The 57,145-nt window shown below is 60.3% G+C and carries 53 protein-coding genes (2 of these 53 running past the window's edge); 30 read left to right on the forward strand and 23 right to left on the reverse strand.

From position 1 onward, the window contains the following. Positions 1-1,003, reverse strand: partial view of a cytochrome P450 gene (locus AC4FIA_RS14175; protein WP_490366391.1) — the 5' portion only. Its footprint begins 230 nt before the window's first position; 1,003 of the gene's 1,233 nt are visible here — the first part of the coding sequence; the start codon lies at positions 1,001-1,003; the stop codon falls past the left edge of the window. Between the two features lie 317 nt (positions 1,004-1,320). Next, on the reverse strand, positions 1,321-2,292 hold the full coding sequence (hemC, locus tag AC4FIA_RS14180; RefSeq protein ID WP_490366392.1) for a hydroxymethylbilane synthase: 972 nt from the start codon (positions 2,290-2,292) through the stop codon (positions 1,321-1,323). Between the two features lie 95 nt (positions 2,293-2,387). Here hemC and hemE point away from each other — a divergent pair, with 95 nt between their 5' ends. After that, positions 2,388-3,416, forward strand: a complete 1,029-nt coding sequence (gene hemE / locus AC4FIA_RS14185; protein ID WP_490366393.1) for a uroporphyrinogen decarboxylase — start codon at positions 2,388-2,390, stop codon at positions 3,414-3,416. A gap of 7 nt (positions 3,417-3,423) precedes the next feature. Here hemE and AC4FIA_RS14190 read toward each other — a convergent pair whose 3' ends face one another. Then, positions 3,424-4,392 carry a DMT family transporter gene (locus AC4FIA_RS14190; protein WP_490366394.1) on the reverse strand — a complete coding sequence of 323 codons (969 nt, stop codon included), beginning with the start codon at positions 4,390-4,392 and terminating at the stop codon, positions 3,424-3,426. Positions 4,393-4,513: 121 nt separating this feature from the next. Here AC4FIA_RS14190 and AC4FIA_RS14195 point away from each other — a divergent pair, with 121 nt between their 5' ends. The 6 genes from AC4FIA_RS14195 (at position 4,514) to AC4FIA_RS14220 (ending at position 9,456) form a co-directional block, all read left to right on the forward strand. Beyond that, a complete protein-coding gene (locus AC4FIA_RS14195) occupies positions 4,514-5,458 on the forward strand; it encodes an ABC transporter ATP-binding protein (RefSeq protein WP_490366395.1) in 945 nt (314 codons plus the stop codon). Beyond that, complete coding sequence (locus AC4FIA_RS14200) at positions 5,455-6,216, forward strand: ABC transporter permease (protein ID WP_103908960.1); 762 nt, start codon at positions 5,455-5,457, stop codon at positions 6,214-6,216. The genes AC4FIA_RS14195 and AC4FIA_RS14200 overlap by 4 nt, the downstream gene beginning before the upstream one ends. 99 nt (positions 6,217-6,315) lie before the next feature. Beyond that, positions 6,316-6,783, forward strand: a complete 468-nt coding sequence (locus tag AC4FIA_RS14205; RefSeq protein WP_490366396.1) for a cupin domain-containing protein — start codon at positions 6,316-6,318, stop codon at positions 6,781-6,783. 45 nt (positions 6,784-6,828) lie between these two features. Then, positions 6,829-8,061 carry an MFS transporter gene (locus AC4FIA_RS14210; RefSeq protein ID WP_490366397.1) on the forward strand — a complete coding sequence of 411 codons (1,233 nt, stop codon included), beginning with the start codon at positions 6,829-6,831 and terminating at the stop codon, positions 8,059-8,061. 75 nt (positions 8,062-8,136) lie between these two features. Beyond that, positions 8,137-9,018, forward strand: a complete 882-nt coding sequence (locus AC4FIA_RS14215) for a 50S ribosomal protein L11 methyltransferase (protein WP_490366398.1) — start codon at positions 8,137-8,139, stop codon at positions 9,016-9,018. A 96-nt stretch (positions 9,019-9,114) separates the two neighbouring features. After that, positions 9,115-9,456 (forward strand): hypothetical protein, encoded by a 342-nt coding sequence (locus tag AC4FIA_RS14220; RefSeq protein ID WP_488048634.1) that lies wholly within the window; start codon positions 9,115-9,117, stop codon positions 9,454-9,456. 79 nt (positions 9,457-9,535) lie between these two features. On the opposite strand, the gene AC4FIA_RS14225 is transcribed toward AC4FIA_RS14220, so the two are convergent. Continuing rightward, a complete protein-coding gene (locus AC4FIA_RS14225) occupies positions 9,536-9,745 on the reverse strand; it encodes a DUF1127 domain-containing protein (protein ID WP_103908956.1) in 210 nt (69 codons plus the stop codon). 295 nt (positions 9,746-10,040) lie between these two features. On the opposite strand from AC4FIA_RS14225, the gene ruvC reads away from it, so the two are divergent. The 15 genes from ruvC to AC4FIA_RS14300 all read left to right on the forward strand — a co-directional run bounded on the left by ruvC (position 10,041) and on the right by AC4FIA_RS14300 (position 23,489). Then, positions 10,041-10,541, forward strand: a complete 501-nt coding sequence (ruvC, locus tag AC4FIA_RS14230; RefSeq protein WP_287476867.1) for a crossover junction endodeoxyribonuclease RuvC — start codon at positions 10,041-10,043, stop codon at positions 10,539-10,541. Beyond that, entirely contained in the window at positions 10,538-11,209 is a 672-nt protein-coding gene (gene ruvA, locus AC4FIA_RS14235; RefSeq protein ID WP_490366399.1) for a Holliday junction branch migration protein RuvA, read from the forward strand. Before ruvC ends, ruvA begins: the two co-directional genes overlap by 4 nt. 9 nt (positions 11,210-11,218) lie before the next feature. Beyond that, complete coding sequence (ruvB, locus tag AC4FIA_RS14240) at positions 11,219-12,247, forward strand: Holliday junction branch migration DNA helicase RuvB (protein WP_490366400.1); 1,029 nt, start codon at positions 11,219-11,221, stop codon at positions 12,245-12,247. Positions 12,248-12,314: 67 nt separating this feature from the next. Further along, on the forward strand, positions 12,315-12,947 hold the full coding sequence (locus AC4FIA_RS14245) for a hypothetical protein (RefSeq protein WP_490366401.1): 633 nt from the start codon (positions 12,315-12,317) through the stop codon (positions 12,945-12,947). A gap of 61 nt (positions 12,948-13,008) precedes the next feature. After that, complete coding sequence (gene ybgC, locus AC4FIA_RS14250) at positions 13,009-13,398, forward strand: tol-pal system-associated acyl-CoA thioesterase (RefSeq protein ID WP_103908952.1); 390 nt, start codon at positions 13,009-13,011, stop codon at positions 13,396-13,398. A 103-nt stretch (positions 13,399-13,501) separates the two neighbouring features. Further along, positions 13,502-14,197, forward strand: a complete 696-nt coding sequence (gene tolQ, locus AC4FIA_RS14255; protein ID WP_490366402.1) for a protein TolQ — start codon at positions 13,502-13,504, stop codon at positions 14,195-14,197. Positions 14,198-14,200: 3 nt separating this feature from the next. Continuing rightward, entirely contained in the window at positions 14,201-14,683 is a 483-nt protein-coding gene (gene tolR, locus AC4FIA_RS14260; RefSeq protein WP_103908950.1) for a protein TolR, read from the forward strand. 23 nt (positions 14,684-14,706) lie between these two features. After that, a complete protein-coding gene (locus AC4FIA_RS14265; RefSeq protein WP_490366403.1) occupies positions 14,707-15,840 on the forward strand; it encodes a cell envelope biogenesis protein TolA in 1,134 nt (377 codons plus the stop codon). Positions 15,841-16,026: 186 nt separating this feature from the next. Beyond that, positions 16,027-17,319 carry a Tol-Pal system beta propeller repeat protein TolB gene (tolB, locus tag AC4FIA_RS14270; protein ID WP_287476868.1) on the forward strand — a complete coding sequence of 431 codons (1,293 nt, stop codon included), beginning with the start codon at positions 16,027-16,029 and terminating at the stop codon, positions 17,317-17,319. Between the two features lie 152 nt (positions 17,320-17,471). Beyond that, the gene (pal, locus tag AC4FIA_RS14275; protein ID WP_488048628.1) at positions 17,472-17,993 is read left to right on the forward strand and encodes a peptidoglycan-associated lipoprotein Pal; all 522 of its coding nucleotides are present in this window, start codon (positions 17,472-17,474) and stop codon (positions 17,991-17,993) included. Between the two features lie 3 nt (positions 17,994-17,996). Beyond that, positions 17,997-18,848 (forward strand): tol-pal system protein YbgF, encoded by an 852-nt coding sequence (gene ybgF, locus AC4FIA_RS14280; protein ID WP_490366404.1) that lies wholly within the window; start codon positions 17,997-17,999, stop codon positions 18,846-18,848. Continuing rightward, on the forward strand, positions 18,845-20,101 hold the full coding sequence (gene tilS / locus AC4FIA_RS14285; RefSeq protein ID WP_490366405.1) for a tRNA lysidine(34) synthetase TilS: 1,257 nt from the start codon (positions 18,845-18,847) through the stop codon (positions 20,099-20,101). Before ybgF ends, tilS begins: the two co-directional genes overlap by 4 nt. Before the next feature lie 78 nt (positions 20,102-20,179). Next, positions 20,180-22,099, forward strand: coding sequence for an ATP-dependent zinc metalloprotease FtsH (ftsH, locus tag AC4FIA_RS14290; RefSeq protein WP_490366406.1), 1,920 nt, complete (start codon positions 20,180-20,182; stop codon positions 22,097-22,099). Next, positions 22,096-22,875, forward strand: a complete 780-nt coding sequence (locus AC4FIA_RS14295; RefSeq protein ID WP_488048624.1) for a methyltransferase domain-containing protein — start codon at positions 22,096-22,098, stop codon at positions 22,873-22,875. The genes ftsH and AC4FIA_RS14295 overlap by 4 nt, the downstream gene beginning before the upstream one ends. 20 nt (positions 22,876-22,895) lie before the next feature. Then, the gene (locus AC4FIA_RS14300; protein WP_490366407.1) at positions 22,896-23,489 is read left to right on the forward strand and encodes an MOSC domain-containing protein; all 594 of its coding nucleotides are present in this window, start codon (positions 22,896-22,898) and stop codon (positions 23,487-23,489) included. A gap of 39 nt (positions 23,490-23,528) precedes the next feature. Here AC4FIA_RS14300 and AC4FIA_RS14305 read toward each other — a convergent pair whose 3' ends face one another. The 13 genes from AC4FIA_RS14305 to AC4FIA_RS14365 all read right to left on the reverse strand — a co-directional run bounded on the left by AC4FIA_RS14305 (position 23,529) and on the right by AC4FIA_RS14365 (position 38,815). Next, positions 23,529-23,948, reverse strand: coding sequence for a PaaI family thioesterase (locus AC4FIA_RS14305; RefSeq protein WP_490366408.1), 420 nt, complete (start codon positions 23,946-23,948; stop codon positions 23,529-23,531). 27 nt (positions 23,949-23,975) lie between these two features. After that, complete coding sequence (gene pdeM / locus AC4FIA_RS14310) at positions 23,976-24,650, reverse strand: ligase-associated DNA damage response endonuclease PdeM (protein ID WP_490366409.1); 675 nt, start codon at positions 24,648-24,650, stop codon at positions 23,976-23,978. 39 nt (positions 24,651-24,689) lie between these two features. Then, complete coding sequence (locus tag AC4FIA_RS14315; protein WP_490366410.1) at positions 24,690-27,146, reverse strand: ligase-associated DNA damage response DEXH box helicase; 2,457 nt, start codon at positions 27,144-27,146, stop codon at positions 24,690-24,692. After that, complete coding sequence (locus AC4FIA_RS14320) at positions 27,147-28,079, reverse strand: aldo/keto reductase (protein ID WP_490366411.1); 933 nt, start codon at positions 28,077-28,079, stop codon at positions 27,147-27,149. Between the two features lie 21 nt (positions 28,080-28,100). Next, positions 28,101-28,691 (reverse strand): VOC family protein, encoded by a 591-nt coding sequence (locus AC4FIA_RS14325; RefSeq protein ID WP_488048618.1) that lies wholly within the window; start codon positions 28,689-28,691, stop codon positions 28,101-28,103. A gap of 178 nt (positions 28,692-28,869) precedes the next feature. Next, positions 28,870-29,466 carry a LysE family translocator gene (locus tag AC4FIA_RS14330; protein WP_490366412.1) on the reverse strand — a complete coding sequence of 199 codons (597 nt, stop codon included), beginning with the start codon at positions 29,464-29,466 and terminating at the stop codon, positions 28,870-28,872. Between the two features lie 149 nt (positions 29,467-29,615). Beyond that, positions 29,616-30,689, reverse strand: a complete 1,074-nt coding sequence (locus AC4FIA_RS14335) for a BMP family ABC transporter substrate-binding protein (RefSeq protein WP_490366413.1) — start codon at positions 30,687-30,689, stop codon at positions 29,616-29,618. A 33-nt stretch (positions 30,690-30,722) separates the two neighbouring features. Continuing rightward, complete coding sequence (locus AC4FIA_RS14340) at positions 30,723-31,646, reverse strand: ABC transporter permease (RefSeq protein ID WP_200813154.1); 924 nt, start codon at positions 31,644-31,646, stop codon at positions 30,723-30,725. Continuing rightward, on the reverse strand, positions 31,646-32,728 hold the full coding sequence (locus AC4FIA_RS14345; protein WP_488048614.1) for an ABC transporter permease: 1,083 nt from the start codon (positions 32,726-32,728) through the stop codon (positions 31,646-31,648). Before AC4FIA_RS14345 ends, AC4FIA_RS14340 begins: the two co-directional genes overlap by 1 nt. Positions 32,729-32,761: 33 nt before the next feature. Beyond that, positions 32,762-34,279 (reverse strand): ABC transporter ATP-binding protein, encoded by a 1,518-nt coding sequence (locus tag AC4FIA_RS14350; RefSeq protein WP_490366414.1) that lies wholly within the window; start codon positions 34,277-34,279, stop codon positions 32,762-32,764. Further along, on the reverse strand, positions 34,255-35,184 hold the full coding sequence (gene xdhC, locus AC4FIA_RS14355) for a xanthine dehydrogenase accessory protein XdhC (RefSeq protein ID WP_490366415.1): 930 nt from the start codon (positions 35,182-35,184) through the stop codon (positions 34,255-34,257). The genes AC4FIA_RS14350 and xdhC overlap by 25 nt, the downstream gene beginning before the upstream one ends. Then, a complete protein-coding gene (gene xdhB / locus AC4FIA_RS14360; protein WP_490366416.1) occupies positions 35,181-37,466 on the reverse strand; it encodes a xanthine dehydrogenase molybdopterin binding subunit in 2,286 nt (761 codons plus the stop codon). The genes xdhC and xdhB overlap by 4 nt, the downstream gene beginning before the upstream one ends. Further along, positions 37,463-38,815: a xanthine dehydrogenase small subunit gene (locus AC4FIA_RS14365; protein ID WP_490366417.1), complete on the reverse strand. Its 1,353-nt coding sequence runs from the start codon at positions 38,813-38,815 to the stop codon at positions 37,463-37,465. Before AC4FIA_RS14365 ends, xdhB begins: the two co-directional genes overlap by 4 nt. A gap of 241 nt (positions 38,816-39,056) precedes the next feature. Here AC4FIA_RS14365 and dnaE point away from each other — a divergent pair, with 241 nt between their 5' ends. After that, on the forward strand, positions 39,057-42,554 hold the full coding sequence (dnaE, locus tag AC4FIA_RS14370; RefSeq protein ID WP_490366418.1) for a DNA polymerase III subunit alpha: 3,498 nt from the start codon (positions 39,057-39,059) through the stop codon (positions 42,552-42,554). 99 nt (positions 42,555-42,653) lie between these two features. Then, the gene (locus AC4FIA_RS14375; RefSeq protein WP_490366419.1) at positions 42,654-43,838 is read left to right on the forward strand and encodes a hypothetical protein; all 1,185 of its coding nucleotides are present in this window, start codon (positions 42,654-42,656) and stop codon (positions 43,836-43,838) included. On the opposite strand, the gene AC4FIA_RS14380 is transcribed toward AC4FIA_RS14375, so the two are convergent. Then, positions 43,839-44,045 (reverse strand): SlyX family protein, encoded by a 207-nt coding sequence (locus AC4FIA_RS14380; RefSeq protein WP_287476878.1) that lies wholly within the window; start codon positions 44,043-44,045, stop codon positions 43,839-43,841. Between the two features lie 124 nt (positions 44,046-44,169). On the opposite strand from AC4FIA_RS14380, the gene hisS reads away from it, so the two are divergent. From hisS to choX, 4 genes are all read left to right on the forward strand, one after another. Continuing rightward, a complete protein-coding gene (gene hisS / locus AC4FIA_RS14385) occupies positions 44,170-45,654 on the forward strand; it encodes a histidine--tRNA ligase (protein WP_490366420.1) in 1,485 nt (494 codons plus the stop codon). Further along, positions 45,651-46,736, forward strand: a complete 1,086-nt coding sequence (locus AC4FIA_RS14390; protein WP_490366421.1) for an ATP phosphoribosyltransferase regulatory subunit — start codon at positions 45,651-45,653, stop codon at positions 46,734-46,736. Before hisS ends, AC4FIA_RS14390 begins: the two co-directional genes overlap by 4 nt. Continuing rightward, a complete protein-coding gene (hisG, locus tag AC4FIA_RS14395; RefSeq protein WP_490366422.1) occupies positions 46,733-47,425 on the forward strand; it encodes an ATP phosphoribosyltransferase in 693 nt (230 codons plus the stop codon). Before AC4FIA_RS14390 ends, hisG begins: the two co-directional genes overlap by 4 nt. Before the next feature lie 163 nt (positions 47,426-47,588). After that, entirely contained in the window at positions 47,589-48,509 is a 921-nt protein-coding gene (choX, locus tag AC4FIA_RS14400; RefSeq protein WP_103908924.1) for a choline ABC transporter substrate-binding protein, read from the forward strand. A gap of 74 nt (positions 48,510-48,583) precedes the next feature. Here the strand turns inward: choX and yghU are convergent, their stop codons facing one another. Both yghU and AC4FIA_RS14410 read right to left on the reverse strand, forming a co-directional pair. Beyond that, positions 48,584-49,435 carry a glutathione-dependent disulfide-bond oxidoreductase gene (yghU, locus tag AC4FIA_RS14405; protein WP_490366423.1) on the reverse strand — a complete coding sequence of 284 codons (852 nt, stop codon included), beginning with the start codon at positions 49,433-49,435 and terminating at the stop codon, positions 48,584-48,586. 103 nt (positions 49,436-49,538) lie between these two features. Further along, on the reverse strand, positions 49,539-49,976 hold the full coding sequence (locus AC4FIA_RS14410; RefSeq protein WP_488048603.1) for a DUF1489 family protein: 438 nt from the start codon (positions 49,974-49,976) through the stop codon (positions 49,539-49,541). Positions 49,977-50,117: 141 nt separating this feature from the next. Here AC4FIA_RS14410 and AC4FIA_RS14415 point away from each other — a divergent pair, with 141 nt between their 5' ends. Together AC4FIA_RS14415 and AC4FIA_RS14420 are read left to right on the forward strand one after the other, a co-directional pair. Continuing rightward, positions 50,118-52,400: an adenosylcobalamin-dependent ribonucleoside-diphosphate reductase gene (locus tag AC4FIA_RS14415; protein ID WP_490366424.1), complete on the forward strand. Its 2,283-nt coding sequence runs from the start codon at positions 50,118-50,120 to the stop codon at positions 52,398-52,400. A gap of 330 nt (positions 52,401-52,730) precedes the next feature. After that, positions 52,731-53,780 carry an AAA family ATPase gene (locus AC4FIA_RS14420; protein WP_490366425.1) on the forward strand — a complete coding sequence of 350 codons (1,050 nt, stop codon included), beginning with the start codon at positions 52,731-52,733 and terminating at the stop codon, positions 53,778-53,780. A gap of 841 nt (positions 53,781-54,621) precedes the next feature. On the opposite strand, the gene AC4FIA_RS14425 is transcribed toward AC4FIA_RS14420, so the two are convergent. The 3 genes in view from AC4FIA_RS14425 to AC4FIA_RS14435 are tightly spaced (at most 36 nt apart) and all read right to left on the reverse strand, a layout consistent with a single transcriptional unit that may run on beyond the window. Then, complete coding sequence (locus AC4FIA_RS14425) at positions 54,622-55,881, reverse strand: benzoate/H(+) symporter BenE family transporter (protein ID WP_490366426.1); 1,260 nt, start codon at positions 55,879-55,881, stop codon at positions 54,622-54,624. Between the two features lie 36 nt (positions 55,882-55,917). Then, the gene (locus AC4FIA_RS14430) at positions 55,918-56,724 is read right to left on the reverse strand and encodes an enoyl-CoA hydratase/isomerase family protein (RefSeq protein ID WP_490366427.1); all 807 of its coding nucleotides are present in this window, start codon (positions 56,722-56,724) and stop codon (positions 55,918-55,920) included. 35 nt (positions 56,725-56,759) lie between these two features. Further along, a protein-coding gene (locus AC4FIA_RS14435; protein WP_490366428.1) for an AMP-binding protein crosses the window boundary here: on the reverse strand, positions 56,760-57,145 show its end. It continues 1,144 nt past the right edge of the window; 386 of the gene's 1,530 nt are visible here — the last part of the coding sequence; the start codon falls outside the window, past its right edge; its stop codon occupies positions 56,760-56,762.

A 57,145-nucleotide genomic window follows, 5' to 3' on the forward strand; every position in this document is an offset into this window, starting at 1 on the left:
CATAGTCGTTGGAGTCGTGGTTGGCCGATCCGTAGGACAGCATCACCACCGAACCGGCAGGCAGATCGACGCCCGCAACGGTGGTGTCCTTTTTCGCCTGTCGTGCCACAGCCGACCAGATCGGCGAGGTCCAGCGCAGGCTTTCGGAAATCGCCCGACGGATCTGTTTCGGGTTGTCGATGACGCGTTCGAACTGTTCGGGGTTGGTCCAAAGTCCCGCGATGGTCGAAGCCATGGCATGACCGGGTTCTTGCATCGCGCCCAGCAGAAAGACGAACAGTGTCGGGTAGATGCGTTCGCGGTCGCGGGTCTTGCCTTCGGGCATACCATCATGCAGCCAGTGCGACAGGGCGCTGTCATCGGGGTTCTTTTCCCAGTTATCCAGCAGCGGATCGACAACTTCGCGGATTTCGGCACGTGCCTCGTCACCCGGTTTAAAGCCCTCGGGGTTGGCCCAATCGCCGTTTTCGTCGACGGCCGCATTGGTGAAGGATACCGACAGCTTGTGGAACCATTCGCGCAGCTTGTCCGATCTGACGGATTGCAGGCCCAGCAAGTCGCCCAATGCGCGCACGCTGACCGGTTCGCAGAAGGTTTCAACCAGATCGGCCGCGCCCTTGTCTTCGATGGCTTCGACATAGCGGCGGGCAATCGGGCGAACGAGGTCTTCGACATAGCCATCAACCGCGCGCGGCTGAAGCGCCGGATCGACCATGCAGCGCAGTTCTTTGTGCTCGGGTCCGTTTACGTTCAGAACGTTGGGATGACCAAAGGTGCGCCCGCCCGCAGGCGAGATAAATCCGCCCCATGTTTCGCCATCCTTGGCGATCGCACGACAGGCTTCTTTGGTGGAAGCGATGTAAAGTCCTAGTGCCGGAACAAAGGCAACCGGAGCTTCTTTCCGCAGGCGTTCGTAAAAAGGATACGGGTTATTTTCCAACTCTTGGATCGTGATGTTCGCAATCCAATCGGGCGTATCGTGCAACCGGGTGTTTCCGTCCATAAGTGTGCGCCTCCTCCGCGCAGGCAAACTTCGACCGGCACAGGAACAGCGTGTGTTTCCTGCGTGGTGATCAAATGGTGTAGTGGTGGTTCCCCAGCGAAACTCTGTGCGTGAAAGCTGGCTTTGGAAAGGTATGGCGCAATACCTGATACTTTTGGCTGTATTCCGTCAAAAAACGCACTGGATTCGCGCGTCTAAACGCCCGCGTTTCTGTTGAAATACCGGATACTCTGGATGCCGTTGTACACAAAAAGCCCCGACCACAGATGTGATCGGGGCTTTATCAGGTGCAAATTGGAATCAGGTCAGCAGGCGCCTTAGGCGGTTGGCTTTTCGATCCAGTCGAAGAAACCGGGGCCTGTGCGATCAAGCAGCGATTTGGCCAGCGTGCGGCCGATGGTGGCGGCGTCTTCCGCAGGGCCTGTCAGGCTGTCCGCAATGGCCTCGGTACCATCGGGGCGAAGAACCTCTCCGCGCAGGGTGATCGTGTCGCCGTCCAGTTCCGCCAGCGCCGCGATGGGCGTTTCGCAAGAGCCGTCGAGTTCAGCAAGAAAGCTGCGTTCCGCATCAAGCCGCGTGGCGGTGTCCGCGTCGTGGATTGCGTCCAGCATCGCCTTGGCGCGCTCATCGCTGATGCGGCGTTCGATGCCGATGGCGCCTTGGGCCACCGCAGGCAGCATGTCGTCGGGCGAAATGGCGCGTTTCGGAACGCTGTCCATACGCAGACGGTTCAGGCCCGCCATCGCAAGGAAGGTCGCGCAGGCCACGCCGTCATTCAGCTTTTTCAGGCGGGTTTGCAAGTTGCCGCGGAATTCGACGACCTGAAGATCGGGGCGGCGGTGCAAAAGTTGCGCGCGGCGGCGAAGCGACGATGTGCCTACAACCGCGCCTTGGGGCAGATCGTGGATTGTGTCGTAGTCTTCGCAAATAAACGCATCGCGCACGTCTTCGCGGGGCAGGAAGCAATCGACGATCAGGCCGTCAGGCTGAACCGTGGGCAGGTCTTTGGACGAATGGACCGCGATGTCGATGCGGCTGTCCAGCATCGCCTCTTCGATTTCCTTGGTGAACAGACCTTTGTTCCCGATCTCTTTCAGCGGACGATCCGCGTCGATCAGGCTGCGGTCATCGCCGGTCGTCTTGATCACCACAATTTCAAAGCAGTTGTGGGTCAGATCATGGGCGGCGGCCAGACGGTCGCGGGTTTCGTGGGCTTGCGCCACGGCCAGCGGCGAACCGCGGGTGCCGATACGAAGCGGGCTGTCGGGAGTCGGTAGCTGAATGTTCATGCGACAGCATTAGCTGCGTCATTTCGGGCTGACAACCGGCCTTGACATGTGGGGACGGACATTGGACCACGGTCACAACACTTTAGGAGGCCCTCATGACCAAAACCATCCTGCGCGCTCTGAAAGGCGAAACGCTGCCCACACCGCCGATCTGGATGATGCGGCAGGCGGGTCGCTATCTGCCGGAATATCGCGCAACACGGGCCGAGGCGGGCGACTTTCTGTCGCTGTGCTATAACTCCGAACGGGCGGCCGAGGTTACGCTGCAGCCGATCCGCCGCTACGGGTTCGACGCGGCGATCCTGTTTGCCGACATCCTGTTGCTGCCGCAGGCGCTGGGCGCGGATCTGTGGTTCGTGACCGGCGAAGGACCGCGTTTATCGACGATCACGTCGGATGCGGATTTCGATAAGCTGGGTCGCGGCGAGATGATCCATGATACGCTGAACCCTGTTTACGAAACCGTGCGCATCCTGCGCCGCGAACTGCCCGAGGAAACCACGCTGATCGGTTTTGCCGGCGCGCCATGGACGGTTGCCACTTATATGATCGCCGGTCGCGGTACGCCGGATCAGGGACCGGCCCACGCGTTGAAAGAAGAAAACCGTGCGCTGTTCGAAAAGATCATCGACCGCCTGACGGAATCCACGATTGATTATCTGACCGAGCAGGTGAAGGCCGGTGCCGAGGTTGTCAAAATCTTCGACAGCTGGGCGGGGTCGCTGAAGGGGGATGATTTCATCAAATACGCGCAGGAACCGGCGCGGATTATCACCTCTGAACTGAAGTCGCGTTTCCCTGACCTGCCGGTCATCGCCTTCCCGCGTCAGGCCGGAGATCATTACATCGGCTTCCATCAGGCAACTGGTGCCGACTGTGTGGCCATTGATGATAGCGTTACGCCGGAATGGGCGGCCGAGCATGTTCAGGTGTCGGGCTGTGTTCAGGGCAATCTGGCGTCGTCCCATATGGTGACAGGCGGCGATGCGCTGGTGGCTGAAACCAAGCGTGTGGTTGAAGCGTTCCGCAATGGCCCGCACATCTTCAACCTTGGCCACGGCATTACCCCCGATGCGGACCCTGAAAACGTTAAACTGATGATCGACACTGTACGCGGCATGTAAGTCGCGCTCAGGTGCTGACTTTCGGTCGGGGGCGCGGCTTGGCTTTCTGGTGTGCCAGAACATAAAGCCCCGCGCCGATGATCAGGGCGCAGCCGATCCAGACCTCGATCGTGGGCCATTCGCCGAAGACCAGCCACCCCAACAGGATGGCCAAGGGCATGCCGATATATTCAAATGGTGCGATGATGGCGGCTTTGGCCAGTCTGTAGGATTGCGTCAGGGTGAACACCGTGACGGCGGAAAGAACGCCCAGAAGCGCAAGGATCAAAAGGTCCTCTGTCGGGGGCACGATCCACGGTTTGACGATGAATAGCAGGCTTTCATTCGTGGTGTTTGCCGCAAAGCGCCCGTCGCCCGCCACAAGGAACATCGAGGCGCAGATGATCAGAAAGATCGATTGCGTATAAACCGCCATCGCAGAGGCCCGCGTGGTCAGGCCCAGTTTGCGCGTCAGTGTCTGGGTCAGGGCGTAGAGAAACGCAGCCATGATCGGCAGGAAAAAGACCAGCGTCGGCGTGTCGGCGTCGCCCGATCCCCATGGCCGCTGCATCACCATAACGCCCAGAAATCCCACGCAAACCGCTACGATGCTGGCGGCGCTAACCGCTTCTTTTAGCAAGAACACGGACAGGACGGTGATGAACAGCGGCGCCACAAAGAAAAGCGCCGTGACCTGCGCCAAGGGCATGACCGCGACAGCGGCGTAAAAGGTTAGGTTGGCCATCACGATGCACAGCCCGCGCAGGATATGGATCACCGGCGTGCGCGTTCGCAGTGACGTTAGCCCCCCGTCAAACCGGAGAAAGGCCATGATCAACGTCAGTCCGATAAACGACCGGATCGCGATGATTTCGTGTAGCGGGTAGTCCGCTGATAACCATTTGACCAGCATGTCGTTTACCGAAATCGCGATGATCCCGATAATCACAAGCGCGATCCCAGCGGCTGGCCGGTTTGTATAAATCTCTGTCGTCATGCGTCTGTTAATGTTTGTTGTCTGGAACGACTAAACCGAAATGCACGTTAGCTCTGCGTTAGTGCGCATTGCTAAAGAATTAAGCATTGGTAGAGTGCGCGTCTGGAAAGTGAGGTGGCGTATGGCTGGAATGGTCGAAATCGATGACGTCCGAAAAATATATGATGGCGGCTTCGAGGCGCTGAAAGGTGTCACTCTGACTATCGAGAAGGGTGAGATTCTGGCTTTGCTTGGCCCCAATGGCGCGGGTAAGACAACGCTGATTTCCACGATCTGCGGATTGGTGACGCCGACGGGCGGGCACGTCCGTGTGGGTGGTCACGATGTGATCACCGACTACCGCGCAGCGCGCACGATGGTTGGCTTGGTGCCGCAGGAAATCAACCTCGAGCCGTTTGAAAAGGTCATCAACACGGTGCGCTATTCCCGTGGTTTGTTCGGCAAGCCGCGCGATGACGCGCGCATCGAACAGATTTTGCGCCGCCTGTCGCTTTGGGACAAACGCAACTCGGCCATTCGCGAATTGTCCGGCGGTATGAAGCGCCGCGTGCTGATCGCCAAGGCGCTGTCCCATGATCCGCGCGTGCTGTTTCTGGATGAACCCACCGCTGGCGTCGATGTGGAATTGCGTCGCGACATGTGGGAGATCGTCGAAGAACTGCGCGCCGATGGCGTGACTATCATCCTGACCACCCACTATATTGAAGAGGCCGAGGCAATTGCCGACCGGATCGGTGTGATCTCGGGCGGTCAGCTGTTGCTGGTCGAGGAAAAAGACGCGCTGATGCAGCGTTTGGGACAGAAGCAGCTGTGCATCGAATTGCAGCAATCGCTGTCCGAGCTTCCTGAAGCGCTGGCGGACTTCGATCTGGACCTGTGTGACGATGGCGCGTCGCTGGTCTATACCTATGACACCGCCGCGGAACGCACGGGCATCGCCCGCTTGATCGCCGCGCTGACCGCCGAAGGGCTGAATGTGCGCGATATTCAGACGCGCCAGAAGTCGCTGGAAGATATCTTTGTCGACCTTGTCCACAATACCGAAAACAAGGAGGACGCGGCATGAACTGGACCGCTATCGCAGCCATCTACAAGTTCGAAATGGCGCGTTTCTTCCGCACCCTCGCGCAAAGCTTTATTTCGCCCGTTATCTCGACATCGCTCTATTTCGTGGTCTTCGGTGCAGCCATCGGCAGCCGCATCGATCAGGTCGAAGGTGTCAGCTATGGGGCGTTCATCGTGCCGGGTCTGGTGATGCTATCGGTGATCACGCAGGCGATTTCCAACGCGTCCTTCGGCATCTATTTCCCGAAATTCATCGGGACGATGTACGAATTCCTGTCTGCCCCCATCAATTTCCTTGAAATCGTGATGGGCTTTGTCGGGGCCGCCGCGACCAAGGCGTTGTTTATCGGGATCGTGATCTTGGGAACCGCCGCGCTGTTTGTGGACCTGCAAATCGCGCACCCCTTGGCAATGCTGTCGTTCCTGCTGCTGACCTGTCTCAGCTTTTCGTTGATGGGCTTCATCATCGGCATCTGGGCCAGCAACTTTGAACAGCTGCAACTGGTGCCTTTGCTGGTCGTGACGCCGCTGATCTTCCTTGGCGGGGCGTTCTATTCAATCTCGATGTTGCCGCCATTCTGGCAGACGGTCGCCCTGTTCAATCCGGTGGTCTACCTGATTTCGGGCTTCCGCTGGTCATTCTACGGGCTGGCGGATGTGCCGATCTTTGTCAGCCTTCTGGCGATTGGCGGCTTTACCGTCATCTGCATGGGCGTGATCTGGTGGATTTTCCGCACCGGTTGGCGCATCCGGGCCTAAGGCTCAAAACGACAAAAACGTGTCGCGCATAGGCAAGTGCGACACGTCGTGATTCGATTAGCCTGTTTGGACAATTCACGCTGCAATGGGAGATGCGGCATGGACTATTCCAACGAAGATATGCCCGTCGTCGACATGCCGGCAGGCGAGGTACACACAGTCGAAACCGATTTCGCAGCGGTCATGGCGGCAATGCCTGTCGTGTCCAATGCGGCGCATGCGCCCCTTGAGGGCGGCGAAGACCCCGCGTTTGGCACGGTACTTTGGCGCACGCTGTTTTCGGCTGACCGCACGCAGACGTCCGGCATGGTCCTGGGGGTCGCTGAATTCGGCCCCGAAGGCACGCTGTGCGCACACCGCCATGATCCGTCTGAGTTCTACTTCGGTCTGTCCGGGTCCGGCATAGTCACAATTGATGGCGTGGCACACGAACTGGCGTCCGGCATCGCGCTTTATATCCCTGAAAACGCCGAACATGATGTGGTTGCAGGCCCTGATGGTTTGCGCTTTCTCTACGGCTTCCCGCGCGACAGCTTTGCAGATGTGAATTACCGCTTCTCGGGCTGAATTTCAGCACTCGCCAAGGGGCAACAATCGGCGTAAAGCAAACGCATGGCCCGTATTGTTCCCCTTGATGACGCCCGCACGCTGCCGTTCTGGCAGCGGCCCGTGACGCTATTGTTCCTCATGGCGATTGCCATGCCGCTTAGCTTTTCGACATGGTCAGCGCTGCTGAACAACTTTGTCATCGAAGTGGGCGATTTCGACGGCTCTGACATTGGCTGGCTGCACACCGTTCGCGAAATTCCCGGGTTTCTGGCAGTCGGTGTGATTGTCGTGATCATGTTTATGCGCGAACAGGTTCTGGCCATGGTCGCGCTGTTGATGCTGGGGGCGGCAACGGCGGTCACGGCATGGTTCCCGTCAATGGGCGGTATCCTGACGATCACCATGCTGTCGTCGATCGGCTTTCACTATTACGAAACGGTGAACCAGTCTTTGCAGCTACAATGGCTGCCGAAGAACCGCGCGCCTCAGGTGTTGGGCCAACTGGTGGCCGCCGCATCCGCCGCGACGCTGGTGGCTTATGTGCTGATCGTGATGACGTGGGAAAGCCTCGATCTCAGCTATAACCTTGTCTACCTTGCCTCGGGCGGCATGACGATTGTCATTGTGGCCTATTGCATTCTGGCCTTCCCGCAGTTCGAAGCCCCCAATCCGCAGGTCAAGAAATTCGTCCTGCGCCGCCGGTACTGGCTGTATTACCTACTGCAATTCATGGCCGGTGCGCGCCGCCAGATCTTTGTGGTTTTCGCAGGCTTCATGATGGTCGAACGCTTTGGCTTTGACGTGCACGAGGTGACGGCGCTTTATCTGATCAACCTGATCGCTAATATGATTTTTGCCCCCCTGATGGGCCATGCCGTGCATCGTTTCGGTGAACGCAATGCGCTGGTGTTTGAATACGTGGGTCTGGCTGCCGTGTTCCTTGCCTATGGCGGTATCTACTGGTTCGGCTGGGGTGTTGTGCTGGCGGCGGTTCTGTATGTGCTGGACCACTTGTTCTTTGCACTGGCCTTGGCGCTGAAAACCTATTTCCAGAAGATCGCCGATCCGGGTGATATCGCGCCAACGGCGGCGGTGGCCTTTACCATCAACCACATCGCGGCGGTCTTCCTGCCTGCGCTTTTGGGCTATCTCTGGCTGCAATCGCCGCAGTTGGTGTTCCTGATGGCATCCGGCATGGCGCTGACCTCTCTCGGTCTGGCGCTGTTGATCCCACGTCATCCGGAACCGGGTCGTGAAACCGTGTTGTCGCGTCCGCTGCCTGCACCTGCGGAATAATCGCGGCGCTTGTGAAAACCTGCGCGGCGTGGAAGAAGCCCGCGAAACCGTTCTTGACCGTAAAGGGCCAAAGCCATGACCACCTACACCGCATTCACCACCCTTCCAGGGCGCGAAGGCGCAGAGGCATTGGGTCGCGCGATGGAAAACCTTTGGCCTGAACCCACAGGCGTTGGCGTCTTCGAAATCGAAGACGGCGCAGGCATCTGGGAAGTGGGCGGCTATTTCGAAGACGAAGCACCCGATGACGCCGAACTGGCTTTGCTGGCGGTGGCGTTCAACGCAAAACCCTTTGTGGTGTCGGAACTGCCCGACACCGATTGGGTCGCCAAGGTGCGCCGCGAACTGGTGCCGGTCGAAGCGGGCCGGTTCTTTGTCTACGGCAGCCACGATGCCGACAAGGTGCCCGCAGACGCGGAACCCCTGCTGATCGAGGCTGCGATGGCCTTTGGTACCGGCCACCACGGCACGACACAGGGCTGTCTGCGCGGTCTGGACCGTCTGCTGAACGAAGGCGTGCGCTGCAAGAACGTGCTGGATATCGGCTGTGGCACGGCTGTTCTGGCGATGGCGGCTGCACGGGTCTGGCCGGAAACGGTTCTGGCGTCCGATATCGATGCTGTGGCCGTTGAAGTGGCCGAGGCCAACGTGCGCGCAAACGATCTGGAAGGCCGTGTGAATTGTCTCGAGGCCGCTGGATTTGGTGCAGATGCGCTACAGGATAAAGCGCCCTACGATCTTATTTTCGCCAATATCCTTAAGGCCCCGCTGATCGATTTGGCCCCTGATATGGGCAAAAACTTGCAGGACGGCGGCTATGCGATTTTGTCCGGAATCCTGAATGAACAGGCGGATGAAGTTGTGGATGAGTACAGCAAACACGGGGTGGTTGTGCATTTCCGCGAGGAAATCGGCGAGTGGACAACGTTAACCTTGATTAAAGCCGATAAGGCCTGAGCATCCGCTTATTTGCCTGAATCCAGCCGCACTTCTGCCCGATTAGGATTTTAATTAAATCCAACAGGCGGTGGGGACCGTTGGTTCGAGGTAACGATGCAAAATAGTGCTGCTGCTTTTGCAAAGCGCCATAAACAGGTGCGAAAAAAACATCGTAAAATGGCCTTTGGCTATCGTACGAAAGTGGACGAAAACGGGGTTTTCATTCAAAAACCCACGGTTCTTTCCACGACGTCAATGCGTGGTCCATTCGTGTTTTTCATCGCATTTCTGTTTGGCATGAAGGTTCTGTTTCAGACGTATCTTGGCGAGGTCGACTACCTTAGCCACGTCGATTCCCTAGCCAGCGGAAATCTGGCTGAAAAGGTTGGCGCGTTTATCATGGCACCCGACCCGGTAACCTCTCAGTTAGCGAGTGTGTTCTCCAACATTCTCTGAAGCGTAGTCATTCACGTAGAAAGCCCGCACTCTTGTCCAGAGTGCGGGCTTTTTGCGTCCCCCCAAAGGCGCGACGGGCTTAGGCGCGGCGCGCGACCTTTGCGATGTCGGCGCGTGTCAGGCCGATGTCTTCCAGTTCACGGTCAGACAGCTGCGACAGGGCGCGCTGTGTGCGGCGGACGTCGTTCCAGTGGCTGGCTGTGCCGAACGCGGATACGAAAAGCGAACCGATGCCGTTGGCAAGGCCGGTCGGGGCGAGTGAAGTACGTGTTGTGTCAAAAAAAGCCATGATGGTTTTCCGGATGCTGATTTTATGGGGGTATTTATTCGTCTGCCGCCCAAATATTGCGCAGTTTGTAAACCAACAAGCCCGAGTTTTTGCATAGCCCAGATGCATTTTCTGCATAGCAGCATCACACTTAAGTAACAGAAATATTTACGAAAATACAAAGTGACGATGCAATTCGTCATTTTGCGCTGCTGTCTTGGCGGGCGTCTTGGCAATTTGCCGACCCGCGCTTTGCGCTTGGCGAATGTTCTCCTTTCGTGCTACTTCATCCAAAAGCACATGAGAGGCGGCAGTGATCAGGGTAATCGGCATTGATCCGGGGTTAAGGAATCTCGGTTGGGGCGTGATCGAGGCTGATGGCGTCCGTTTGCGCCATGTGGCCAACGGCACTTTGCATACCTCGGCGGGCGATCTGGCCCCGCGTCTTTTGTCGCTGCATCAGCAACTGACCGGTATCTTCCAGCAATATGCGCCTGAAACGGCGGCGGTCGAACAGACCTTTGTGAACAAGGACGCTGTCGCAACGCTGAAACTGGGGCAGGCGCGGGCGATTGCCGTCTTGGTGCCTGCGCAGTTCGGCTTGGAGATCGGGGAATACGCCCCGAACAAGGTCAAGAAAACCGTGGTGGGTGTTGGCCATGCCGACAAAAACCAGATCAATCACATGGTGAAAATGCAATTGCCTGGCGTCCAGATCGAAAGTCCGGACGCGGCCGATGCTTTGGCGATTGCGATTTGCCATGCGTATTACATGCGGGCGCCCGCTGCGCCCAAGGTTGTCGGGGGTGCGGCATGATTGGCCGGATTGCGGGGCGTATCGAATATAAGGCCATGGATCACGTTCTGATCGACGTGCGTGGCGTGGGCTATGTTGTCTATTGCTCGGATCGTGTGATGGCGTCCTTGCCCGGTGTGGGCGAGGCCGTGGCGCTGTTCACCGATCTTCTGGTGCGCGAAGACCTTTTGCAGCTGTTCGGCTTTCCGACGCTGGTGGAAAAGGAATGGCATCGATTGTTGATGAGCGTGCAGGGCGTCGGTGCAAAGGCGTCGCTGGCCATTCTGGGCACGCTTGGCCCCGACGGCGTCAGCCGCGCGATTGCTTTGGGTGACTGGAATTCGGTCAAAGCGGCCAAGGGCATCGGCCCGAAAACCGCGCAGCGCGTTGTGATCGAGCTTAAGGACAAGGCACCTGCCGTCATGGCCATGGGGACTGCCGAACCCACTGCGGCCCCTGTTCTGCCTGAAGATGACGCAGTAATCGAACCGGCCACGCCAGCCCCCAAAGCGCCCAAACCGAAACCCAACCAGTCGGCACAGGCCGAGGCGCTGTCGGCGCTTGGTAATCTGGGTTATGCTCCGGGTGAGGCGGCGGGCGCTGTGGCGCAGGCTGCTGGCGAAAACCCCGAGGCGGACACCTCCGCCTTGATCCGCGCCGCGCTGAAGCTGCTGGCTCCGAAATCCTAAGGGCACGATATGCAAGACTCTGATCCCACATTGCGCCCCGATCCACTGCCCGAGGATCGCGACCGCGCCCTGCGCCCGCAGACGCTGGATGATTTCGTCGGTCAGGCCGAAGCGCGGGCCAACCTGCGCATCTTCCTGCAATCCGCCCGTCAGCGGCAAGAGGCGATGGATCACACTCTGTTCCACGGCCCGCCGGGATTGGGCAAAACCACGCTCGCGCAGATCATGGCGCGGGAATTGGGTGTGAACTTCCGCATGACATCTGGGCCGGTTCTGGCCAAGGCGGGTGATCTGGCCGCGATCCTGACCAACCTTGAGGCGCGGGATGTTCTGTTTATCGACGAAATCCACCGTCTCAATCCGGCGGTGGAAGAAGTGCTCTATCCCGCGATGGAGGACTTCGAGCTTGATCTGGTGATCGGCGAAGGCCCCGCCGCGCGGACCGTGCGGATCGAATTGCAGCCCTTCACGCTGGTCGGCGCGACCACACGTTTGGGCCTGCTGACCACGCCGTTGCGCGACCGTTTCGGCATTCCAACCCGGCTGCAGTTCTACACGGTGGATGAGCTGAACCACATCGTGTCGCGCAACGCGGAAAAGCTGGGCGTGCGCTCTGATCCCGACGGCGCGCGCGAAATCGCCCGCCGTGCGCGCGGGACACCGCGTATCGCGGGCCGCCTGCTGCGCCGCGTGGTGGACTTTGCCATCGTCGAAGGCGACGGTGTTGTCACCCGCGAACTGGCCGACAACGCGCTGACCCGTCTGGGCGTTGATCAACTGGGTCTGGACGGTGCCGACCGTCGTTACCTGTCGCTGATCGCGGAAAACTATGCGGGCGGGCCTGTGGGGATCGAAACCCTATCCGCCGCCCTGTCCGAAAGCCGCGATGCGCTGGAAGAGGTGATTGAACCTTACCTGCTGCAACAGGGTTTGATCCAGCGAACGCCCCGTGGTCGGATGCTGGCGCAAAAGGCGTGGGCGCATCTGGGGCTGCCGATGCCGAAACCTGCGGGGCAAACGGATTTGTTCGGCAAATAGCCAACCCTTGCCCTTCGGCCCCAAGAATGCGACATCGCCGCCAACGCCCAAAGGCAGAGGTTTGGCAATGGATCCGAAAGACATCGAAGCCCATTTCACCCGCAGCGACGGCAGCTTTCTGTTTGCGCGCTGGGGGCGTCCGCTATCCCCGATCGTGTTCGGCGTGGCCGACGAAACCCTGTCTGTCGTCAAAGGCGCGTTCGAGGCCGTCTGTGCCCTGTCCGGTCACAAGATGGCCGAAACGGACCCCGAACTGGGCGCCAACGTCATGGTCTTCTTTTTCCGTGATTGGTCCGAGTTGCCCGAGGTGCCCGACCTTGACCGGATGATCCCCGATCTGAAGCCGCTGGTCGAGCGTCTGGAAAAGGCCGAGGCCAACCAGTACCGCATCTTCCGCTTTGACGAAGACGGCGCGATCAAGGCCTGTTTTATCTTCCTGCGGATGGACAAGAACCTGTCAGCAGTGCCTGCTGATACGCTGGCGCTGTCGCAAGTGGTGCAATCCATGCTGCTGTGGTCCGACACCGCGTTCAAAGACCGCTCGCCTTTGGGGCAGGTGGAAAACGGCGCGGTGATCCTGCGCCCCGACATCGCCGGCCTGCTGCGCGCGGCCTACGATCCGATCCTGCCGTCCATGGCGCAAGACCCGTCCCATGCGCTGCGCCTGTTCGCCCGCCTTCAGGCAGATCGCCCAGCCTAGTCGTCTTGCGACTGTCACACCGCGCGCTTAGGGTGCGCCACAACGGTTTAGGGGGTCTGCCATGTCACACACATTTCCAGTGCGCGTGTTCTATGAAGACACGGATATGGCGGGCATCGTCTATTACGCCAACTACCTGCGCTATATCGAACGGGCGCGGTCTGACTGGGTTCTGCAACTGGGCATCGACCAGCTGAAAATGCGGGATGAGGACGGCATTGTTTTCGCCGTGCGCCGCGTCGAGGCCGACTATCTGCACCCTGCCAAATTCGATGATCGCCTGACGGTGCACACCGAAACACGCGCCGTCACAGGGGCGCGTCTGATCATGCATCAGGAAATCCGCCGCGACGAAGAACTGCTGTTTCAGGCCGAGGTGACGATTGTCTGCGTCAGCCTGTCGGGCCATCCCGCGCGGCTTCCGGCAAATATCCGCTTGCAACTGCACTGATTACAGCCGCTCTCGCCAATGTGTTGGCTTTATCTCTCGTATTCCTGTATTCCTGCCTGCAATTAACGGCCCGAAAGAGGCTTGAGTTGGAAAGAGCAGGCTAATGGAAACAGAAACCCTTGCGCTGGCACAGGAGATCGACTTCTCCATGTGGGCGCTTTTTGCGCGCGCGACCCTGACTGTTAAACTGGTGATGTTGATGCTGGTTCTGGCATCCTTCTGGTCTTGGTCCATCATCATCCAGAAAATGATCAGCTACCGCAATGCACGCGCCGAGGCCGAAGCCTTTGATCGAGCGTTCTGGTCGGGCGAGCCTCTGGATGAACTCTATGAACAGATCGGGCCTGAACCCGCTGGTCATTCCGAACGGGTCTTTGCCTCGGGTATGACCGAATGGCGCAGATCGCACCGGCAGGACGGCGGGCTGATTGCAGGCGCACAGGCGCGGATCGACCGGTCGATGGATGTTGCCATCCAGAAAGAGGCCGAAGATCTGCAACGCGGGCTGCCGGTTCTGGCGACCGTCGGCTCCACAGCGCCCTTCGTTGGTCTGTTCGGCACCGTCTGGGGCATCATGCATGCCTTCATCGAAATCGCTCAGCAGCAGAACACAAACCTTGCCGTCGTGGCGCCCGGTATCGCCGAGGCGCTTCTGGCCACAGGTCTGGGCCTTCTGGCCGCGATTCCAGCGGTTGTGTTCTACAACAAGCTGTCTGCCGACAGTGACCGTATCATCGGCGGGTACGAGGCCTTTGCCGACGAATTCGCAACCATCCTGTCGCGCCAGTTGGACGCCTGATCCATGGGGGCAGGGGTTGTCAATTCTGGCGGAGGCGGCGGAAGCCGCAGACGTCGCCGGCGCAGTGGCGGCAGCAGCCGTCCCATGTCGGAAATCAACATCACGCCGTTTGTGGACGTGATGCTGGTGTTGCTGATCATCTTCATGGTGGCCGCGCCTTTGCTGACGGTCGGCGTGCCGGTCGAACTGCCGAAAACGGCGGCGACATCGCTGCCGTCGGACAACGAAGAACCGCTGACTGTCACCATCGATGCCAGTGGCGTTGTCATGATCCAGACGACCGAAGTGGACCGTTCCGATCTGGTCAACCGCCTGCGCGCAATTGCGACGGAACGCGCCGACGACCGTGTGTATCTGCGGGCAGACGGCTCGGTTCCCTATGAAACCGTGGCCCAGATCATGGGCGCGCTGAATGCGGGCGGATTTTCGTCTATCGGGTTGGTCACGGATATTGGCGGCCCGACGCTTGACGGGGCGGGGAACTGAGGTTTTCCGGCATGAACACGGGTATGAAAATATCGGCGGCAGGGCACGCGGCACTTGTGCTGTTTGTGCTGTTCGGCGACCTGTTCCGGCCCAACCCCGATCCGGTCGAAGTGGCCGACGTGTCGATCCTGTCCGAGGCAGAGTTCGCAGCTCTGTCGCAGCCTGCGGCCTTGCCCGAGGCCACAGTAGACGTGGCCGCGCCGCCCACGCCAGAACCCGAACCCACGCCCGAACCAACGCCACCCGCACCGGAACCCGAACCGCAGCCGACCCCAACGCCGACACCGGCCCCCGAACCTGCGCCAACGCCGGAACCTGCACCCGAGCCTGTTCCGCAACCTGATCCAGTGCCGCAACCTGATCCGGTGCCGCAGGTTGTTGACGCGAAGCCGCCTGCGCCCGCGCCGGTCATTGTTGCGCCTGAACGTTCGACGCGCCCCGTGCCGCGCCCCGCGCCGCGCGTGGCGGCTGAACCTGTTGCGCCTCAACCCGAAGACACCCCCGTTGGCGAAGAGGTCCAGCAGGCCGTGACCGAGGATGCCACCAGCGACACGGCTGTTGAACAAGATCCGCAAGAGGCCACCGCGCCCGAAGAAACCGCGACCGAGATCGTGACCGAAGCCGAACAGCCCTCGGGTTCGCCGACGGCATCCGTGCGCCCGCAAGCGCGCCCGAACCGCCCTGCACCCGCGCCTGAACCGGAACCAGCCCAGACTGAAACCGCGACCACCACACCGGAACCTGCGTCTGATCCGTTGGCGGACGCTGTGGCCGATGCGGTCGCCTCGGCGCTGTCCGGTGGCACCACCACGCCTGAACCTGACCTTCCGGTCGGCCCGCCCATTACAGGCGGCGAAAAAGACGCGCTGCGCGTTGCCGTTCAGCGTTGTTGGGTGATCGATGTGGGATCGCAATCTGCCAACGTCACCGTCGTCGTCGGAATGGAGATGGAGGACACAGGTCGTGTCGTGGCCGATTCCATTCGGATGGTTTCGTCCTCTGGCGGATCCGGCTCAGCTGTCGATACGGCCTTCCGAGCGGCCCAACGAGCGATCCTGCGCTGTCAGGGAGATGGCTATGACCTGCCGGCTGAAAAATACGCCCAGTGGAAAGAGATCGAGATGGTCTTTGATCCGTCGGGGATGCGTCTAAGATGATCGGCGCAGCATCATACGGGGCACATATGCGCAATGCGCAATGTTTTTCCCACTCGAATTACACCACGCGTTGCGGCACCGTCGTTGTAGCGTTGAACCCTAGTTGAACGACAAAGCACTTTGGAAAGGCTTGCCATGTTAGGTCTCGGTCACGTTTTCAAGCTCTGCACTTTGGGGGCGGCTGTCATGGCCGTTGGTCTGCTGTTTCAACCGGCAGCCAGCTCGGCCCAGCCTTTGCGGATCGAAATCACCGAGGGTGTGATCGAACCGATGCCCTTTGCAGCCCCCACCTTTGTTGCCGAAAGCGCCGCGGCCCAGAATTTCGCGCAGGAACTGAGCCAGGTGGTGTCGTCTGATCTGACGGGCACAGGGCTGTTCCGTGAAATCCCGCGCGAGGCGCACATCAGCCAGATCACCAGTTTCCAAAGCCCCGTGCAATTCGCAGACTGGAAGGCGATTAATGCGCAGGTGCTGATCACAGGTGCGGCCGATGTGAATGCCAATGGCCAGTTGGTGGTGAAATTCCGCGTCTATGACGTGTTCTCGGGCGCGGAAGTCGGGCAGGGGATGCAGTTTGTCGGCACCGCCGATGGCGTGCGCCGCATGGCCCACAAAGTGGCCGATCAGGTTTATTCCCGCATCACGGGCGAAACCGGTTATTTCGATAGCCGTGTGGTGTTCGTATCGGAAAGCGGCCCCAAGGACCAGCGCGCCAAGCGCCTTGCGATCATGGATTACGACGGTGCGAACCTTCAGTATCTGACGGGCTCGGGCGCGATTGTTCTGGCACCGCGCTTTTCGCCGGATGGGTCGCGCGTGATTTACACCAGCTATCAGACAGGAGAGCCGCGCATTCACGTGCTGAACGTCGGTGATGTCCAAAGCCGTATCCTGCCTGCGCAAGGCGGCATGATGAGCTTTGCGCCCCGTTTCGCGCCCAACGGCCAAAGCCTGATCTATTCCGCGACCACAGGGTCCAACACCGATCTGTTCCGCATGGACATCGGGTCCGGTCAGGTCACCCAGCTGACAACCAGCCCGTCCATCGAAACGGCACCCAGCTTTTCGCCCGACGGGTCGCAGATCGTGTTCGAAAGCGACCGTTCCGGCACCCAGCAATTGTACATCATGTCCACCTCTGGCGGCGAACCGCGCCGCATCAGCTTTGGCGAGGGCCGCTATGGCACGCCGGTCTGGTCGCCCCGTGGTGACATGATCGCGTTCACCAAACAGAACGCAGGCCGCTTCCACATCGGCGTGATGCGCACCGACGGCTCGGAAGAACGCCTTCTGACCGCGTCCTTCCTTGATGAAGGTCCCACTTGGGCGCCCAACGGTCGTGTGCTGATGTTCGCCCGTGAAACCCAAGGCGCCAGCGGCTCATCCGCGCTTTACTCCGTCGATATTTCTGGTCGGAACCTGAAGCGGGTGCAAACACCGGCGGGCGGCTCGGACCCAAGCTGGGGCCCGCTGCAATAAACGGATCAGGGCAAAATCCTCACAGGATTGTGCTGGCAGGGCCTTGCCGACAATGTTCGGCAAGGATTCCCAAGGGCAACTGGCTGTGCTAGATTTCTGACCAAGACAATCAGGCCATATAAATTCCGGCCGAAACGAGCAGGACAGAACACATGAAAACGCTTATCAACGCCACACTGATGGTTGCCCTGCTGGGCGCAACCGCCTGTACGCGTGCAGACCGCTTTGACGATATGAACGGCACCGGCATGGATGCCAACGCAGGCATCAATCAGGGCATCATCCCCGGCAGCGCGAACGACCCCCGTTCGCCCGCATACTTCAACCAGACCATCGGTGACCGCGTGCTGTTCGCCGTAGACCAGTCCACCCTGTCGCCCGAGGCGCAGAGCGTGCTGGACGGTCAGGCGCAGTGGCTGATGACCAACAACGACTATCTGGCAGTGATCGAAGGCCACGCCGACGAGCAGGGCACACGGGAATACAACCTTGCACTGGGTGCGCGTCGTGCGAACGCCGTGATGGAATATCTGGTCGCCAAGGGCGTCGCGCAGAACCGTATGCGCTTCGTGTCCTACGGCAAGGAACGCCCGATCGAGGTTTGTTCGCAAGAGGCGTGCTATGCCAAGAACCGCCGCGCTGTGACCGTCATTTCCATCGGGTCGCTTAGCTAAGCCATGATCACGCGGACTGTACTTCTTTCGTCTTTTCTTGGGCTTATGGCCGGTGGGGCCATGGCGCAGGATACGTCTACGCTGGCCGATATCCGTCAGGACCTGTCCGTCCTGACGTTCGAGCTGCAAAAGCTGAAACGCGAATTGTCCACGACCGGCGGCACCACCGTCGGTGTGTCGGGCAGCACGCTGGATCGTGTGAACGCGATCGAGGCCGAGCTTCAGCGCCTGACGAACCGGACCGAAGAAATGCAGTTCCGCATTGATCAGGTCGTCACCGACGGCACCAACCGGATCGGCGATCTGGAATTCCGCGTGTGCGAGGTCGAGCCTGGCTGCGATCTTGGCAATCTGGGTCAGACCAAACCGATTGGCGGCGAGGCCCCTGCGCCCACACCGGCCCCTGCGCCCGCACCGGAACCGGATGTGGCAGGTCATGACCTGCCGTTGACCGACCCGTCGGTGCAACTGGCAGCAAGTGAAGAACAGGATTTCCGCCGCGCCGAAGCTGCGTTGGAAAACGGCGAATATCAGGCGGCTGCGGACCAGTTCGCAGCCTTCCGTGAAACCTATCCTGGTGGTCCGCTTGAGGCCGCAGCGCTGGTCGGTCACGGTCGTGCGCTGGACGGGCTGGGCAACACCCGCGATGCGGCGCGGTCCTATCTGAATTCCTATTCCGGCTATCCCGACAGCGCGATCGCGCCCGAAGCGCTGTGGCGTCTGGGTGTGTCGCTGGCCACCTTGGGCAGCGTGACCGAGGCCTGTGTGACCTTGGCCGAAGTTCCGTCGCGCTTTCCCGACAGCCCCTTTGCGCAGGATGCTGCAACGTCGCGCGCAGGTCTGAACTGCCAGTGACAGACGCACCGTCTCTGCAAGAGCGGTTTGCCGAATCCATGGGCCAGCTTCTTGGCCCCGACTTTCCCGATACCATCGGTCTGGCCGTCTCTGGCGGGGGCGACAGCATGGCGATGCTGGCCTTGGCCCACAACTGGACGCGCGATTGGGGCGTCAAGCTGCGGGTAGTGACGGTCGATCACGGGCTGCGCCCTGAAGCGGCTGAAGAGGCCGCAATGGTTGCCGCCGAATGCGCCACGCTTGGCTGGCCGCATTATACGCTGAAATGGACAGGCTGGGATCACAGCGGCAACCTGCAAGACGCGGCCCGCGCTGCGCGGTTGCGGTTGATCGACGATTGGCGCGGGGCAACGCGCGATGTTCTGTTTGCCCACACAGCAGATGATCAGGCGGAAACCGTTCTGATGCGTCTGGCTCGTGGGTCCGGTGTGGATGGGCTGTCCGGCATGGCGGCGTTCCGTCGGGTCGGTGACATGCGCGTGGTCCGGCCTTTGTTGGGCGAACGGCGCGAAGACCTGCGCCACTATTGCCGGGTGCTTCAGGTACCTTGGGCGGATGACCCCACGAACGAAGACCGCAGCTATGACCGCGTGCGGATGCGCCAGTTGATGGGCGTGCTAGAGGCTGAGGGGATCGGGGTGCAAACCTTGTCCGACACCGCCGCGCGACTGGCCCGCGCGCAGGTGGCGTTAAAGGCCCGCGCGGCTGATGTTTTTAGCCGTATCGGCTCTGAAACCCTTGGAACCCTTCGTCTGGACCGCGATGGCTTTGCCACTGTGGAACGTGACACTCAGTTGCGCATTCTGGCCGCTGCGATCCAGTGGATCGGTAACCAGCCCTATAAACCCCGCGCCGATGCGTTGGCCGCGCTGTTGGATCGTGCCATGGCAGGGGGCGGAGGCACGCTGGGCGGGGTCGACATCATCGCCAGCAAAGACGCGCTGAACCTCTGCCGTGAACTGAACGCCGTGGCTGACCTGACCTGCACACCGGCCCAGACATGGGACAGCCGCTGGCAGCTAATCGGGCAGGCGCCAGAAGAATCGAAAATTGCACCCTTGGGGCAAGAAGGCTGGCAGCAGATCGCGGATAAGGCGACGGCAACCTTGCCGCATCGCTTGGCGCTATCCTTGCCTGCTTTGTTCGATCAGGGCGGGAATTTGCTGGCAACTGCGGCGTTTCGCCCTGAGGAAGCGGAAATTCGCTTTGAATTAAGGGCAGAACAGTCTTTCCAAGACTTTCTTTCGCATTGAACCGGGCTGACCAATCCCTATGTTAAGCCCAACCCGGGTATGTTATGCACCCGGCAATCTGACTTTAGGAGATTTGCCTTGGGCAACGCACGCAACATCGCGTTTTGGGTCGTTCTGTTTCTGCTCGTCCTAGCACTGTTCAACCTGTTCTCTGGCGGCGGGTCTACCCTGCAAAGCCGGGATGCCAGCTATACGGACTTTGTGCAGGCGGTTGAGGACAGCACGGTCAGCAACGTCACCATCGACGGTGAACAGATCCGTTTCCGCACATCTGACGGCACTGATTTCGTGTCGATCAAACCGCAGGATGCCGAAGTGACCCAGCTTCTGCTGGACAACGACGTTCCCTTCCGCGCCGAGGCGCAGGAACAGTCCGGCTTCCAGTCGTTCCTGATTTCGCTTCTGCCGTTCCTGCTGCTGATCGGTGTCTGGGTCTATTTCATGAACCGGATGCAGGGCGGTGGCCGCGGTGGCGCGATGGGCTTTGGCAAATCCAAGGCCAAGATGCTGACCGAAAAGCATGGCCGCGTGACGTTTGACGACGTGGCAGGCATCGACGAAGCCAAGGAAGAGCTGGAAGAGATCGTTGAATTCCTGCGCAACCCGCAGAAATTCTCGCGTCTGGGCGGCAAAATCCCCAAAGGCGCGCTTCTGGTGGGCCCTCCGGGTACCGGTAAAACACTGCTGGCGCGCGCAATCGCGGGCGAAGCGGGCGTGCCGTTCTTCACCATTTCTGGTTCCGACTTTGTTGAAATGTTCGTTGGTGTGGGCGCATCCCGCGTCCGCGACATGTTCGAACAGGCCAAGAAAAACGCGCCCTGTATCGTCTTCATCGACGAAATCGACGCCGTGGGCCGTAACCGTGGTTCCGGCTATGGCGGCGGTAATGACGAACGCGAACAGACGCTGAACCAGTTGCTGGTTGAGATGGACGGCTTTGAAGCGAACGAAGGCGTGATCATCGTTGCGGCAACCAACCGTCGTGATGTGCTTGACCCCGCGCTGCTGCGTCCGGGCCGTTTCGACCGTCAGGTCACAGTTCCGAACCCCGACCTGAAAGGCCGCGAAAAGATCCTTGGCGTGCACGCACGCAAGACACCGCTTGGCCCCGATGTCGACCTGCGCATCATCGCGCGTGGTACACCGGGCTTCTCGGGTGCCGATCTGGCGAACCTTGTGAACGAGGCTGCGCTTATGGCTGCCCGTGTCGGTCGCCGCTTTGTCACGATGGTCGATTTCGAGAACGCCAAAGACAAGGTGATGATGGGCGCAGAACGTCGTTCCATGGTTCTGACGCAGGACCAGAAGGAAAAGACAGCCTACCACGAAGCAGGCCACGCTGTTGTCGGCATGCATCTGCCGCAGTGTGATCCGGTCTACAAAGCAACAATCATCCCGCGCGGTGGTGCGCTGGGTATGGTTGTGTCCCTGCCGGAAATCGACCGTCTGAACTGGCACCGTTCCGAGTGCGAGGAAAAGATGGCGATGACCATGGCCGGTAAGGCTGCGGAAATCATCAAGTACGGTGCTGACAATGTGTCGAACGGTCCGGCTGGCGATATCCAGCAGGCATCGGCGCTGGCCCGTGCTATGGTTCTGCGCTGGGGTATGTCCGATAAGGTCGGCAACATCGACTATTCCGAAGCCCACGAAGGCTATAGCGGCAACACCGCTGGTTTGTCGGTTTCCGCCCACACCAAAGAGCTGATCGAAGAAGAAGTGAAACGCTTCATTCAGGAAGCTTACGAACGTGCCTTCAGCATTCTGACCGAAAAGAATGATGAGTGGGAACGTCTGGCGCAGGGTCTTCTGGAATATGAGACGCTGACAGGTGACGAAATCAAACGCGTCATGAACGGCGAACCGCCGCACAAGGACGATGGCGACGCGGATAAGGAAAAGGACGACGACAAGCCAAGCCTTGTTGCGGTTCCGAAAACCAAACCCAAGTCCAAGCCGTCCGGCGATGCCGGGCTGGAGCCTGAACCCACAGCATGATGGACACATCTGCAGATATGGATTGGAACCCCGGAGTCTATCAACGATTCCGGGGTTTACGCTTGCGCCCCGCGCTGGATCTGATGCGGTCTCTGGGGCCTCTGCCCGAAGGCGACGTCATCGATCTGGGCTGCGGCAGTGGCGAGGTCGGACCAGCGCTTGGCCAGTTGCGCCGCCCGCTGATCGGCATCGATTCAAGCCCTGCCATGTTGCACCACGCCAAACTGACCGGCGTCTATTCCGAACTTCGGGAAATGGATATCGCCGATTGGTCCCCCGAAACGCCCCCCGCGCTGATCTTTTCCAACGCGGTGTTGCAATGGCTGCCGGATCACACCACGCTGTTCCCCAAACTGGCGGGCATGCTGACCAAGGGCGGCTATCTGGCGGTGCAACTGCCCCACCAGCGCAACGCACCGTCGCACCGCCTGTGGCGCCAACTGGTAGATGAACTTTTTCCGGGTCGAGTGGATCACAGCAAACAGCCGGGCATCCTGCTGCCTGCGGAATACCACCGGCTGATGGCCCCCTTGGGTAAAGTCACCCTGTGGGAAACCGAATACTATCAGGAACTGGCCCCGGACGGCGAAGGCAACCCCGTGCGTCGTTTTACCGAAGGCACCTATGCCCGCCCGATCCTGCAGGCGCTGGACCCTGACGAACAAGCAAGACTGATCGCCGCCTACGAGGCCGTGATTGGCAAAGCCTATCCCAAGGGCCCCACCGGATCGGTCCTGTTCCCGTTCCGCCGCTTGTTTATTACGGTCCAAGTCTAAGCATTTCCAAAGGCAGTCCCATGCCCGCATTGAAGCCCACGCAATACAACGCCCGCATCACATGGCTGGGCACAGTCACACCCACGCCCGACAGCATCCGCTCGGCCCCGTGTGACCATCTGGAACTGACATGGGAAGGCGTCGCCGCGGACAGCCACGCAGGCATCAACCGCCCCTCGTGCAGCCGACTTCTGAAACAGTACCCACGCGGAACGGAAATCCGGAACGTCCGGCAACTCTCCATCGTCTCGGCCGAGGAACTGACGCAGATCGCCGAGGCCATGGGCATGACCCAAATCGCGCCGGAATGGCTGGGCGCGACGATGGTGGTCGAAGGCATCCCCAACTTCTCGCACATCCCACCGTCATCGCGGCTGCAACTGGCCGATGGCGGTATGCTGGTCGTCGACATGGAAAACCGCCCCTGCGGCCTTCCCGCGCGCGAGATCGAGCGCGAACACGAAGGCTTCGGCAAACGCTTTGCCGCCGCCGCAAGGGGCAAACGCGGCATCACCGCTTGGGTCGAGCGGCCCGGTCACCTGCGGCTGGGCGAAGACCTGCAACTGCACATCCCCCACCAACCCATCTGGGCGCATATCGAGAGTGTGTTGTAGGGGGGAATGTTGTTTGGAAAGTCTTTTCCGTCTTCAAAATCACCCCACCGGCACAGGGACCATCGTTCCTGACAGCATGGCCACGTGGGTTTCCTGCCAGTCTTCCACAGCATAAACATCCGCTGTCACGATCACCAAACGCCGTCCACCTTTCACGACGTTGCCGCGCGCGATCAATGATGTGCCGCGGGCAGGGGCCAGCAGGTGGATTTTCATTTCCGAGGTGACGACTTCCTGATCCTCGGGGATCACGGTCAGCGCCGAATAACCCGCCGCGCTGTCCCCGATGGAAAAGGTCAGTCCCGCATGGGCATAGCCGTGCTGTTGCCGGATATGGTCGCCAATCGGCGCGGTGATCTCGACGCTTCCTTTTTCGATACTGCCCAATTCAGCACCCAAAGTGCCCATCATGGATTGGCGGGCAAAGCTGTCGCGGATTTTCTGTCTGATCTGTTCCATGCCCGCACTGGATCATGGGGCAACGATTTAGGCAAGGGCTGCGCGCGGCATCGGGATGGCGGCAGGTGTTTTGCCGGTCAGGATCGCCACAGCATCGGGCGCCATCAAACCGCACAGCGCCGCGCTGTCGCTGCGCAGACCGCCGGTGTAGGTGCCATAGGCCGGCATCACGATCCTGTCCTTGTCCACGAGGAAACAGGGCCTGCTGATCAAACGCCCGCGCAGTGGCAGACGGGCCTTGGGGTGATAGTGCCCCGATATTTCACAGGTGGCCCCAACGGTTGCAATATGCCGGAACACCAGCGGGTCCAGGTGCAGGTCTTTGACATGGTTGCCGCCGATCCCCACAGGACCCGGATCATGGTTGCCCTCGATCCAGACCCAATCCCGCCCCGCCTGCAAACGGGTGATCCACAGCAGTTCCTCTTGCGGCAGCGCGCGCCCGATATCCGGTGCATCAAAGCTGTCGCCAAGGCAGATCACCTGCCGCGCACCCGTCGACTCAAGGTCCGCTTCCAGCCGTGTCAGCGTATCGCGCGTGTCATAGGGGGGCAGCTGCGCGCCACCCACCGCCGACAGCCGTTCGGATTTGCCGAAATGCAGATCGGACACCACCAACAACTGCTGATCGGGCCAGAAAAGTGCACCCGATCCCAGCGCGCAAAGTGCTGCATTGTTGAAGGTGAAGGCATGGTGGTTCATGCTTTGTTCATGCCTTAGGCCGCACGCTTTGGCAATCGCTTAGTAAGGCACGCGCCAGCTTGGCTTGACCTCGATCTGGTTCAACCCGCTTTCATCCATCAGGCGCGTGACTTCTTCCTCCAGCAGGCGTTCGTTGGCCTCTCCGTTGATCGGCACGCGGCCGGGTTCAAGGAACAATGGCGCGGCCAAGGGGGTGACGCGGGTCAGGCGCAACAGGTCGATCCGGTCGCCCACACGCTGGCACATATCGCGGATGCGGTCGAAATCGACCAAGCCGCGCATCGCCTCTTCCCGCGTGATTTGCAGCAACAGGTGGTCGGGGTCATAGCGCACCAGCGTGTCATACAGGATGTCTGACGACATCGTCGCCTGCCGGCCCGATTTGCGCTGGCCGCCCACCTGCCGTTCGATCAGCCCCGCAATCGTGGCCGAGGCGCGGAAGGTCCTTTTCATGACCGCGTTGCCCGCCAGCCAGCCGTCCAACCCCGCTTCAAGCCGCTCCAGATCGAACAGCGGGCGCGGGTCTGTCACTGCATCCAGCCCCCAGATCAGCGTGGCATAGTCTGTCGCGACAAAGCCCATGGGAGCAAGCCCCTCTTCCTCCATCCGTTTGGTCAGCAGAAGGCCCAGAGTTTGCTGCGCGTTGCGGCCTGCAAAACCGTAGACCACCAGTTGTTCGCGCCCGTCGTGCGGAAAGTTTTCGATCAGCAGTCGGCCGGGTTGCGGAAGTTGCGACACGTTCCGTTGCAAATGCAGCCAGTCGCGGGTGTGGGGCGGCAGGGCGGGCCAGTCGTCTTGCTGGAATATCCTGAGTATACGCTGCGACAGCTGCGTGGACGTCGCGAATTTCGTGCCCATGAAGGTCGCGATCTTGGGTTTCTTTTTCGCATCGCGCGTGACCTGCACGACCATATCGCGCAGCCCTTCGTAGCGCACGATCTGCCCGCCGATCAGAAAGGTATCGCCGGGGGTTAGTGAGGCGGCAAAGCCCTCTTCGACCTCGCCCAAGGGCGCGCCACCGCGACCGCGCCATTTGACCTTGAGCGTGTCGGTGTCCTGAATGGTGCCGATGTTCTGGCGGATGCGCACAGCAGAGCGTGGATCGCGCAGCTCCCACAACCCGTCGGGGCGCTGGCGGATGCGTTGCCATTGGTCATAGGCCCGCAGCGCGTAGCCCCCCGTGGCGCAGAAATCCAGACACGCGTCAAAGCTGGCGCGGCTTAGGTCCGAATAGGCCCCCGCGCTTGTCATTTCGGCATACAGCGCGTCGGCATCGAACGGCCCGCTGGCGGCGGCGATCAGGATGTGTTGGCACAGCACATCGCGCGGTCCCGCCCCGCGCGTGTCGCCGTCCAGATCATGCGCCTTCACGGCCTCAAGCGCGGCGATGCATTCGACCACCTCAAACCGGTTGGCAGGCACCAGAAGCGCCTTGGACGGTGCGTTATAGCGGTGGTTGGCACGGCCGATCCGCTGGACCAGACGTTTGACGTTTTTCGGCGCGCCCACCTGAATGACCAGATCGACGTCGCCCCAGTCGATGCCCAGATCAAGGCTGCCTGTGCAAACAATCGCGCGCAGGTCGCCGCGCACCATCGCGGCCTCGACCTTTTCCCGCTGGCCGCGGTCAAGCGATCCATGGTGGATGCCAATGGGCAGGGCATCTTCGTTGGCAAGCCAGAGGTTGTGGAAGAACAGCTCGGCCTGTGCGCGGGTGTTGTGAAAGATCAGCGTGGTCTTGTGCTTCTTGACCTGCTCCAACACCGCCGGAATGGCGTATTTCGCACCTCCGCCGGACCATGGCGGGGCCTCGTCCGTGACCAGCATCTGGATGTCCGGATCAGGGCCGGGATCGGCCAGAAGGATATCGCAAGGGTCTGGATGGCGGGCCAGCAAATGCGCGATCTGTTGCGGGTCATCCACCGTCGCCGACAGCCCCACGCGGCGCAGATCGGGACACAGCGTTTGCAGCCGCGCCAAGGCCAGCATCAACTGATCGCCCCGCTTGCTTTCGGCCAATGCGTGGATTTCATCCACGATCACGCGCTGCAGCCCTTTGAACATGCGCGGCGCGTCTTCGTAGCTTGTCAGCAGCGCAAGGCTTTCAGGCGTTGTCAGCAGGATATGGGGTGGGTCTGCGCGTTGGCGTTTCTTGCGGCTTGAGGGCGTATCGCCTGTGCGATCCTCGACCCGAATGTTCAGGCCCGCGCCTTCGATCGGGGTGCCAAGGTTGCGCTTGATGTCAGATGCCAGCGCCTTGAGCGGACTGACGTAAAGCGTGTGCAGGCCCGGCTCGGGATCGGTGCCCAATTCGGCCAGTGTCGGCAGGAAGCCCGCCAACGTCTTACCGCCCCCCGTGGGCGCGATCAACAACAGCGCAGGGTTTTCGGCCCGATCCAGCATCGCCTGCTGGTGCGGATGCAGCGACCAGCCTTTCGCATCGAACCAGCGTTGCAGGCTGTCGGGCAGGGTGCGTGGGGTGGTGTTGGTGGTCAATCAGGCCTCTTCCAGCCGGTCCGTGGCGGGGGCGGGCGTCGGGTAAATCATGGAAAGGCGGGCGTAGATTTCCGGCGTCATGTCAAAGGGCATACCAGCGAGCGATGGCTGCAATTGATCGACAGTCCGCGCCGACAGGATCGGGGCAGGCTGTGCCGGATGAGCTGCGACCCACGCCACAGCCAGCGTTGCAGGCGAGGTGCCCAGATCATTGGCGATCTCGACCAGACGCGCGGCGGCCTTGTGCATCTCGTCCACCGCATAACGGTTGGTGTAGCGTTCGTCGTCGGTCAGCCGGCCCGTTTCGCCAGCCACGTATTTGCCCGTCAGCAGGCCGCCGCCAAGGGGCGAATAGGGCACGGCCTGAATATCCTGATCGGCGCACATGGGAAGCAGTTCGACCTCGGCCTGACGTTTGACAAGGTTGTACATCGGCTGAAGCACATCGATGCGGGTCCCGAAGGTTTGCGCCACGGCCTGTGCCTTCATCACCTGCCACGCGGCGTAGTTGGACACGCCGATGTGGCGGATCTTGCCTGCGGATTGCAGCTCGGCCAGCGTCTCAAAAGTTTCCGACAGATCGGTGTCGCCGTCCCAGATGTGGATATAGAGCAGATCGACCATATCCAGCCCAAGCCGTGTGCGGCTGGTGTCGAATTGCGCGGCGATGTTGGCACGGGTGGCGGGGCCTTCCATGGCGGCTTTGGTCGCGATGTAGAGGTCGTCGCGGCAATCCTTGATCAGCCCGCCAAGGATCGTTTCCGACTGACCGCCGGTATAGACATAAGCCGTGTCGAAATGGGTGATGCCCGCGTTGCGGCAGGCATCGAACATCTCGGCGCTTTGGGTGGCATCGGCCTTGCCGCCGAATTGCATTGTGCCAAAGGCGAAACGCGGCACGGCGGTGCCGTTTGCGGTGGTCAGGTCGGTCATCGGTGTCCCCTGTGTCAGGTGTCAGCCGCGTTTATACGGGTCTTTGGGGCTGCGGTCATCGGACAAAGACTGCTGCGTGCGGGTGACGAGCAATTCGATGGCGTCGGCCAGATGTTCTTCGCCGATGTTATAATCGCCGCGTTCCACACGGATGCGGTGGGCTTCGATCATCACGTCGGCATGGCGGCAGCCTTCGGGCGGTTCGAACCGGTAGCAGGCCAGTTCGATCAGGAAACCAAGCGGGTCCTTGAAATAGATCGAGTCCATAAAACCGCGATCCTTGGGGCCGGAGTGGGGAATGCCACGGGCATCAAGGCGTTTGACCACCTGGCTCCAACTGGCTTTGGACACATTGAGCGCCAGATGATGCACACAGCCCGCATCGGTCGGGGTGCGGTCGTGGACGGGTTCGCGGCTTTCGTTGGTGAAAATGGTGATCAGTCGCCCGTCGCCCGGATCGAAATAGAGGTGGCCTTCGTCGGGATTGTCGAGGTTGGGCTGGTCGAAGATGAAGGGCATGCCCAGCACGCCTTCCCAGAAATCGATGCTGGTCTGCCTATCCGCGCCCATGATGGTGATGTGATGAACGCCTTGGGTTTGAATCTTTTGCATGGGGTCTCCTTCCGCTTGGGGAAAGAGTAGTGCGTTTTCCGATAACGTGAACCGCTATCTTTGCAGAGGGTCTGTGCGGGCGTGATCCACAGGGGCGCGGGCCCAAGGGCCCACGCACAGGTTTGTCTCGGGCCGCGGCCTTTGGCCGGACCCTCGGGTTTGGTGCCTTTGGCGGGCGTCAGGCAATAAGCATCCAGAGGGCGACTGCGGCGAGGATTGCGCCGAAGGCCCGGTTGAGCCTGCGTGCACTGTGGGGGCTGTGGAAGACCTTGGCGATCCGGTCACCCAAAAGCGCCCAGAGCGAGAACGCGATCAGATTGTTCAGGGTGAACACCGCCGTGATGAACAGGACGGTGCCTGTCTGATTGTTTGTGTCGCTGGTCAGGAACTGGGTGAACATCAGGGCGATGATGACATAGGCCTTGGGGTTCAGAACCAGCAGGATGATACCATCCCAGAGCGTGGCGGGGCGCGCCGTTTGCCGGTCGTTCAGAGCATCCGCTGTGAACAGTTTCCACGCGAGCCACAGGACATAGGCCGACCCGGCAAGCTTCATGGCGACAAAAAGCTGCGGTACCTGATCCATGGCGGCGACAAACCCCAAGCCCATGGCCGCCGTGATGGTGAAGGTGGCCAGATGATAGCCCGCGTTGGCGGGGATCGTGGCCTTGAAGCCGAAGTAGGCGCCGTTGGCAGCAAAGAAAACGTTTCCGGGGCCGGGGCTGTAGGCCAAAGGAAATAGAAAACCAATAAGCGCAAGAAAGGTTTGGGTCATCTCGGTACCTCCGACTGGAGAGAGACAACTAGGACTTTTAGGAGCCGCGCTGCGACCCGTTTCTTGCGCATTCGGGGGCCGGCGGTTGCCAACAAAAAAGCCCCGCGCTGGTTGGCGCAGGGCTTGGTGTTTCGGATGTGAACCGATGATTAGTTCGGCACGTCGCCTGTCAGGCCTTCGATGTAGAAGTTCATGCCCAGCAGATCGTCGTCAGAGGCTGTCTCGCCCTCTGCCAGCCATGGTGTGCCGTCCTGTTTGTTGATCGGGCCTGTGAACGGGTGGTATTCGCCGGCAGCAATGGCGTCTTTCAGTGCCAGTGCCTCGGCCTTCACATCAGCAGGAACCGCGCTGGAAATCTCGCCGATGCCGACCATGCCTTTGCCGATGCCGTCCCATGTGTCGGTGCTTTCCCATGTGCCATCCATAACCGCTTTGACGCGATCGATGTAGTAGGGCGCCCAGTTGTCGATGATCGAGGACACGCGCGGCACGGGGCCGAATTCAGCCATGTCAGAGGCCTGACCGAAGGTGATCACGTTGCCTGCCTCTTGCGCGGCGGCCTGCGGTGCGGTCGAGTCTGTGTGCTGCAGGATCACGTCGGCGCCGTTGTCGATCAGTGCTCGGGCTGCGTCAGCCTCTTTCGCGGGGTCGAACCATGTGTAGGCCCAAACGATCGAGAATTCGACGTCGGGGTTTACTTTCTTGGCGTGCAGGTAGGCCGAGTTGATGCCGCGGATAACTTCGGGAATCGGGAAGGACGCGATGTAGCCGACCTTGTTGGTCTTTGTCATCTTGCCCGCGATGTGGCCCTGAATGGCGCGGCCTTCGTAGAAGCGTGCAGAATAGACGCTGACGTTATCTGCGCGCTTGAAGCCTGTGGCGTGTTCGAACTTCACTTCGGGAAACTTGGCCGCAACGTTCATCGTCGGGTCCATGTAGCCGAAGGATGTGGTGAAGATGATGTCTGCACCCGACAGCGCCATCTGTGTGATCGCGCGTTCCGCGTCGGCACCTTCGGGCACGCTTTCCTGATAGACGGTTTCAACCGCGTCGCCCAGTTCGGCCTCAACCGCTTTACGGCCTTGGTCGTGTTCATATGTCCAGCCGCCGTCGCCGACGGGGCCCACATAGATGAAGCCTGCCTTGACTTTGTCTTGGGCAAAGGCGCTGCCGGCGGCAAGGCTGAGGGCCGCTGCGCTGGCAAGGAGTGTTCTGCGTTTCATGTTCGGTTCTCCCGGTTGGTTTATAGTTTTGCCTCAGGCCGAGGCGTGGAATGGCCTGCCGAGCGAGGCGGGTGCGCCGTGGGCTCCGCGGGCAGAAATAAAGACGAGGACCAGAATGGTCATTAGGTAGGGCGATGCGGACAACAGCGCCACAGGAACAGCAGCACCAGCAGCCTGCAGGTTCAACTGTAGCACGGTGACGCCGCCGAACAGATAGGCGCCGATGGCCACGCGACCAGCGCGCCATGACGCAAAGACCACAATCGCCAGTGCGATCCAGCCTGCGCCTGCTGTCATGCCTTCGGTCCATTGCGGCACGCGCACCAGCGACAGATACGCGCCGCCAAGGCCAGCACAGGCCCCGCCAAAGAAGATCGCCATCATGCGGATGCGCACGACCTTATATCCAAGCGCGTGCGCGGCATCGTGGTTTTCGCCGACAGCCCGCAAGATCAGGCCGATGCGGGTGTATTTCAGAACCGCCCAGACCACGATGACCAGCGCCAGCGACAGGTAGACCATCAGGTCATGGCTGAACAGCATACGGCCCACGACCGGTAGATCGGACAGAAACCCCATATCGAGTTTGGGCAGGGTGGGGGATTTCATGCCCTCGTATGGCTTGCCTATCAGGGATGACAGACCAAGACCCACAAGCGTCAGGCCAAGGCCGGTGGCGACCTGGTTCGACAGCAAAAGCTGGGTCAGCACCCCGAAACTGAGCGATAGAACGGCCGAGGCCAAGGCCGCAGCCGCAAAGCCAAGCGCGGGGTTGCCTGTGTTGATAGCCACGGCAAAGCCCACGACTGCGCCTGTGATCATCATACCTTCGACGCCAAGGTTCAGAACGCCTGCGCGTTCCACGACCATTTCGCCGATGGCGGCCAAAAGGATCGGGGTCGCCGACACCATGATCGACGCGACAAGCAGAACAGGATTGATCGAACTGAGGTCCATTATGCTGCCCCCTGACCGAAGCGGATACGGTAATTGGTGAACACATCTGTCGCCAAAAGGAAGAACAAAAGCATCCCTTGGAACAGTTGGATCGACGCGCCGGGCACGCCCAGCATCAGCTGCGCCAACTCGCCGCCGATGTAGGTCAGCGCCATCAGCAGACCCGCCAGCAGGATACCCACAGGATGCAGGCGACCAAGGAAGGCGACGATGATCGCGGTAAAGCCGTAGCCCGAGTTGAAATCGATGCTGATCTGACCAGCGGGGCCTGTGACCTCGAACAGACCGGCAAGGCCTGCCAGCGCACCTGCGGTGCCAAGGCAGAAGATCACAATGCGGTTTGGGTTCACGCCAGCAAAGCGCGCAGCACGCGGGGCCTCGCCCGACAGGCGGATCTGGAAACCGCGGATGTGGCGGGCGAACAGAACATAGGCCGCGATCACCGCAATAAGGGCAAAGACGACGCCCCAGTGCATGCCGGTGTTGGCGATCAGTTCCTTATTGGCCGCCGCGTCCCATTGCTGAAAATTGCGGCTGCCCGGAAAACCCATGCCGTCGGGGTTGCGCAGCAGGCCGGACGAGACCGAGGCCAGAATGGATTCGGCCACATAGACCAACATCAGCGATACAAGGATTTCATTTGTGCCGAATTTGGTTTTCAGGATGGCGGGGATCATGGACCACGCCCAACCGCCCAGCGCGCCTGCGATCACCATCATCGGGAACAGCAAAACGCTTTCCGACGGATACAGCGCAAGGCCAGCGCCCGCGCCGCAGATCGCGCCCATGATGTATTGCCCTTCCGCGCCGATGTTCCAGATGCCCGCGCGGAAACCGACCGATAGGCCGATTGCGATCAGGATCAGCGGACCGGCCTTCACCAGCAGTTGTGGCCGCGAATATCCGGCGAATTGCGGGTGAAACAGCGGGTCCCAGAAAATGGTGCGGATCGCTTCAAGCGGGGGTTTGCCAAGGGCGGCAAACATCATTCCGCCGACAATCATCGTCAAAATGACGGCCAGAACAGGAGTAATGACGGTCCAGACCTGCGAAGGCTGCGGGCGTTTTTCCAGATGGATCATGCGGCACCTCGGGTGGATGTGGGGGACATGGCGTTACGCATGGGCCACCTCCATATCTTGGGCACCGCCCATCATCAGGCCGATGGTGTCGATGGTCAGGCCAGCGACCGGCACGGCATCGGTCAGACGACCTTCGTTCAGCGCAGCAAAGCGGTCCGAGATTTCCATCAATTCATCCAGGTCCTGCGAAATCACGACAATCGCGGCACCGTTTGCCGCCAGATCAAGGATCGCCTGACGGATCGCGGCGGCAGCGGCGGCATCCACGCCCCATGTGGGCTGGTTCACGACCAGAACCTCGGGGCGCTGCATGATCTCGCGCCCGATCACGTATTTCTGCAGGTTGCCGCCGGACAGTGCCCGTGCGGCAGTGTTGGCGCTGGGCGTGCGGACGTCGAAAGTGCTGATGACCTTTTCGGTAAAGTCCTTGGCGGCGGCCCAGTCGATAAAGCCATTCTTCAAAAGCCCTTCGCGACGTGCAGCAGTCAGAACACCGTTTTCCGTCAGGCTCATGTTCGGGGCGGCAGCGTGGCCAAGGCGTTCTTCGGGGCCGGACAAAAGGCCAGCATCGCGGCGGGCCATGGGGCCTTGGCGGCTGACGTCTGTGCCCAGCAGTTCGATGCTGCCCGCAGGCGACAGGCGTTCTCCGGACAGCGCGGCCAGAAGTTCATCCTGCCCGTTGCCTGCAACACCGCCGATGCCCAGAACTTCGCCCCGTTGCACGGACAGCGACACGTCCCGCAGCGGTGTGCCGAACGCACCGGGGGCGGGCAGGGACAGGTTTGCGACCTTCAGCGCGACCTCGCCCAATGTGGTTTGGCGTGCTTCTGGCGTGGCAAAACTTGCCCCCACCATCATTTCGGCCAGTTCGCGGGCAGATGTGTCTTTGGGTGTGCAGGTCGCAACCTTTTTGCCCAAACGCAGGATGGTCGCGGTGTCGCAAAGCGTGCGGATTTCTTCCAGCTTGTGCGAAATATACAAGATCGACGTGCCCTCGGCCCGCAGCTTGTTCAGCGTCTGGAACAGGATATCCACCTCTTGCGGGGTTAGAACGCTGGTGGGTTCGTCCATGATCAACAGCTTGGGGTCTTGCAATAGACAGCGGATGATCTCGACCCGCTGGCGTTCACCGGCGGACAAGGTGCCCACAACGCGCGACGGGTCCAGTGGCAGACCGTATTCTTCGGACACGGTACGGATGCGTTCGGCCAGTTCGCGGGTCTTGGGCGGGTTTTCCATGCCAAGGGCCACGTTTTCGGCCACGTTCAACGCGTCAAACAGGGAAAAGTGCTGGAACACCATCGCGACACCGCGCTGGCGGGCCTTGGACGGTTCAGAGGGCGTATAGTCCTGTCCCTGCAGAACCATCGAACCACGATCGGGTTTGACCAGACCGTAGATCATTTTCACCAGCGTGGATTTCCCCGCCCCGTTTTCCCCCAGCAAGGCGTGAATCTCGTTTTCGCCGATGTCAAAGCTGACATCGTCATTGGCGATCACGCCGGGGTAGGCCTTGGTCAGGCCAGTCAACCTAAGTAGCGGGTCTGCCACGTTTCACCATCTCTTTTCTTCAGCGTCTCAACTAGCTGCGCGGCCACACCGATCGCAATGGCTTGGGGATGTTTCCCAAGCGATTTTTGACCAATTGGGCAGCAAATGCGCGCTATTTGTGCATCCGTATGTCCCAAGCCTGCAAGCCTCTTGCGAAAGCGGGCCCATTTTGTGTCGGAACCGATCAATCCGGCAAAGGCGAAATCATGGGTCAAAAGCGCGTGGCACAGCTGTAAATCAATCTCGTGGCTGTAGGTCACGATGATGTGGCGGGCCTCCTCGGGTGCGTGGGCGGCAAGGCGGGGCAGGTCGGCGGCGGGCAGTTTGGTAACTTGATCCGCCAACGGGAAGGCGAATCTGTCAGGCGCGGTATCGGCCACGGTCACGTCCATGTCTGGCAGCGGCGCGAGTGTGTTGGCCAGCGCCGCGCCCACGTGGCCCGCGCCCCAAATCCAGATGGGTGTTCGGGGGGCGGTGATGGGTTCCACCATCCAGCCCTGGATCAGCTGAGGCTCCGGCACGATCCCCTGCGCACGGGCGCGATCCAGCAGACGATGGACGGCCAGTGGCATATCGCCTTCGCCGCGCGCGATCACTGTGTCGGACAGGGGCGGCAGGCTGGCGGCGTCAAAGTGTTCGGTCAGCAAGGTGACCCGCCCGCCGCAGCATTGGCCCATGTCGGGGCCAAGGGCGTGGCGGCTTAGGCCGGTATGGGTGAAGGCGGTTTTGGCGGCCTCGAATTCCAGCCGTCCTCCACCAATGCTGCCTGATTGCCCGCCCTCCCAGACCAGCATCGCGGCCCCGACCTCGCGCGGGACCGATCCGGCAACTTCGGCGACGACCACGCGGGCGACGCGGCCATGTTCGGCCACGGCACCTGTAAGGGCGGTCAGATCAAAGCTCATCCCTGCACCTTTTGAATGGCTTTCAGCACGCGCTCTGGTGTGGCTGGGGCGTCAAGTGCCGGATATCCTTGGCCGAATTGGGCGATGGCATCAGACAGCGCAAAGAAGACGGACATACCGTGCATGAAAGGCGGCTCGCCCACGGCTTTGGATTTATAGATGGTGTCTTCGGCGTTTTCGCCATCCCACAGCGTGACGTTGAAAATGTCGGGGCGGTCCGAACACGCAGGGATTTTGTAGGTCGAGGGCGCATGGGTGCGCAGGCGGCCAGAGTCGTCCCAAACCAGTTCTTCTGTGGTTAGCCAGCCTGTGCCTTGGACAAAACCGCCTTCGATCTGGCCGATGTCCAGCGCGGGGTTCAGGCTGTGGCCGCAGTCGTGCAAAATGTCGGTGCGCAGGATGCGGTATTCGCCGGTCAGGCTGTCGACAACCACCTCGGATACAGCCGAACCATGGGCGAAATAGAGGAACGGTCGCCCCTGACCTGCGATCCGGTCCCACGCCAGTTTCGGCGTTTTGTAAAAGCCCGTGGCGGACAGGCTGACCCTGCCTTCGTAGCAAAGTTTAGCGGCATCGGAGAACGACATCTCTGCTGACCCGACCGATACGCGGCCGCCCACAAAGCTGACCTCTGTTGCGTCAGTTTGGTGAAGGTCTGCCAGGTGCGCTGCCATACGGTCGCGAATGGTGTCGCAGGCGGCTTTGACGGCCATGCCGTTCAGGTCACTGCCCGACGAGGCCGCCGTGGCCGAGGTGTTGGGCACCTTGCCGGTGTCGGTCGCGGTGATCTTGACCATCTCGACCGGCACGCCAAAGCGGCTGGCGGCGACTTGGGCGACTTTCTGGAACAGGCCCTGGCCCATTTCAGTGCCACCGTGGTTCATGCGGATCGACCCGTCTTGGTAGACATGCACCAGCGCGCCCGCCTGATTGAGGTGGGTCAGCGTGAAGGAAATTCCGAATTTCACCGGCGTCAGGGCGATGCCCTTTTTCAGGTGATCGTTCTGGGCATTCCATTCGGCGATCTTGGCCTTGCGCGCCGTCAGATCGGCCGATTGCGCCAATTGATCGGTCATCGCGTTCAGCAAGAAATGATCAACCTGCTGGCCATAGGGCGTTGTTTGAGCAGGGGGCGTGTCGCCATCGGCGTAGTAGTTGCGACGGCGCAGGTCTGTGGGGTCCATGCCCAGTTGATGCGCGGCATGGTCCATCACCCGTTCGATCCCCAGCATCCCCTGAGGGCCGCCGAACCCGCGGAAAGCTGTCGCGCTTTGGGTGTTGGTGCGCAGGCGGTGGCTTTCGATCCGCGCGTTCGGCAGATCATAGGCGTTATCGGCGTGCAGCATCGCGCGGTCCGCGACAGGCAGCGACAAATCCATCGCCCAGCCGCAGCGGGTGTAATGTTTGAAATCCACGCCAAGCAGACGCCCGGTTTCATCAAAGCCTGCGCGGTAGGTGATGCGGAAGTCATGGCGTTTGCCGGTGATCACCATGTCGTCGTCGCGATCATAGCGCATCTTGCAGGCGCGGCCTGTTTTCTGCGCGACCAAGGCGCAGGCGATGGCCAATGCGTTGCCTTGGCTTTCCTTGCCGCCAAAGCCGCCGCCCATCCGGCGGATTTCAACGCGGACGGCATGCATCGGCAGGCCGAGGGCATCGGCCACCTTGTGCTGGATTTCCGAAGGGTGCTGGGTCGAGGAATGGACGACCATGTCGCCATCATCTTGCGGCAGGGCAAGGGCGGCTTGACCTTCCAGATAGAAATGCTCTTGCCCGCCCATCTCGATCTCGCTTTCGACGATATGAGGTGCGGTTTCAAGGGCTTGGGCCGTGTTGCCCTTTTCCCAAATGCGCGGGCCCTCTTCGAAGTGGCTATTGGCGGCGAGGGCGTCTTCGATGGTCAGGATCGGGGTTGTTTTGGTGTAGTCGACCTTGGCCAATCTAGCGGCGCGGCGGGCGGCATGATGGCTGTCAGCCACGACCAGAAATAACGGTTGGCCGAGGTAGTGGATCGTGCCATCGGACAACAGCGGTTCGTCGTGGTTCGAAGGCGAGCAATCCGCAGGGCGATCCAGATCGATGGCGGTGATAACGTCTACGACGCCCTTCGCGCTGCGGACCTGTGATAGGTCCATGTTGCTGATCGTGCCGCTGGCAATGTCGGACAGGCCGAATGCCAGATGCAGGGTGCCGCGCGGGGTGGGCAGATCATCGACGTAATGCGCCGAACCAGTGACGTGCAGTTTGGCCGCGTCGTGGGGAAGGGGTTTTGCAACGCTCATGGCTGCACCTCCAATACGCTGGAGGATTGACCTGTATTCTCAAGATATACACGGTGCAGCAGGTTCTTTGCGGTTGTCAGACGGTAGTCCGAACTCGCGCGCATATCGGACATGGGGGTGAAGTCCTCTGACCATGCTGCATCGGCCATTGCGATGCTGTCCAATGTCCACGGATGACCTGTCAAAGCGGCCTCGACATGGGGCGCACGTTTCGGGGTGCCCGCCATGCCGCCGAACGCGATGCGTGCGTTTGTGACGATCCCGTCTTCGACCGAGATGTTGAACGCGCCACAAAGGGCCGAGATATCCTGATCGAACCGTTTCGAGATTTTGTAGACCTTCAGGCGATCCGGTTGATGGGGGATGGTGACGCCTGCCACCAACTCGCCCGCGCGACGGTCCTGTTTGCCATAGTCGAGGAAGAAATCCTCGATCGGCAGATCGCGCGCGCCGTCGACGTGGTGCAGGTGCAGCGTTGCGCCCAAGGCGATCAGGGCTGGCGGGTTGTCCCCGATGGGCGATCCATTGGCGATATTGCCGCCGATGGTGGCGGCGTTACGGACCTGAGCGGAACCGTAGCGGCGGATCATTTCGGCGTAGGAGGGGTAGAGGGGCTGAACAGCCTTCAGAACCCGATCCATCGTGACGCCTGCGCCAATGCGCAGGGCATCGCCCGTGTCTTCGATCTGTTGCAGGTCGCGGCAGCGGTTCAGGAAGATGGGCGCGGGCAGGTCGCGCATTTGCTTGGTCACCCAAAGCCCCACATCCGTCGCGCCTGCAATCAGCGTGGCGTCGGGGTTGGCAGCATAGGCGCGGGCCAGTTCGTCCAGCGTTTCGGGGCTGTTGGCGGTGGCCTTGGGCAGATCGTCGTTCAGCCAGTCGGGAACTGGCGCATCCTTGGCGGCCTCGGCGGCGCGGATGATCGGGGCGTAGCCGGTGCAGCGGCACAGGTTGCCCGCAAGCACGTCGTCAAAATCTGTGGCGCCATTCCTGTGCGCCGTTGCCATCGACACCACGAAACCCGGCGTGCAGAAACCGCACTGGCTGCCGTGGTGGTCGACCATGGCCTGCTGCATCGGGTGCAGCGTGCCGTCGGGGGCGGCGATGCCTTCGACCGTGCGCACCGCTTTGCCGTGAAGTTGCGGCAGGAACAGGATGCAAGCATTCAGCGCCTTCGATCCGCTTTGATCAGTGACCATGACGGTACAGGCCCCGCAGTCGCCTTCGTTGCAGCCTTCTTTGGTGCCGGTCATGCCTTGGTCTTCGCGCAGCCAGTCCAACAGGGTGGTTGTCGGCGGCACGTCCGAAAGCGAAACACTCTCTCCGTTCAGAAGAAAGTCGATTGTCATGTGAAAAGCCCGCCGCGTTACCCAGAGCCCAAATCAGCACAACTTCGATGCGGCGTAGAAGATGCGCAGGCGATTAGATCGACACCTACGCTAGAAGCGGGACTTCGGGTTTGGCAAGAAAAATCTTGGCGCATTTCCGTGCAGTCAGGAATTTCTGCCTGTTTTTCAGGCATTCGTTTTGACGCGCTTCGGGGTCGATAAGGGACTTCCCCCCACCTTCACCACAACATAGTGTGGCGTCATGGCTGATCCCCGATTCATTCATCTGCGCGTGCACACGGAATACTCTCTGCTTGAGGGGGCCGTGCGGCTTAAGAAATTGCCCGGTCTCTGCGAGGCGATGGAGATGCCCGCCGTTGCGGTGACGGACACCAATAACCTGTTCTCGGCGTTGGAGTTTTCTGTGTCGGCTGCGGGCGCGGGCATTCAGCCGATCATCGGCTGTCAGGTGGATCTGCGCTTTGTCGCGCCGAAACAGGGCGAACGTCCGCGCGATCCCGCTGGCGTCGTTTTGCTGGCCCAGAACGAGGCCGGTTATGAAAACCTGATGAAGCTGAATTCGTGCCTGTATCTGCGCACGGATGGGGAACTTCCCCATGTCACGCTGGACGAGCTTGAACAACACAGCGCGGGCCTGATCTGTCTGACGGGTGGTCCGGAAGGGCCGGTTGGCCAGTTGCTGATGCAAGGCGGGCGTCCGGCAGCAGAAGAGTTGATGACGCGCTTCAAGTCGATCTTTGGTGATCGCCTGTATGTGGAATTGCAGCGCCATCCCGGTGAAGACGGGCTGCCCGAAACGGAAAAACAGACCGAACGCGGTTTGATTGAAATGGCCTATGCCATGGATATCCCGCTGGTCGCGACGAACGATGTCTATTTCCCCAAGGCCGATATGTACGAGGCGCATGATGCGCTGATCTGTATTGCCGAAGGCACCTATGTCGACCAGTCCGAACCGCGCCGCCGTCTGACCGCGCAGCATTACATGAAAACACCGCAGGAAATGGCGACGCTGTTTGCCGATTTGCCGGAAGCGATTGAAAACACTGTCGAAATCGCCAAGCGCTGTGCCTTTATGGCCTATCGCCGCGATCCCATTTTGCCCAAGTTTGCCGATGATGAGGTCGAAGAACTGCGACGTCAGGCCAATGAAGGTCTGCAGGCGCGTCTGGCCGTGATCCCGCATGCCGTGACGCCCGAGGAATATCAGGAACGTCTCGATTTCGAACTGGGCATCATCGAAGGCATGGGCTTCCCCGGCTACTTCCTGATCGTTGCGGACTTTATCAAATGGGGCAAAGACCACGATATTCCGGTAGGTCCGGGTCGTGGTTCGGGTGCGGGTTCGCTGGTGGCATATGCGCTGACGATTACCGATCTTGATCCCCTGCGCTACAGCCTGCTGTTCGAACGCTTTCTGAACCCTGAACGTGTTTCGATGCCTGACTTTGACATCGACTTCTGCATGGATCGTCGGGAAGAGGTGATCCGTTACGTTCAGGAAAAATACGGCCGTGACAAGGTCGGGCAGATCATCACCTTTGGTGCGCTTCTGTCCAAAGCGGCGGTGCGCGACATTGGCCGTGTTTTGCAGATGCCTTACGGGCAGGTGGACCGTCTGTCCAAGATGATCCCTGTCGAGGGCGTTAAGCCCGTTTCGATCGAGAAGGCCTTGCAGGACGAACCGCGTCTGCGGGAAGAGGCCAGAAACGAAGAGGTCGTGGACCGTCTGTTGACCTATGGCCAGCAGGTCGAGGGGCTGTTGCGGAACGCATCGACCCACGCGGCGGGTGTTGTGATCGGGGATCGCCCTCTGGACGAACTTGTGCCGCTCTATCGTGATCCGCGATCCGATATGCCCGCGACGCAATTTAACATGAAATGGGTCGAACAGGCGGGTCTGGTCAAGTTCGACTTCTTGGGCCTGAAAACCCTGACCGTCATTCAGAACGCCGTTGATCTGATCCTGAAATCCGGTCGCCCGTTGCATGTTGCCGCTGACGGGACGGAACTATATGCACCGCCCGAGGGTGGGGAAAACCAGATCAACCTGATCCCCTTGGACGACGAGCCGACCTATAAACTGTACGCCCGCGCTAAAACGGTCGCCGTGTTCCAGGTTGAAAGCTCGGGCATGATGGATGCGCTCAAGCGCATGAAGCCCACATGTATCGAAGATATCGTTGCCCTTGTGGCGCTGTATCGTCCGGGTCCGATGGAAAACATCCCGACCTATTGCGAGGTCAAGAACGGCCTTCGCGAAATTGAATCCGTGCATCCGCTGATCGACCATATCCTTGAAGAAACCCAAGGGATTATCGTTTATCAGGAACAGGTTATGCAGATCGCGCAGGTCATGGCGGGTTACAGCCTTGGCGGCGCTGACCTGCTGCGCCGTGCGATGGGTAAAAAGATCAAAGAGGCGATGGACGCCGAACGCCCCAAGTTCGAAAAGGGCGCGGGCGAAAACGGTGTTGATCCCAAGAAAGCCAGCGAGGTTTTCGACCTTCTCGAGAAGTTCGCGAACTACGGCTTTAACAAATCCCACGCGGCGGCCTATGCGGTGGTGTCCTACCAGACCGCTTGGCTGAAGGCGAACCATCCGGTCGAGTTTATGGCCGGTGTGATGAACTGCGATATCCACCTGACAGACAAGCTGGCGGTCTATTTCGAAGAGGTCCGCAAGGGGCTTGAACTGCCGTGGGTGCCGCCCTGTGTGAACCGGTCGCAGGCGACGTTTGATGTTGTGAACGGTGAACTGGTCTATGCGCTGGGCGCGTTGAAGAACGTGGGTTCGGACGCGATGCGCATGGTGGTGGATGCACGCGGCGACAAGCCGTTCGTGAACCTCTTTGATGTAGCGCGGCGCGTTGATCTGAAACGTGTGGGCAAGCGCCCGTTGGAAATGATGGCGCGGGCAGGGGCGTTTGACGTGCTTGATCCGAACCGCCGCCGCGTGTTCGAAAGCCTTGATGCGCTGGTCGCCTATTCGGCGGCGATCCACGAACAGAAAGCGTCCAATCAGGTGTCGCTGTTTGGTGAGGCGGGCGATGATCTGCCGGAACCGCGCCTTGCGCCCTGCAACGACTGGCTGCCTGCGGAACGTCTGTCCGAAGAATTCCGCGCTGTGGGCTTCTATCTTTCCGGCCATCCGCTGGACGACTACATGGCACCCTTGAAGCGCAAAGGTATCATGACGCTTGATGAGGTCACCAAAAAGGCCGAGGGCGGCCCGTTGGTGGCGAAGTTGGCAGGGACCGTTGCGGGCCGTCAGGAACGGAAATCGGCGCGCGGCAACCGCTTTGCCTTTTGCCAGTTGTCCGACCCGACCGGCGCCTACGAGGTCACGCTGTTTTCCGAAGCCTTGGAAAAATCGCGCGAATTCCTTGAGACCGGTTCAAAGGTGGTCGTCACGGTCGAGGCGACGATGGAAAGCGATCAGCTGAAACTGCTGGGCCGGTCCGTTGGGCCTGTCGACGCTGTGGTTGCCGATGCGGGCAGTGCGGGGCTGAAGATTTTCATCGACAACCCGTCTGCTGTTGGCAACGTCGCGTCGGTTCTGTCGCAGGCGGCGGCCAACGCCACGCGCGGTGCGCGGGGCCCTGTGAAGTTCCTTCTCAGCGATGCGGGACTGCCCGGTGAGGTCGAGATTGACCTGAACGAAGAGTTCCCCGTGTCGCCCGAAATCAAGGGCGCGATCAAGTCGCTGGACGGTATCCTTGAGGTGCAGGAATTCTAGGCAAGCCTTGGCCTATGGTCGTATTGTCGGAGGGAAACCACTGGCGTGACGGAGTCGATTTGCGTTAGACCACTGCAAAGCGCTCTCGGGAGATCACCTTTGAAACCATCCGTTTTGGTCGTCGCAGCAGTTGTCGCCGTGGCCGGTTGCAGTCAGGATCCATTGCAAAAGGTTAGCCGCCTGAGCGATGTAGAACTGGCCGAGAATGCGCAGACAGCCGGCGCTTTGCCTGATGATGCGGCGGTGGACGGCGAAAACGCGCTGGGCAATGCCGTTGTCGCAACCTCTGACGAAGCGCCGAATGCGGGGCTTTTGGGGTTCTTCCGCCGCAAAGCCGATGATGCCAAGGTTGATGTCGCTGCCGATGACGTAACCGCCGCGCTGCGCGAGGCCCAAGGCCTTCCCCCGATCGAAGAAACCGAAGCGCCAGAGGCAACAGAGGTTGCTGAAAGCACGGATGAGCCGCTGGAAGGTGTGGAGCCTGTTGAAGTGGCCGCATTGGGCGTTGAGGCTGATGTCTCCGAACCCGAACCCGAACCCGCACCCGCCCAGAAACGCACATTGTTCGGCGCGATCTTTGGCGGGAATTCCAATGGCTCTGGCCTGCAAGAAGACCCTGTCGCGGCACCCGAAGCCGAGGTTGCCAAAGTCGTTGAAGACACAGCGCCGGTCGAAGAACCTGTCGAAGAGGTTGAAACCGCCGCGCTTGAGGTTGAAGAGCCGCGCCGCGCGGGTCTGTTTGGTGGGTTCCTTGGCGGTGGGGGCGGTTCGAAATCCAGCGCGTCTGCCGCCGTGTCCGAAGTGACCAAGGACGAAACCGTTCCGATGGGCAAAATGGCGCGTCTCTGCGGTGCGCCGATCAACAAATTCGCCAAAGAGGTCGCGCAGCATCCGGAAACGGGCCGTGCGAAGTACAAACTTTATGACAGCAAGCCTAGCAGCACAGGCCCGCGCAACTGGTATGTGACGGGCTTTGATGACGGCTGCGCGCGCCAGTTCACCGCATCGCTTGCCGTGTTCGGGTCTGTCGAGATGCACGAACAGCTGCGCTATGGCCTGCCCAGCAAAATCCAGCCTTACACAGCGGCGGATGCTCAATACGAAACGGTCAAACGCAAGGTCTGTGGTGTTGGCAAGGGTACGCCCTGTGGGTCGTCCTTGGCCAAACTGGACCGGATGACCGTGTTCCTGACGATCTACCCGCAATACACAGGCAGTTCGTCGTGGACGAACGCGTTGTTGTATGACGGGGATGTGGCTGCGATTGATATCGCGTCGCGCTGATCAGTAGTGCGGGGGGCGTTCATCGCCCATCACCACACCGCCGCCGCCTTCGGATTCGCGTTCGGCCTCGCGCATCATCAGCATGGCAACCCGACGATTCAGCGTGTCGATTTCGCGCGACTGACGGGCGACCTCATCGGACAGTTCCTCGACCTGCCGGATCAAGTGGGCCAGCCGTTCTTCCATGGCGTCGTTGGGCTGAGTCATTGCGTTTCTCCCGTCATATGTTTGCGACATAGTTGTGTAAGACGCCAGTTGCCAGCCCTCTTGCTTGCCCCGAGACACCGGAGCGGCTAAGGGAGGCCACGCATTTGACCGCTGGAAAGACACCATGGCCAAGCCTAAAAAGACACCTCGCCCCAAGGCGGAAACGCCCAAAGGGTTCCGCGATTACTTTGGTACTGAAGTCACCGAACGTGCCGACATGCTCGGCAAGATCGCGCAAGTGTATCATCGTTACGGTTTCGAGGCGCTGGAAAGCTCGGCTGTTGAGACGGTCGAAGCGCTTGGTAAATTCCTGCCTGACGTGGATCGCCCGAACGAAGGTGTGTTCGCATGGCAAGAGTCTGACGACGATGCCAACGGCGATTGGCTGGCCCTGCGCTATGACCTGACGGCGCCGTTGGCGCGGGTCTATGCCCAGCATCAGAACGACCTGCCGAAACCCTATCGCCGCTATGCGATGGGCCCTGTCTGGCGCAACGAAAAGCCAGGTCCGGGCCGTTTCCGCCAGTTCTATCAGTGTGATGCCGACACCGTTGGCGCGCCGTCTGTTGCCGCCGATGCCGAGATTTGCGCGATGCTGTCCGACACGCTGGAAGTCGTGGGCATTCCGCGCGGCGACTATCTGGTGCGCGTGAACAACCGTAAGGTTCTGAACGGTGTTCTGGAAACCATGGGCCTGACCGATGACGCGCAGCGCGATGACGTGCTGCGGACCATCGACAAGTTCGACAAGGTCGGCGAATCCGGCGTGCGCGAATTGCTGGGCAAGGGGCGTCTGGACGCATCCGGTGCCTACATTGACGGCGTGGGTCTGTCGGATGATCAGGCCGCTCCTGTGCTGGCCTTCCTGACATCGGGCGGCAAAGATGCCGCTGAAACCCTGTCAAACCTGCGTGCTGCCATTGGCAGTAGCGCCGTGGGTGCCGAAGGTGTGGATGAGTTGGAAACCATCGCAACGCTTCTGGACGCGCAGGGCTATGCGGATGACCGCATCCTGATTGATCCGTCCGTTGTGCGTGGTCTGGGCTATTACACCGGTCCGGTGTTCGAGGCCGAGCTGACCTTTGAAATCTTCGACGAAAAAGGCCGCAAGCGCCAGTTCGGGTCGGTGTCCGGTGGCGGGCGCTATGACGATCTGGTCAAGCGGTTCACAGGTCAGTCGGTGCCCGCAACGGGTGTGTCGATCGGTGTCGACCGCTTGCTGGCAGCTTTGCGTGAAAAAGGCCGTGTGGGTGGTCAGGTGACGGGGCCTGTAGTGGTCACTGTCATGGACCGCGACCGTATGGCGGATTACCAGACGATGGTGGCCGAACTGCGCAATGCAGGCATCCGGTCCGAGGTTTATCTGGGCAACCCCAAGAACTTTGGCAACCAGCTGAAATACGCGGACAAGCGCAACTCGCCCGTTGCCATTATCGAAGGCGGCGAGGAAAAAGAGCGTGGCGTTATCCAGATCAAGGACCTGATCCTTGGCGCGAAGATCGCCGAGAACGCGACGCTGGAGGAATGGAAGGAACGTCCCTCCCAGTTCGAAGTGCCGCGCAGCGAACTGGTTGCGAAGGTGCGTGAAATTCTGGACAGCCAGTCATGAGTTCACTGAAAGCCAACAGCGAAGCGCTGCGCCTGCGTGCAGCGTTCGAAGCCGCAGGCGCGACGCCTGTTGATTGCGCTGTGCTGCAACCGGCGGAGACCTTGCTGGACCTGTACGGCGAAGACATCCGCACCCGTGCCTATGTCACGCAAGATCCTGCACGCGGCGAACAGATGTTGCGGCCCGATTTCACAGTGCCTGTCGTGCAAATGCAGATGGCCGACGGGGCCGAGCCTGCGCGGTATACCTATTCCGGCGTTGTCTTCCGTCGTCAGGAAGAAAACCCCGAGCGTGACTCTGAGTATCTGCAAACCGGATACGAGGTGTTTGACCGCACCGATCCCGAAGCCGCCGATGCCGAGGTCTTCGCGATATTCGCTGAAACGCTGGGCGGCGAAGGTCTGCGTGCGGCGACAGGCGATATGGGCATTCTGACGGCGGCTGTGTCCAGCCTTAAAACGTCGCCCCAACGCCGTGCGGCTTTGCTACGCCACATCTGGCGTCCGCGCCGGTTCCGTGCGCTGATGGATCGTTATTCGGGCCGCAGTGCTGTGCCGCAGACGCGTAAGGCGCTGCTGGCGTCCTCTGATCCGCTGGACATTGATGTGCCGGTGATCGGCCTGCGTTCCGAGATCGAGATCGCTGACCGGATCGAGGCGCTGCGTGCCGATGCCGCCGAGCCGCCGATTTCGCAGGATCAGGTCGATATGATCGACGAGGTTCTGAAGGTGTCCGAAACCTGCCCCTATGCGCTGGCCAATCTGCGCGACATCGCCGTGGATATGCCCGAGATGGAGCAAGCGGTGGACCGGTTCGCCCGCCGCTGCGATGCGCTGGCGGCCCGTGGGGTTAACGTGGATACGCTGGATTTTGAGGCCAGCTATGGCCGCACGTCGATGGAATATTACGACGGCTTCGTGTTCGGCTTCTATTCCGAGGCACGCCCCGATCTGCCGCCCGTGGCCTCCGGTGGCCGCTATGATGCGCTGACCCAGCGTTTGGGGCAGGGCAAAAGCATTCCTGCCGTGGGGGGCGTCATCCGCCCTGATATCCTGTTGCAGGTCCGCGAGGCACAGTCATGACGATCAAGCTTGGTGTGCCCTCTAAGGGGCGGTTGATGGAAAAGACGTTCGACTGGTTTGGTGAACGGGGCGTGACCCTGTCGCGGACCGGATCGGAACGCGAATATTCCGGCGCGGTTGATGGCGTTGAGGGCGTCGAACTGGTCTTGCTTTCGGCGGGTGAAATCCCCCGCGAACTGGCAGCAGGGCGGATTGATTTGGGTGTCACGGGCACCGATCTGGTGCGCGAAAAGCTGGTGCAGTGGGATCAAAAGGTCGAACCGCTGGCCGAGCTGGGCTTTGGTTTCGCCGATCTTATCATCGCGGTTCCGGCTTGCTGGGTCGATGTGGACACGCTGGACGATCTGGATGCGGCGGCTGCGGCTTTCCGCGCGAAACACGGCTTCCGCATGCGGATCGCCACGAAATACCACCGTCTGGTGCGGGATTACCTGCGTATGGGTGGTGTGGCAGATTACCAGTTGGTCGACAGCCAGGGCGCGACCGAAGGCACAATTCGGAACCTGACGGCAGAAGCGGTTGCCGACATCACCAGCACGGGCGAGACTCTGCGGGCGAACCATCTGAAAATTCTGGATGAGCCGCCGGTTCTGAAATCACAGGCCACACTGTTCCGCAGCCGTCTGTCGGACAAAAGCGACGAAAACCGCGAGATCATGCAAACGCTCTGCAACACTCTGGGTGTCTGACAAGGAATCGCTGCTGCGATTGTGTCACGATGCTATAATCATCGCTGGACATGGTAGCGGAAAGCCACCTGCGATTGACTCGTCAGTCAATCTTGGTTGACTCGCGAGTCAAAAGTGCCACGATGGCGGCCATGATCAAAAGAATAAGCAACGGGAGACTAACATGAAACGTACCCTTACTGCCCTGATCGCGCTGAGCGCATCCGCTGGGATGGCAAGCGCGGCTTGCGACAGCGTGACTTTTTCCGATGTTGGCTGGACCGACATCACCGCGACCACGGCGGCGACCTCGGTCGTGCTGGACGCGTTGGGGTATGACACCGAAACCAAGGTTCTGTCCGTACCCGTGACCTACACATCGCTGGCCAATGGTGACATCGATATCTTCCTTGGCAACTGGATGCCCACGATGGAAGCCGACATCCGCCCCTATCTGGACGCGGGCACTGTTGAGTCGATCAAGACCAACCTTGAAGGCGCGAAATACACGCTGGCGACAAACGCGTCGGGTGCCGCGCTTGGCATCAAGGATTTTGCTGACATCGCTGCGCAGAAAGATGCGTTGGACGGCTACATTTACGGAATCGAGCCGGGCAACGACGGCAACCGCCTGATCCTTGATATGATCGAAGCGAACGCCTTTGGTCTGGACGGCTTTGACGTGCGCGAAAGCTCGGAGCAGGGCATGCTGGCACAGGTTGGCCGCGCGGTCGATCGCGACGAGCCGATCGTCTTCCTTGCGTGGGAACCGCACCCGATGAACGCCAACTATGACCTGACATATCTGACAGGTGGCGACGATTACTTTGGCCCGAACCTTGGTGGTGCGACCGTGCACACCAACGTCCGTGCCGGTTATGCGGCTGAATGCCCGAACGTCGGCGCGCTGCTGGACAACCTCGTCTTCAGCCTCGAGATGGAGAACGAGATCATGGGCGCGATCCTGAATGACGGTGAAGACGCAGAAGACGCGGCCAAGACATGGCTGGCGGCGAACCCTGCGGTTGTCGAAGGCTGGCTGGATGGCGTGACAACCAAAGACGGCGGCGATGCAGTTGCAGCCGTGATGGGCGCGCTGAAGTAAGCGACCCTACAGGTTCAAACAAAGAAAGGCGCTGGGATTTCCAGCGCCTTTTTGTTTGTCAGCCGTCGGTGTCGTTAGCCGATTTTATCTTGGGTCTTGGTATCGAAATCAGACGCGTCGTGGCGGTTCAGAAGCTGTTCGTGCGGCTCGCCCGAGGTGCGGTTGACCATACGGCCCCGTTTGACTGGCTCGCGTGCATCAAGCTCTTTCGCCCAACGCTGCACGTTCTTGTAGCTTTCTACGTCAAGGAAGGTGCCCGCGTCATAGGCGCGGCCCAAGGCTAGGTTGCCGTACCATGCCCAGATCGCCATGTCGGCGATGGTGTAGTCGTCGCCGATCATGAACTGGCGGTCGGCAAGGTTGCGGTCCAGTACGTCCAGCTGGCGCTTGGCCTCCATCGAGAAGCGGTTGATCGGGTATTCGAATTTCTCAGGCGCGTAGGCGTAGAAGTGGCCAAAGCCGCCGCCCAGATAGGGGGCCGAGCCCATCTGCCAGAACAGCCAAGACAGCATTTCGGCGCGCTGTTCTTTGGGGCCTAGGAAGGCGTCGAACTTTTCGGCCAGATGCAGAAGGATCGCGCCGGATTCAAAAATGCGGATCGGTTCATCGCCCGAACGGTCCATCAGCGCGGGGATTTTCGAATTCGGGTTCACGTCGACAAAGCCCGAACCGAACTGATCACCGTCCCCGATGCGGATCAGCCATGCGTCGTATTCCGCGTCTTTGTGGCCTGCTGCCAGAAGCTCTTCGAACAGAACGGTGACCTTGACGCCGTTCGGCGTGCCCATGGAATACAACTGGAAGGGATGCTTGCCGATGGGCAGTTCCTTGTCGTGGGTGGCACCGGCGATGGGGCGGTTGATCGATGCGAAGGTGCCGCCGCTTTCGGCGTCCCACGTCCAGACTTCGGGGGGAGTGTAGGTCATGGCAGTGTCCTTGGAATTGATGGTTTGGACAAAGACTATGCTTTTGGACAGGGATTACCAGACCACGGGCCCGTTCGAAAATGCAAAGCCACTGTGCAGGAATTCATAGAACGCCGATATCGGCCAGGGCACCTGCCAGTTCGGGGGGCAGGGTGTCTTCGTTCTGGCGTGTCTGGGTCATATCGGGCGGCGCATCGGCAGGGGCCAGATAGCGCCAACCTTGGAACGGACGGCGCGGCGCGGGGTTCACGCGGATCAGATCAGGGTCCAGCACAATGGCACAGCGGCGGATGCCGTCCGAACCGGTGACCTCGTCCAGCCGCAGAACGCGCTGGCGGCACTGGATCAGCCCCTTGATGACCCAATAGATCGACCCGCCGTCGATGATCTCGGCCTCGCGCTTGGGCCACATGCGGGTGACGTGGCGCGGGAGGCCGTCAGCGCCTTTTGCGGCGGACGATGCCTGCCATCCGGCAAGCGTATCCACGCTTTCGGAACCGGCGCTTAGTTTGATCAGATGTGTCAGGGCAGACTTGGGCATAGCCCAACAATAAGCCACCTGATGGCAGCGACAAGATGGGGCGTAAGAATTCGTAAACATTTGGCCACCTGCATCATTGACCCACGCGGGCCAGTCGCCTAATTTGTGGGTCCTTCCAGCCGATGACACAGGATATATGCGATGACACGCTTTGCCGCCCCCATTGCCGAGCAGATTTGGGATATGAAATACCGCCTGAAAGATGGCGACGGCAAAGTGATCGACACCACCGTTGAAGACACATGGCGCCGCATCGCGCGGTCGCTGGCCAGCGTCGAAAAAGACCCCAAGCATTGGGAAGGCAAGTTTTTCAACGCGTTGGAAGATTTCAAATACCTGCCCGCTGGCCGGATCACCGCAGGCGCGGGCACAGACCGCACTGTGACGCTGTTCAACTGCTTTGTCATGGGCACCGTTCCCGACAGCATGGGCGGCATCTTTGACATGCTGAAAGAAGCGGCGCTGACCATGCAGCAGGGCGGTGGAATCGGCTATGATTTCTCGACCATCCGGCCCAAGGGCGCGCCGGTTGCGGGCGTGGCGGCGGATGCATCCGGCCCGCTGTCCTTCATGGATGTATGGGATGCGATGTGCCGCACGATCATGTCGGCGGGTTCCCGTCGCGGCGCGATGATGGCGACGATGCGCTGCGATCATCCGGACATCGAGAACTTTATCACGGCCAAGTCCGACTCGGCCCGTTTGCGCATGTTCAACCTGTCCGTTCTGGTCACAGATGCGTTCATGGAAGCGGTTAAGGCTGACAAGTCCTGGGACCTGCAATTTGACGGTGTCGTTTACAAAACCGTTCAGGCGGTCGATCTGTGGAACCAGATCATGCAGTCGACCTATGACTTTGCCGAACCGGGTGTGATTTTCATCGACCGGATCAACAACGCAAACAACCTAAGCTATTGTGAAACCATTGCCGCGACCAACCCCTGTGGCGAACAGCCCCTGCCGCCTTACGGCGCCTGTCTGCTGGGTTCGATCAACCTTGCCCGTCTGGTATCGAACCCGTTCGAAGACGGCGCGCAAATGGATGAAGAGGCGCTGAACGAACTGGTCGCCACCGCCGTGCGCATGATGGACAACGTGGTTGATGCGTCCCGCTTCCCGCTTGAGGCACAGGCAGAAGAAGCGCGAAACAAACGCCGCATCGGTCTGGGTGTCACAGGTCTGGCCGATGCGCTGCTGATGTTGGGCCTGCGCTATGGATCTGAAACCGCGGCGGCACAAACCGAGGCATGGCTGAAGCAGATTGCCCGCGCGTCCTATCTGGCGTCGGTCGAGCTGGCCAAGGAAAAGGGTGCCTTCCCGCTGTTTGACGCGGACAAGTATCTGGCGTCCGGCAACATGATGAATATGGACGACGATGTGCGCGACGCGATCCGCGAACACGGCATCCGCAACGCGCTGCTGACCTCCATCGCGCCGACGGGCACGATCTCGCTTTATGCTGGCAACGTGTCCTCGGGGATCGAACCGGTGTTCGCCTATGCCTACACCCGCAAGGTTCTGCAAAAAGACGGCTCGCGCACCGAAGAAGAGGTCGTGGATTACGCGGTTAGCCTGTGGCGCGACAAATTCGGCGACCGTGATCTGCCGGATTACTTCGTGAACGCCCAAACGCTGGCCCCGCTGGATCACGTGCGCATGCAGGCCGCCGCGCAGAAATGGGTCGACTCGTCGATTTCCAAAACCATCAACTGCCCCGAAGATATCTCGTTCGAGGCCTTCAAAGACGTCTACATGGAGGCGTTCGAGACAGGCTGTAAGGGCTGCACCACCTACCGTCCGAACGACGTCACAGGGTCGGTTCTGTCGGTCAGCGAAAGCGAACCCAAGTCCAGCGAAAAGCCGGTATTGGTCGAGGCCGAGGAAAATGGTGCCGAAGTCGTCTACATGTCTGAACCGCTGGACCGACCGCAGAGCCTTGAGGGCGCGACCTACAAGCTGAAATGGCCCGATAGCGAACATGCGATCTACCTGACCATCAACGACGTCGTCGTCGGAGGTCGCCGCCGGCCGTTCGAAGTGTTCATCAACTCCAAGAACATGGAGCATTACGCTTGGACGCTGGCCCTGACGCGCATGATTTCGGCCGTGTTCCGTCGCGGCGGTGATGTCAGCTTTGTGGTGGAAGAACTGAAGGCCGTCTTCGATCCGCGCGGTGGTGCTTGGGTGAAGGGCAAATACATCCCCTCCATTCTGGCGGCGATCGGCGGCGTGATCGAACAGCACCTGATCGCCATCGGTTTCCTTGAAGGCGAAGGCATGGGCCTGAAATCAGACCCCAAAGCCGCTGTCGTCAATCTGGACGCCCCCCGCGGCAAGGCCTGCCCGTCCTGCGGCCAATTCGACATGCGGATGGTAGAAGGCTGCATGACCTGCGCAAGCTGCGGTCATTCCAAATGCGGATAAATTTCTGAAGAAATGGTGAGTGTCGGACCCGTGAATAAATGACCTTTTTCAAGGAAATTTGACCTTTCCGACACGTTAAAAATGACCACCGGCAACTGAGGTTGTTGGTGGTCTTTTTGTTTTTCAATGGCTTACGTAGAATCTCAGCCATCCTTGATGCGGCGTGTCTTGGGCTGACCCCTAACTCTGCCCAGAGGTTGACGACGAGCAACTGACGTTCCTAATTTGTTCTCAAGGGTCCGGACCCTCCTTCATAAACCAATTGCAGCCAAATGCGCTGCATTTCCTGTCCCGCGCGTTCTCGTGCGGTTCAGGAAAGAAAGGAGACCAATGCCCAAGATTCGTTTTGCCGACGTCAACTTCCGCCGTCTCGGAGCCCCTGATAGGCACGACGTCGAAGGCCGACTAAAGAAATTCCTCGCGAACTTTCGCGCCCAGAGAGATCCGACGCGCTCCTTGCGGCATGTCTCCGCTGAGGACCGTGACAAAATCGAACGCCGGGTCGTCTCTTACTTCGCGGCAGTAGATCGGGAATCTGGCATGGGTCACCTTGACCGCAAGGATCGCGAGAAGATGGAAGCTTTTCGCGGTGGCGTGGATCTCATCGAAATCAAGAGTGAACATCAGGCAGACGAGATAGCGAGTGCTCTGCAAGCGGAGATGCCTTGGATGGCAGCTGCGACTGAACGGGTCTGGCACGACCTTCGATCGTCGGTGCGCCGGGGCGAGCCTGGTCCGCGCATATCGCCCCTCCTGTTGCTTGGCCCGCCGGGAATGGGCAAGAGCCATTGGGCACGTCTGCTCGGAGGGCAAATAGGCGTTCCGACGACGATTATCGAAGCGACAAGCGAGCCAGCCTCGTTCGCGGTGAACGGCTCACAACGCGGCTGGTCAAGTGCTGGACCTGGCAACGCAGTTCGATCTGTCATGGCCTCCAGGATCGCCAACCCTGTCATCGTAGTCGACGAGATTGAGAAGGCTGGTTCGCCGCATTCGATCAGCGGGCATTCCTATGCTCTGGTCGAGGGTCTCTTGCCGCTTTTAGAAAGGTCCACCGCCCAAAGTTGGGCGTGTCCATATTTTCGGGTCAAGTTCGACATGTCCTGGATCATCTGGGTTCTGACGGCCAACAGCCTGCGGGGGCTTTCTCCGCCGTTCCTGAACCGCTGTCCGCCAATAAAGTTGCCTTGCTTGTCGCTGGAGCACCTGAAGGGTTTTGCCGCTCGTGAGGGGGCTAGTAGAGGCCTGCCGCTGGATGGAGTGGAGGCCGTACAGGAGATCATCGATGCCATCCGGCAGCCGCAACTCCAAAATCTCCGGAATGTCATTCGGTTGCTGGACTCCATCGAGGTGACGCTCCATCAACCGGTGCTACATTGATACTTCGGGCACCGACGAAAAATGCAGATGTCTGGTATCCTACGTCGGAGGTGAGCAATAATGAGTGATGCGATGACCTAAGGCGACGAAATCCGATTTTTCAGCTTCGAAGAGCGCCAGAAGCAAAAGGCTCGCTCCAGAGAACGTCATAAAGAGTGGCTGGCGTTGGGGTAATTCTCAGCTCGTTACCTTAACAAAGAAAACACACCCTCCGAAACTTGTGCCTCGACAGGAAACGCATCCGGAATCGGGATCGGTCAAGTTTATGGTTCTGGATGTCGCGCTTTCCCCGGGCGCATAAGCCCGGCGACATCGGTGAGGATGATTGAAGCTAAGTTGCTGCTGTGCTGAAGGGCGGAAAGCAGACCTTCGCTGCACCCGGCTCGAATGTCCGCAAAACCGACAGCCGGCTATTCGCAACGAGTGCTGGATTTGCGCTGACCCTACTAATCTACTCAGGACAGAAGGTGGCAAGACCTGTATATCGTAAACTGAAAACATCGAAAAACTCTGAAAGCATTTTAAGCCAGCCTCTTTACCCTCTGTGTGCATCGACAAAGTCCCTCAGCTCTCTTTTACCAATTTCGTGCACAACCTTGAGTCGCCGCATCTGAATTGGACCACGGTCATATTAAGGGAGCGGATGACAAATAATGGCGAACAGGCGAAACACGCCACCTTTCCAAGTTCTCGGAAAGCCAGCGTAATAATCCAAAATCAATACGTGTTTCCACTTCGCCGATTCAACGGAACACACCGACAACTAACAAAACATTCGTAGGGGGCGCAGTGCTCTGACTGACGCCCCCATTTGATCAATCGTTTGACTATAGGCCGGTCTTCAGGACGCCGAGGTGGCCACGGGCTGGGACCTAACCGCCCGCTCGTTCAGAACTGATACCGCAGCGCCCGCGGCCAAGGCCCAGAAGGGCGCGCTGATGCTCAGGAACGACACATTCGACATCGCCACGATCAGGGCAACGAAGGCGCCGATCTGATGGCCTGCGTTTCGGTCGAAGGCGGACTGGAATGCGCTCAGCAGGACGGTGATCATCGCCAGGCCCGCCACCGCGCCGATAAGGGGCCCAGGCAGCGCCATGATGAGCGGAACCGCAACCCCTGCGAAGATCCCGAAGGCAGCAAAGAGCACGCCGTTCAGCACCGTGGCCGCATAGCGCCGTTCGGGATTCTCGCCCGCCTGATCGGAGGAACAGATGGCCGTCATGGGCCCGGCGATATTTGCGTTATGCCCGCCGATTACCCCAGCCAGCATGCCGCCGATGCCCGAGATCACGGTCATGGCGTTGATTGGCGGACGGTATCCCTCGGCGTAGAGAACCCCAATGGCCTGAGCGTTCTCGGCTCCGATCACGAGTACGGCCAGCGGCACGGCGATGGCCAGGAACGCGTCGAGCGTGAAGACGGGCGCGGTGAATTCCGGTGCGACAAAGCTGATTGCTGCCTCGCCTCCCTGAAAGCCTCCGGTCAGGGTCACGGCCACGAGCCCGACGACCAGAGCCGTCAGCACCGGCGGGACGGCCCGCAGGAACCGCATCGACAGGAAGAAGGCGATGGTCGCCGCACCGACCACGATGGGCAGCTTCTCGATCGAGGTGACCGCGCCGATGCCGAATCGGATCAGCGCCCCTGCGATCATCGCCATGACGATGGGCATCGGAAGCCAGCGCATCACCTTGCCGATAAGCCCGGTTATCCCCAGGACAAAGACCATCGCGCCCGCCATCAGGAAGGCACCTACCGCCTGTTCGAAAGGGAAGGTGCCCAACGCTCCGGCGACGAGAGCCGCGCCCGGTATGGAATAGGCCCCCGTCACCGGGAGCTTGTAGTAAAGCGCCATGATCAGGCTGATCAGCCCGCCGAGGCCGTAGATCGCCAGAAGCCAGGCCACGGTCTGACCCTCGGTCAGCCCGCCATTATTGGCGGCGCCGATCACAATCAGGGCAGGCCCGGAGCATCCGAAGATGGCCGCGACCAGTCCCGCGCTCGCAGTCTTGATGCCCAGAGCCTCGCGCAGGCCGGACAGGCCTGCGCCGAAGCCCGGTCCTTTCTCGATCCAATTCGTCTGTGTTGTCTGTTCCATTTGGGTCTCCTCCCTTGGTGTTGATTGCGGGCCGTCTCAGCGGCCGGTGAATACGGGCTTGCGCTTGGCGTGGAAGGCCTCGACGCCCTCGCGGAAATCCTCCGATTGACGCAGGCGACTGTAGTTCAGCCCTTCCATCTCGATCGCGGTGCTGAGAAGCGCGTCATCGGTGTCGTTCAGCAGCTTTTTCGCCGTGCGCTGCGCCATCGGGGAAAATTCGCGGAGCTCGTTAACGAGGTCGGTCACCGCCTGTTCGAGATCGCTATCGGGCACGCATTCGGTGGCGATGCCCCAGTCCAGCGCCTGCTGGCCCTTGATGCGCTTCGAGCGCATGACGATGTCCTTCGTGCGCGTCACACCGACGATTTTCTGCAGCCGGGCGGAGCCACCCGATCCGGGGATCTGGCCCAGCTTCTGTTCGGGCAGGGCGTAGCGGCAGGTCTCGGACACGATGCGGAAATCGCAGGCCAGCGACAGCTCGAAGCCGACCCCGAAGGTGTAGCCTCGATTTGCGGCGATCACCGGCTTGGAGCAGCGCGCGGGTGCCGCCACGTTCCAGGCGAGGTGCGAGACATGCTCGGGGCTGGCCTCGAGGAAGCCCTTGATATTGCCTCCCGAGGAGAAATGCTCGCCCTCGGCGGAGACTACGATGATACGCACGCGGTCATCTTCATCGAGTGCCTCGAAGACCAGGCGGAGCTGATCGCGAGCGCCCATCGAGATCACATTATAGGGCGGCCGCGCGAGGATGATGTCGGCGCGCTCGTTCTCTGCATCGAGCCGGACGTGAAAGCCGTCGAGTTCGGAGAGGCGCGGATCGGTGAAGGTCATGATTTCAGTCATCGGAGTATCTTTCATCTGAGTGTTGTTATCTGGACTTACGCAGTGGTGGTCTCGGCCGGTTCGACCTCGTATTCGCCCGCGACAAGCAGGCGTCGGAGGAGTTTTCCGACCGGGGATTTCGGGATTTCGCGCACGAAGACGTAGCGGCGCGGACGGCGGAAATTGGATAGGTCCGAGCCGCGGCAATGGGCGTCGAGGTCGGCCTCGGTGACATCGCCGCCGCGCTTCACGAAGGCGGTCACGACCTTGCCCCAGCGAGCGTCGGGCAGGCCGACCACGGCGACCTCGGCCACGGCGGGATGCAGCGACAGGCAGCTTTCGACCTCGACAGGCGAGACGTTCTCGCCGCCGGTGATGATCATGTCATCCGCCCGACCGGTGACGAACAGATCGCCGTCTTCGTCGAAATGCCCGCAATCGC

The organism is Thalassococcus sp., from assembly GCF_982780845.1.

Coding starts and splice junctions, on each gene's coding strand:
- AC4FIA_RS14215 (WP_490366398.1), top strand. CDS start 8,137: ATGACCACCTACACCGCATTCACCACCCTTCCAGGGCGCGAAGGCGCA.
- tolB (WP_287476868.1), top strand. CDS start 16,027: ATGGCCGTTGGTCTGCTGTTTCAACCGGCAGCCAGCTCGGCCCAGCCT.
- AC4FIA_RS14345 (WP_488048614.1), bottom strand. CDS start 32,728: ATGATCCATCTGGAAAAACGCCCGCAGCCTTCGCAGGTCTGGACCGTC.
- pdeM (WP_490366409.1), bottom strand. CDS start 24,650: ATGAACCACCATGCCTTCACCTTCAACAATGCAGCACTTTGCGCGCTG.
- hemC (WP_490366392.1), bottom strand. CDS start 2,292: ATGAACATTCAGCTACCGACTCCCGACAGCCCGCTTCGTATCGGCACC.
- AC4FIA_RS14365 (WP_490366417.1), bottom strand. CDS start 38,815: ATGACAATCGACTTTCTTCTGAACGGAGAGAGTGTTTCGCTTTCGGAC.
- AC4FIA_RS14390 (WP_490366421.1), top strand. CDS start 45,651: ATGAGTTCACTGAAAGCCAACAGCGAAGCGCTGCGCCTGCGTGCAGCG.
- AC4FIA_RS14220 (WP_488048634.1), top strand. CDS start 9,115: ATGCAAAATAGTGCTGCTGCTTTTGCAAAGCGCCATAAACAGGTGCGA.
- AC4FIA_RS14190 (WP_490366394.1), bottom strand. CDS start 4,392: ATGACGACAGAGATTTATACAAACCGGCCAGCCGCTGGGATCGCGCTT.
- AC4FIA_RS14265 (WP_490366403.1), top strand. CDS start 14,707: ATGAAAATATCGGCGGCAGGGCACGCGGCACTTGTGCTGTTTGTGCTG.
- dnaE (WP_490366418.1), top strand. CDS start 39,057: ATGGCTGATCCCCGATTCATTCATCTGCGCGTGCACACGGAATACTCT.
- tolR (WP_103908950.1), top strand. CDS start 14,201: ATGGGGGCAGGGGTTGTCAATTCTGGCGGAGGCGGCGGAAGCCGCAGA.
- xdhC (WP_490366415.1), bottom strand. CDS start 35,184: ATGAGCTTTGATCTGACCGCCCTTACAGGTGCCGTGGCCGAACATGGC.
- ruvA (WP_490366399.1), top strand. CDS start 10,538: ATGATTGGCCGGATTGCGGGGCGTATCGAATATAAGGCCATGGATCAC.
- AC4FIA_RS14300 (WP_490366407.1), top strand. CDS start 22,896: ATGCCCGCATTGAAGCCCACGCAATACAACGCCCGCATCACATGGCTG.
- pal (WP_488048628.1), top strand. CDS start 17,472: ATGAAAACGCTTATCAACGCCACACTGATGGTTGCCCTGCTGGGCGCA.
- AC4FIA_RS14210 (WP_490366397.1), top strand. CDS start 6,829: ATGGCCCGTATTGTTCCCCTTGATGACGCCCGCACGCTGCCGTTCTGG.
- AC4FIA_RS14330 (WP_490366412.1), bottom strand. CDS start 29,466: ATGACCCAAACCTTTCTTGCGCTTATTGGTTTTCTATTTCCTTTGGCC.
- AC4FIA_RS14420 (WP_490366425.1), top strand. CDS start 52,731: ATGCCCAAGATTCGTTTTGCCGACGTCAACTTCCGCCGTCTCGGAGCC.
- AC4FIA_RS14305 (WP_490366408.1), bottom strand. CDS start 23,948: ATGGAACAGATCAGACAGAAAATCCGCGACAGCTTTGCCCGCCAATCC.
- AC4FIA_RS14380 (WP_287476878.1), bottom strand. CDS start 44,045: ATGACTCAGCCCAACGACGCCATGGAAGAACGGCTGGCCCACTTGATC.
- xdhB (WP_490366416.1), bottom strand. CDS start 37,466: ATGAGCGTTGCAAAACCCCTTCCCCACGACGCGGCCAAACTGCACGTC.
- hemE (WP_490366393.1), top strand. CDS start 2,388: ATGACCAAAACCATCCTGCGCGCTCTGAAAGGCGAAACGCTGCCCACA.
- ybgF (WP_490366404.1), top strand. CDS start 17,997: ATGATCACGCGGACTGTACTTCTTTCGTCTTTTCTTGGGCTTATGGCC.
- AC4FIA_RS14205 (WP_490366396.1), top strand. CDS start 6,316: ATGGACTATTCCAACGAAGATATGCCCGTCGTCGACATGCCGGCAGGC.
- AC4FIA_RS14340 (WP_200813154.1), bottom strand. CDS start 31,646: ATGGACCTCAGTTCGATCAATCCTGTTCTGCTTGTCGCGTCGATCATG.
- hisG (WP_490366422.1), top strand. CDS start 46,733: ATGACGATCAAGCTTGGTGTGCCCTCTAAGGGGCGGTTGATGGAAAAG.
- AC4FIA_RS14335 (WP_490366413.1), bottom strand. CDS start 30,689: ATGAAACGCAGAACACTCCTTGCCAGCGCAGCGGCCCTCAGCCTTGCC.
- AC4FIA_RS14320 (WP_490366411.1), bottom strand. CDS start 28,079: ATGACCGACCTGACCACCGCAAACGGCACCGCCGTGCCGCGTTTCGCC.
- AC4FIA_RS14425 (WP_490366426.1), bottom strand. CDS start 55,881: ATGGAACAGACAACACAGACGAATTGGATCGAGAAAGGACCGGGCTTC.
- AC4FIA_RS14200 (WP_103908960.1), top strand. CDS start 5,455: ATGAACTGGACCGCTATCGCAGCCATCTACAAGTTCGAAATGGCGCGT.
- tolQ (WP_490366402.1), top strand. CDS start 13,502: ATGGAAACAGAAACCCTTGCGCTGGCACAGGAGATCGACTTCTCCATG.
- AC4FIA_RS14430 (WP_490366427.1), bottom strand. CDS start 56,724: ATGACTGAAATCATGACCTTCACCGATCCGCGCCTCTCCGAACTCGAC.
- AC4FIA_RS14415 (WP_490366424.1), top strand. CDS start 50,118: ATGACACGCTTTGCCGCCCCCATTGCCGAGCAGATTTGGGATATGAAA.
- hisS (WP_490366420.1), top strand. CDS start 44,170: ATGGCCAAGCCTAAAAAGACACCTCGCCCCAAGGCGGAAACGCCCAAA.
- AC4FIA_RS14225 (WP_103908956.1), bottom strand. CDS start 9,745: ATGGCTTTTTTTGACACAACACGTACTTCACTCGCCCCGACCGGCCTT.
- AC4FIA_RS14325 (WP_488048618.1), bottom strand. CDS start 28,691: ATGCAAAAGATTCAAACCCAAGGCGTTCATCACATCACCATCATGGGC.
- ruvB (WP_490366400.1), top strand. CDS start 11,219: ATGCAAGACTCTGATCCCACATTGCGCCCCGATCCACTGCCCGAGGAT.
- yghU (WP_490366423.1), bottom strand. CDS start 49,435: ATGACCTACACTCCCCCCGAAGTCTGGACGTGGGACGCCGAAAGCGGC.
- choX (WP_103908924.1), top strand. CDS start 47,589: ATGAAACGTACCCTTACTGCCCTGATCGCGCTGAGCGCATCCGCTGGG.
- AC4FIA_RS14295 (WP_488048624.1), top strand. CDS start 22,096: ATGATGGACACATCTGCAGATATGGATTGGAACCCCGGAGTCTATCAA.
- AC4FIA_RS14410 (WP_488048603.1), bottom strand. CDS start 49,976: ATGCCCAAGTCTGCCCTGACACATCTGATCAAACTAAGCGCCGGTTCC.
- ybgC (WP_103908952.1), top strand. CDS start 13,009: ATGTCACACACATTTCCAGTGCGCGTGTTCTATGAAGACACGGATATG.
- AC4FIA_RS14195 (WP_490366395.1), top strand. CDS start 4,514: ATGGCTGGAATGGTCGAAATCGATGACGTCCGAAAAATATATGATGGC.
- AC4FIA_RS14245 (WP_490366401.1), top strand. CDS start 12,315: ATGGATCCGAAAGACATCGAAGCCCATTTCACCCGCAGCGACGGCAGC.